Source organism: Streptomyces sp. BV286 (assembly GCF_019090165.1).
Lineage (GTDB): Bacteria > Actinomycetota > Actinomycetes > Streptomycetales > Streptomycetaceae > Streptomyces.
On sequence record NZ_JAHRIB010000021.1, the window covers coordinates 1 to 54,900 of the forward strand.

53 protein-coding genes are annotated in these 54,900 nt (G+C 70.9%); 30 read left to right on the forward strand and 23 right to left on the reverse strand.

What is annotated here, in order from left to right; translation table 11 throughout:
• The first annotated feature begins 66 nt into the window (after window positions 1-66).
• From KUF83_RS01765 to KUF83_RS01785, 5 genes are all read left to right on the forward strand, one after another.
• Window positions 67-798 carry a response regulator transcription factor gene (locus tag KUF83_RS01765; protein ID WP_217452700.1) on the forward strand — a complete coding sequence of 244 codons (732 nt, stop codon included), beginning with the start codon at window positions 67-69 and terminating at the stop codon, window positions 796-798.
• Window positions 795-2,234: a cell wall metabolism sensor histidine kinase WalK gene (locus KUF83_RS01770; RefSeq protein WP_217452701.1), complete on the forward strand. Its 1,440-nt coding sequence runs from the start codon at window positions 795-797 to the stop codon at window positions 2,232-2,234. Before KUF83_RS01765 ends, KUF83_RS01770 begins: the two co-directional genes overlap by 4 nt.
• Before the next feature lie 114 nt (window positions 2,235-2,348).
• Complete coding sequence (locus KUF83_RS01775; RefSeq protein ID WP_217452702.1) at window positions 2,349-2,987, forward strand: hypothetical protein; 639 nt, start codon at window positions 2,349-2,351, stop codon at window positions 2,985-2,987.
• 343 nt (window positions 2,988-3,330) lie between these two features.
• Window positions 3,331-4,155: an intradiol ring-cleavage dioxygenase gene (locus KUF83_RS01780; protein ID WP_217452703.1), complete on the forward strand. Its 825-nt coding sequence runs from the start codon at window positions 3,331-3,333 to the stop codon at window positions 4,153-4,155.
• Between the two features lie 153 nt (window positions 4,156-4,308).
• Window positions 4,309-6,393, forward strand: coding sequence for a pectinesterase family protein (locus KUF83_RS01785; protein WP_217452704.1), 2,085 nt, complete (start codon window positions 4,309-4,311; stop codon window positions 6,391-6,393).
• Window positions 6,394-6,404: 11 nt separating this feature from the next.
• On the opposite strand, the gene KUF83_RS01790 is transcribed toward KUF83_RS01785, so the two are convergent.
• From KUF83_RS01790 to KUF83_RS01800, 4 genes are all read right to left on the reverse strand, one after another.
• Window positions 6,405-8,192 (reverse strand): ABC transporter ATP-binding protein, encoded by a 1,788-nt coding sequence (locus KUF83_RS01790; RefSeq protein WP_217452705.1) that lies wholly within the window; start codon window positions 8,190-8,192, stop codon window positions 6,405-6,407.
• Between the two features lie 119 nt (window positions 8,193-8,311).
• Window positions 8,312-8,443 carry a hypothetical protein gene (locus KUF83_RS42505; protein WP_302828472.1) on the reverse strand — a complete coding sequence of 44 codons (132 nt, stop codon included), beginning with the start codon at window positions 8,441-8,443 and terminating at the stop codon, window positions 8,312-8,314.
• Window positions 8,444-8,677: 234 nt separating this feature from the next.
• The gene (locus tag KUF83_RS01795) at window positions 8,678-9,922 is read right to left on the reverse strand and encodes a DUF2993 domain-containing protein (protein WP_217452706.1); all 1,245 of its coding nucleotides are present in this window, start codon (window positions 9,920-9,922) and stop codon (window positions 8,678-8,680) included.
• 91 nt (window positions 9,923-10,013) lie between these two features.
• Entirely contained in the window at window positions 10,014-11,825 is a 1,812-nt protein-coding gene (locus KUF83_RS01800; protein WP_217452707.1) for a bifunctional UDP-sugar hydrolase/5'-nucleotidase, read from the reverse strand.
• Window positions 11,826-12,040: 215 nt separating this feature from the next.
• Here KUF83_RS01800 and mshD point away from each other — a divergent pair, with 215 nt between their 5' ends.
• Window positions 12,041-13,018, forward strand: coding sequence for a mycothiol synthase (gene mshD, locus KUF83_RS01805; RefSeq protein ID WP_217452708.1), 978 nt, complete (start codon window positions 12,041-12,043; stop codon window positions 13,016-13,018).
• Between the two features lie 145 nt (window positions 13,019-13,163).
• Here mshD and KUF83_RS01810 read toward each other — a convergent pair whose 3' ends face one another.
• The 6 genes from KUF83_RS01810 to KUF83_RS01835 form a co-directional block, all read right to left on the reverse strand.
• Window positions 13,164-13,826, reverse strand: coding sequence for an ABC transporter (locus KUF83_RS01810; protein ID WP_308402884.1), 663 nt, complete (start codon window positions 13,824-13,826; stop codon window positions 13,164-13,166).
• A 5-nt stretch (window positions 13,827-13,831) separates the two neighbouring features.
• Window positions 13,832-15,373: an ABC transporter permease gene (locus tag KUF83_RS01815; protein ID WP_217452710.1), complete on the reverse strand. Its 1,542-nt coding sequence runs from the start codon at window positions 15,371-15,373 to the stop codon at window positions 13,832-13,834.
• A complete protein-coding gene (locus KUF83_RS01820; RefSeq protein ID WP_217452711.1) occupies window positions 15,370-16,248 on the reverse strand; it encodes an ABC transporter ATP-binding protein in 879 nt (292 codons plus the stop codon). Before KUF83_RS01820 ends, KUF83_RS01815 begins: the two co-directional genes overlap by 4 nt.
• Window positions 16,249-16,332: 84 nt before the next feature.
• The gene (locus tag KUF83_RS01825) at window positions 16,333-16,497 is read right to left on the reverse strand and encodes a hypothetical protein (RefSeq protein WP_217452712.1); all 165 of its coding nucleotides are present in this window, start codon (window positions 16,495-16,497) and stop codon (window positions 16,333-16,335) included.
• The gene (locus tag KUF83_RS01830; RefSeq protein ID WP_217452748.1) at window positions 16,497-17,354 is read right to left on the reverse strand and encodes a zf-HC2 domain-containing protein; all 858 of its coding nucleotides are present in this window, start codon (window positions 17,352-17,354) and stop codon (window positions 16,497-16,499) included. Before KUF83_RS01830 ends, KUF83_RS01825 begins: the two co-directional genes overlap by 1 nt.
• A 32-nt stretch (window positions 17,355-17,386) precedes the next feature.
• The gene (locus tag KUF83_RS01835; RefSeq protein WP_217452713.1) at window positions 17,387-17,935 is read right to left on the reverse strand and encodes an RNA polymerase sigma factor; all 549 of its coding nucleotides are present in this window, start codon (window positions 17,933-17,935) and stop codon (window positions 17,387-17,389) included.
• Between the two features lie 135 nt (window positions 17,936-18,070).
• Between KUF83_RS01835 and KUF83_RS01840 the strand changes: the two genes are divergently transcribed.
• The 7 genes from KUF83_RS01840 (at window position 18,071) to KUF83_RS01870 (ending at window position 25,504) form a co-directional block, all read left to right on the forward strand.
• The gene (locus KUF83_RS01840) at window positions 18,071-18,460 is read left to right on the forward strand and encodes a GntR family transcriptional regulator (RefSeq protein WP_217452714.1); all 390 of its coding nucleotides are present in this window, start codon (window positions 18,071-18,073) and stop codon (window positions 18,458-18,460) included.
• Window positions 18,457-19,497: an ABC transporter ATP-binding protein gene (locus KUF83_RS01845; RefSeq protein WP_217452715.1), complete on the forward strand. Its 1,041-nt coding sequence runs from the start codon at window positions 18,457-18,459 to the stop codon at window positions 19,495-19,497. The genes KUF83_RS01840 and KUF83_RS01845 overlap by 4 nt, the downstream gene beginning before the upstream one ends.
• A complete protein-coding gene (locus KUF83_RS01850; protein ID WP_217452716.1) occupies window positions 19,494-20,516 on the forward strand; it encodes an ABC transporter permease in 1,023 nt (340 codons plus the stop codon). Before KUF83_RS01845 ends, KUF83_RS01850 begins: the two co-directional genes overlap by 4 nt.
• On the forward strand, window positions 20,513-21,385 hold the full coding sequence (locus KUF83_RS01855; protein ID WP_254643230.1) for a hypothetical protein: 873 nt from the start codon (window positions 20,513-20,515) through the stop codon (window positions 21,383-21,385). The genes KUF83_RS01850 and KUF83_RS01855 overlap by 4 nt, the downstream gene beginning before the upstream one ends.
• A 149-nt stretch (window positions 21,386-21,534) precedes the next feature.
• The gene (locus KUF83_RS01860) at window positions 21,535-23,913 is read left to right on the forward strand and encodes an RNA degradosome polyphosphate kinase (RefSeq protein WP_374105953.1); all 2,379 of its coding nucleotides are present in this window, start codon (window positions 21,535-21,537) and stop codon (window positions 23,911-23,913) included.
• Window positions 23,894-25,036 (forward strand): CHAD domain-containing protein, encoded by a 1,143-nt coding sequence (locus KUF83_RS01865; protein WP_217452718.1) that lies wholly within the window; start codon window positions 23,894-23,896, stop codon window positions 25,034-25,036. Before KUF83_RS01860 ends, KUF83_RS01865 begins: the two co-directional genes overlap by 20 nt.
• Window positions 25,037-25,081: 45 nt before the next feature.
• Entirely contained in the window at window positions 25,082-25,504 is a 423-nt protein-coding gene (locus tag KUF83_RS01870; protein WP_217452719.1) for an NUDIX hydrolase, read from the forward strand.
• Window positions 25,505-25,540: 36 nt separating this feature from the next.
• Here the strand turns inward: KUF83_RS01870 and KUF83_RS01875 are convergent, their stop codons facing one another.
• Window positions 25,541-25,708 (reverse strand): hypothetical protein, encoded by a 168-nt coding sequence (locus KUF83_RS01875; RefSeq protein ID WP_217452720.1) that lies wholly within the window; start codon window positions 25,706-25,708, stop codon window positions 25,541-25,543.
• Window positions 25,709-25,840: 132 nt separating this feature from the next.
• Here KUF83_RS01875 and KUF83_RS01880 point away from each other — a divergent pair, with 132 nt between their 5' ends.
• Together KUF83_RS01880 and KUF83_RS01885 are read left to right on the forward strand one after the other, a co-directional pair.
• Window positions 25,841-26,680, forward strand: a complete 840-nt coding sequence (locus KUF83_RS01880; protein WP_217452721.1) for a hypothetical protein — start codon at window positions 25,841-25,843, stop codon at window positions 26,678-26,680.
• Between the two features lie 169 nt (window positions 26,681-26,849).
• Window positions 26,850-27,044 carry a hypothetical protein gene (locus KUF83_RS01885; protein ID WP_217452722.1) on the forward strand — a complete coding sequence of 65 codons (195 nt, stop codon included), beginning with the start codon at window positions 26,850-26,852 and terminating at the stop codon, window positions 27,042-27,044.
• A gap of 108 nt (window positions 27,045-27,152) precedes the next feature.
• Here the strand turns inward: KUF83_RS01885 and KUF83_RS01890 are convergent, their stop codons facing one another.
• Window positions 27,153-27,524, reverse strand: a complete 372-nt coding sequence (locus KUF83_RS01890; RefSeq protein WP_217452723.1) for a metal-sensitive transcriptional regulator — start codon at window positions 27,522-27,524, stop codon at window positions 27,153-27,155.
• Window positions 27,525-27,727: 203 nt separating this feature from the next.
• Here KUF83_RS01890 and KUF83_RS01895 point away from each other — a divergent pair, with 203 nt between their 5' ends.
• Together KUF83_RS01895 and KUF83_RS01900 are read left to right on the forward strand one after the other, a co-directional pair.
• A complete protein-coding gene (locus tag KUF83_RS01895; RefSeq protein ID WP_151483040.1) occupies window positions 27,728-28,348 on the forward strand; it encodes a DUF47 domain-containing protein in 621 nt (206 codons plus the stop codon).
• Between the two features lie 7 nt (window positions 28,349-28,355).
• Window positions 28,356-29,354: an inorganic phosphate transporter gene (locus KUF83_RS01900; RefSeq protein WP_217452724.1), complete on the forward strand. Its 999-nt coding sequence runs from the start codon at window positions 28,356-28,358 to the stop codon at window positions 29,352-29,354.
• 140 nt (window positions 29,355-29,494) lie between these two features.
• Here KUF83_RS01900 and pstB read toward each other — a convergent pair whose 3' ends face one another.
• The 4 genes from pstB to pstS form a co-directional block, all read right to left on the reverse strand.
• Window positions 29,495-30,271, reverse strand: a complete 777-nt coding sequence (gene pstB / locus KUF83_RS01905; RefSeq protein WP_217452725.1) for a phosphate ABC transporter ATP-binding protein PstB — start codon at window positions 30,269-30,271, stop codon at window positions 29,495-29,497.
• A 49-nt stretch (window positions 30,272-30,320) separates the two neighbouring features.
• On the reverse strand, window positions 30,321-31,379 hold the full coding sequence (gene pstA / locus KUF83_RS01910) for a phosphate ABC transporter permease PstA (RefSeq protein WP_217452726.1): 1,059 nt from the start codon (window positions 31,377-31,379) through the stop codon (window positions 30,321-30,323).
• Entirely contained in the window at window positions 31,376-32,380 is a 1,005-nt protein-coding gene (gene pstC / locus KUF83_RS01915; protein ID WP_217452727.1) for a phosphate ABC transporter permease subunit PstC, read from the reverse strand. Before pstC ends, pstA begins: the two co-directional genes overlap by 4 nt.
• A gap of 103 nt (window positions 32,381-32,483) precedes the next feature.
• Window positions 32,484-33,611 carry a phosphate ABC transporter substrate-binding protein PstS gene (gene pstS, locus KUF83_RS01920; RefSeq protein WP_217452728.1) on the reverse strand — a complete coding sequence of 376 codons (1,128 nt, stop codon included), beginning with the start codon at window positions 33,609-33,611 and terminating at the stop codon, window positions 32,484-32,486.
• Window positions 33,612-34,162: 551 nt separating this feature from the next.
• Between pstS and KUF83_RS01925 the strand changes: the two genes are divergently transcribed.
• The gene (locus tag KUF83_RS01925; RefSeq protein ID WP_217452729.1) at window positions 34,163-35,716 is read left to right on the forward strand and encodes an FAD-binding oxidoreductase; all 1,554 of its coding nucleotides are present in this window, start codon (window positions 34,163-34,165) and stop codon (window positions 35,714-35,716) included.
• A 171-nt stretch (window positions 35,717-35,887) separates the two neighbouring features.
• Here KUF83_RS01925 and KUF83_RS01930 read toward each other — a convergent pair whose 3' ends face one another.
• The 5 genes from KUF83_RS01930 to KUF83_RS01950 all read right to left on the reverse strand — a co-directional run bounded on the left by KUF83_RS01930 (window position 35,888) and on the right by KUF83_RS01950 (window position 40,614).
• Window positions 35,888-36,601, reverse strand: coding sequence for a phosphatase PAP2 family protein (locus tag KUF83_RS01930; protein ID WP_217452730.1), 714 nt, complete (start codon window positions 36,599-36,601; stop codon window positions 35,888-35,890).
• Window positions 36,602-36,783: 182 nt separating this feature from the next.
• Window positions 36,784-37,791, reverse strand: a complete 1,008-nt coding sequence (locus KUF83_RS01935; protein ID WP_302828473.1) for a bifunctional lytic transglycosylase/C40 family peptidase — start codon at window positions 37,789-37,791, stop codon at window positions 36,784-36,786.
• Window positions 37,792-37,827: 36 nt separating this feature from the next.
• Window positions 37,828-39,585, reverse strand: coding sequence for a serine/threonine-protein kinase (locus KUF83_RS01940; protein ID WP_217452731.1), 1,758 nt, complete (start codon window positions 39,583-39,585; stop codon window positions 37,828-37,830).
• A gap of 22 nt (window positions 39,586-39,607) precedes the next feature.
• The gene (locus KUF83_RS01945) at window positions 39,608-40,393 is read right to left on the reverse strand and encodes a trypsin-like peptidase domain-containing protein (protein WP_217452732.1); all 786 of its coding nucleotides are present in this window, start codon (window positions 40,391-40,393) and stop codon (window positions 39,608-39,610) included.
• Window positions 40,394-40,464: 71 nt separating this feature from the next.
• A complete protein-coding gene (locus KUF83_RS01950) occupies window positions 40,465-40,614 on the reverse strand; it encodes a hypothetical protein (protein ID WP_217452733.1) in 150 nt (49 codons plus the stop codon).
• A gap of 187 nt (window positions 40,615-40,801) precedes the next feature.
• Here KUF83_RS01950 and KUF83_RS01955 point away from each other — a divergent pair, with 187 nt between their 5' ends.
• From KUF83_RS01955 to KUF83_RS01965, 3 genes are read left to right on the forward strand one after another with little or no spacing between them, the layout of a single operon-like run.
• Window positions 40,802-41,647, forward strand: a complete 846-nt coding sequence (locus KUF83_RS01955) for a helix-turn-helix transcriptional regulator (RefSeq protein ID WP_217452734.1) — start codon at window positions 40,802-40,804, stop codon at window positions 41,645-41,647.
• Window positions 41,648-41,658: 11 nt separating this feature from the next.
• Window positions 41,659-41,850, forward strand: coding sequence for a DUF397 domain-containing protein (locus KUF83_RS01960; RefSeq protein WP_217452735.1), 192 nt, complete (start codon window positions 41,659-41,661; stop codon window positions 41,848-41,850).
• The gene (locus KUF83_RS01965) at window positions 41,843-42,118 is read left to right on the forward strand and encodes a DUF397 domain-containing protein (RefSeq protein ID WP_217452736.1); all 276 of its coding nucleotides are present in this window, start codon (window positions 41,843-41,845) and stop codon (window positions 42,116-42,118) included. Before KUF83_RS01960 ends, KUF83_RS01965 begins: the two co-directional genes overlap by 8 nt.
• Before the next feature lie 6 nt (window positions 42,119-42,124).
• Here KUF83_RS01965 and KUF83_RS01970 read toward each other — a convergent pair whose 3' ends face one another.
• Together KUF83_RS01970 and KUF83_RS01975 are read right to left on the reverse strand one after the other, a co-directional pair.
• The gene (locus KUF83_RS01970) at window positions 42,125-42,763 is read right to left on the reverse strand and encodes an SRPBCC family protein (protein ID WP_217452737.1); all 639 of its coding nucleotides are present in this window, start codon (window positions 42,761-42,763) and stop codon (window positions 42,125-42,127) included.
• 15 nt (window positions 42,764-42,778) lie between these two features.
• Window positions 42,779-43,147, reverse strand: a complete 369-nt coding sequence (locus tag KUF83_RS01975) for a helix-turn-helix transcriptional regulator (protein ID WP_217452738.1) — start codon at window positions 43,145-43,147, stop codon at window positions 42,779-42,781.
• Between the two features lie 293 nt (window positions 43,148-43,440).
• Here KUF83_RS01975 and KUF83_RS01980 point away from each other — a divergent pair, with 293 nt between their 5' ends.
• The 9 genes from KUF83_RS01980 (at window position 43,441) to KUF83_RS02020 (ending at window position 54,770) form a co-directional block, all read left to right on the forward strand.
• Complete coding sequence (locus KUF83_RS01980) at window positions 43,441-44,769, forward strand: S53 family peptidase (RefSeq protein ID WP_217452739.1); 1,329 nt, start codon at window positions 43,441-43,443, stop codon at window positions 44,767-44,769.
• Window positions 44,770-45,420: 651 nt separating this feature from the next.
• Window positions 45,421-45,729, forward strand: coding sequence for a hypothetical protein (locus KUF83_RS01985; protein WP_217452740.1), 309 nt, complete (start codon window positions 45,421-45,423; stop codon window positions 45,727-45,729).
• A 193-nt stretch (window positions 45,730-45,922) separates the two neighbouring features.
• Window positions 45,923-46,765, forward strand: a complete 843-nt coding sequence (locus KUF83_RS01990; protein ID WP_217452741.1) for a hypothetical protein — start codon at window positions 45,923-45,925, stop codon at window positions 46,763-46,765.
• Window positions 46,755-48,077, forward strand: a complete 1,323-nt coding sequence (locus tag KUF83_RS01995) for a hypothetical protein (protein WP_217452742.1) — start codon at window positions 46,755-46,757, stop codon at window positions 48,075-48,077. The genes KUF83_RS01990 and KUF83_RS01995 overlap by 11 nt, the downstream gene beginning before the upstream one ends.
• Entirely contained in the window at window positions 48,074-49,642 is a 1,569-nt protein-coding gene (locus KUF83_RS02000) for an SCO6880 family protein (protein WP_217452743.1), read from the forward strand. Before KUF83_RS01995 ends, KUF83_RS02000 begins: the two co-directional genes overlap by 4 nt.
• A 6-nt stretch (window positions 49,643-49,648) precedes the next feature.
• The gene (locus tag KUF83_RS02005) at window positions 49,649-51,073 is read left to right on the forward strand and encodes an ATP-binding protein (protein WP_217452744.1); all 1,425 of its coding nucleotides are present in this window, start codon (window positions 49,649-49,651) and stop codon (window positions 51,071-51,073) included.
• Window positions 51,074-51,087: 14 nt separating this feature from the next.
• Window positions 51,088-52,668 carry a type VI secretion protein gene (locus tag KUF83_RS02010; protein ID WP_217452745.1) on the forward strand — a complete coding sequence of 527 codons (1,581 nt, stop codon included), beginning with the start codon at window positions 51,088-51,090 and terminating at the stop codon, window positions 52,666-52,668.
• Window positions 52,669-52,812: 144 nt separating this feature from the next.
• Window positions 52,813-54,105: a histidine kinase gene (locus tag KUF83_RS02015; protein ID WP_217452746.1), complete on the forward strand. Its 1,293-nt coding sequence runs from the start codon at window positions 52,813-52,815 to the stop codon at window positions 54,103-54,105.
• The gene (locus tag KUF83_RS02020; RefSeq protein WP_217452747.1) at window positions 54,102-54,770 is read left to right on the forward strand and encodes a response regulator transcription factor; all 669 of its coding nucleotides are present in this window, start codon (window positions 54,102-54,104) and stop codon (window positions 54,768-54,770) included. Before KUF83_RS02015 ends, KUF83_RS02020 begins: the two co-directional genes overlap by 4 nt.
• The last annotated feature ends 130 nt before the right edge of the window (window positions 54,771-54,900 follow it).

Here is a 54,900-nt window from a genome sequence, read left to right on the forward strand (position 1 = left end):
GCCCTGAAACGTGCGAGGCTGAAAACGCCCTGAGCACGTCCCACCGCACCCGAGGAACTGACCGCGATGAGCCCCGCCGAAGGCGACCGTGAACCCCAGCGCATCCTGATCGTCGACGACGAGCCGGCCGTGCGCGAAGCACTCCAGCGAAGCCTCGCCTTCGAGGGGTACGGCACGGAGGTCGCCGTCGACGGCGCGGACGCGCTGGAGAAGACCGTCGCGTACCAGCCCGACCTGGTCGTCCTCGACATCCAGATGCCGCGGATGGACGGGCTGACCGCCGCCCGCCGGATGCGGGGCGCGGGCACGACGACGCCCATCCTGATGCTCACCGCCCGCGACACGGTCGGCGACCGGGTCACCGGACTCGACGCGGGCGCCGACGACTACCTGGTCAAGCCCTTCGAACTGGACGAGCTGTTCGCCCGGGTACGGGCACTGCTGCGGCGCAGCTCGTACGCCGCCGCGGCGGTCGGTGTCCCGGCGGACGACGCGCTCACCTTCGGCGACCTGCGGATGGACCTCGCGACCCGGGAGGTCACCCGGGCCGGACGTCCCGTCGAGCTGACCCGCACCGAGTTCACCCTGCTGGAGATGTTCCTGGCCCATCCGCGCCAGGTCCTCACGCGGGAGCAGATCCTGAAGGCGGTCTGGGGCTTCGACTTCGAGCCGAGCTCCAACTCGCTGGACGTGTACGTGATGTACCTGCGCCGCAAGACGGAGGCGGGCGGCGAGCCGCGCCTCGTGCACACGGTGCGGGGCGTGGGGTATGTGCTGCGGTCGGGTGGGGCGGAGTGAGGAAGGTCGCCCGGCTGGTGCGTGCTCTGCCGCTCCGGTCACGACTGTCACTGCTGACCGCCGCGGCGGTCGCGTTCGCCGTGGCTGCGGTCTCCGTGACGTGCTGGTTCATCGTCAGGGACCAGTTGTACAAGCAGGTCGATGAACAGCTGCAGAGTGCGCAGGTCTCACCGCCGCTGCTCCAGAGCATGTTGCGCAACTGTCAGCTGTCAGATCCCCAGGATCTCCAGCAACCGCCGAGTTCCCCCATCGTCACGATCTTCTACTCGGACGGGTCCACCTGCACGAATCCGATCAACCCGACCGTCCCGGTGCAGGACGCGGACCTGGAGGTGGCCAAGGGCACGGCTCGTAGTGCCACACACTCGGCCACGGCCGACGACGGTACAGACGTACGCGTCTTCAGCCAGCAGGTCCTCGACGGCAAGACCGGGCAGGTGCAGAGGGGCATTGCGGTCTCCATCGCCAAGCCCTTGAAGGACGTCACGAAACCTCTGTCCTCGTTGGCCTGGATTTTGCTCGTCGTCTCCGGCATCGGGGTGGTGGGAGCCGGTGCCGCGGGCCTCTGGGTCGCCCGCGCGGGCCTCCGTCCTGTCGACAAGCTCACCGAGGCCGTCGAGAACGTGGCCCGTACCGAAGACCTCACCATCCGCATCCCCGTCGAGGACGACAGCGAGGACGAGATCGCCCGGCTCTCCCGGTCCTTCAACTCGATGACCGCCTCGCTCGCGAGCTCCCGTGAGCTGCAGCAGCAGCTCATCGCCGACGCCGGTCACGAACTGCGTACCCCCCTGACCTCCCTGCGTACGAACATCGAACTGCTCACCCGCAGCGAGGAGACAGGGCGGCCCATCCCCGAGGCGGACCGCAGGGCGCTGCTGGCCTCGGTCAAGGCGCAGATGACCGAACTGGCCGCGCTGATCGGCGACCTGCAGACGCTGTCGCGGTCGGACGCGGGCACCCCGGCCGACCGCGTGCAGGTGGTCGCGTTGCAGGACACCGTGGAGGCGGCCCTGCGCCGGGCCCGGCTGCGCGGCCCGGAGCTGACGATCACGGCCGCCGTGGACCCGTGGTTCGTGCGGGCGGAACCCACCGCCCTGGAGCGGGCCATCGTGAACATCCTCGACAACGCGGTGAAGTTCAGCCCCCGGGGCGGCGCGATCGACGTGACCCTCAAGGGCGGCGAACTGACCGTGCGGGACCACGGCCCGGGCATCCCCGCCGACGAGCTCCCGCACGTCTTCGACCGCTTCTGGCGCTCGCCGAGCGCTCGGGCGCTGCCCGGTTCGGGCCTCGGCCTGTCCATCGTCGCGCGTACGGTCCAGCAGGCGGGCGGCGAGGTGACGCTCCACCCGGCGGAGGGTGGCGGCACGGAGGCGACGGTACGGCTGCCGGGGGCTCCCACACCGCCTCCGGACCTGCCCGGCCAGGAGTGACACCGAGCGGGAACAGGCGCGGGACCGACGCCGCCGCCGCGACATACTCGCCGGTATGCGGCCACACTGGTGAAGAGGGGGGTGCCCTTCGGGGGGTTCCCCAAGGAGGCCACGATGACGGCTCCCACACCGAAGGCCGGAGCGGGCGTGCTCTGGCCGGGCATCGCCGGAGCTCTTTCCGGCGGCCTGCTGATCGCCGGCCAGCTGCTGTTCTGGCGCACGCCGGAGACGGACTACCGCGGCGCGGTCGTCGACGTGGTCAGGTTCTACCGCGACGACGGCAACCAGGCCCTCGCCGAGGTCACCGTCCTGTTCCTGCTGGCCGCGGGCCTGCTCTTCCTGTGGTTCCTCGCCGACCTGGCCCGACGCTCGAACACCCGGTCCACGCTGGTGCTGGTCGGCGGCACGGTCTTCACGATCGGCATCATGCTCGCGGGGCTGGCCGGCAACGTCTTCGCGATCACCGCGAACCACTCGGACGACTTCGTGGTGGTCCCGAGCACGGCCCTGCTGTCGATGGTCCTCATCGACGTGGCGTACGGGGCCATGATCGCCGCCATGCTCGGCGCGGCCGTCCTGCTGTTCGCGGTCTGGCGCGCCGGTGTCCTGCCCGCCTGGCTGACCTGGACGGGCTTCGCGATCGCCGTCATCAGCCTGGGCGGCCCCTTCACCGCCTGGATCACGCCCCTGCTCCTGGGGGTCTGGCTGGTCCTCGCGGGTGTCCTGTTGATCATGGACACGGACCGGACCTGACGGGAGCCGGCCCCGCGCCCTGCCCCGCACCTCCTGACGCAGGCCCCCCGGTTGTTCCGGCGGGGCCTGCGTGCCGTGTCGGCCCGCCTGGGAAGGCGTCTGCTTGATGCCGTCGACGACGGCCCGCAGCCGCCACGCCTCCATGAAGGTCGCGGCCATCACGTCCTCGGCCGTCGACCAGGTTCGCAGCGTTCGTCCGCGAGGAGTGGGCCGGTCCGTCCCCTCAGCCGGTGAACAGGCTTCCCCTGGATGGTCCACAGGCAATGCGCCTACTCTCACTTTCAAGCAGCGGGCGGGCGGGCGGACACGGACGCGGCCACCGACAGGCATCAGGAGAGCGGCCATGAGCGAAGAACTGCACGATCACGACAGAGGTCTCTCCTTCGACCTGCCGACACTCCACCGGCGGAAGATGATCCGGCTGCTGGCCGGCGTCGGCCTGGTGCCGCTGGTGGGATGCAGCAGCGACGACTCGGACGGCGCGGCCTCCTCGGCCTCCTCGTCGTCCGGCTCCTCCTCGGCCTCCGCCGGGGGCGCCGAGTGCGAGACCATCCCCGGCGAGACCGCGGGCCCCTACCCCGGTGACGGCTCCAACGGCGTGAACGTACTCAAGGAGAGCGGTGTCGTCCGCAAGGACATCACCTCCAGCTTCGGGTCGGCGAGCGGCAAGGCGGAAGGCGTACCGCTGACCGTGACCCTCACCGTCGTCGACGCCGACTCGGGCTGCGGCACGCCGAAGGAGGGCGCCGCTGTGTACCTCTGGCACTGCGACCGGGAGGGCAACTACTCGCTCTACTCGGACGGCGTCACCGAGGAGAACTACCTGCGGGGCGTCCAGGAGACCGACGCGAAGGGCCAGGTCACGTTCACCAGCATCTTCCCGGGCTGCTACACCGGCCGCTGGCCGCACATCCACTTCGAGGTGTACGGCAGCCTGGAGGACGCCACCGGCGCCACGTCCATCACGGCCACCTCGCAGCTCGCCTTCCCGAAGGACGTCTGCGACACCGTGTACGCGACGGACGGCTACGAGAGCAGCGTCCAGAACATGGGCCGGCTCTCCCTGGAGACCGACATGATCTTCAGCGACGGCTACGACCAGCAGTTGGCGACGACGGAAGGCAGCGTCGAGAAGGGCTACACGGCCACCCTCACGGTGCCGGTGTAGGGGCCGGCCCCCTGGTACTCCCCACTCCCACCCCGGAACGCGCCTCCGTCCCCTCCCCCGGGACGGAGGCGCTCCGGTGTCACGGCAACCTTTCCTCCGCGGGCGGCGACCAGCAACCGACTCCCCCCTCCCCGGACTTGAACGGAAGCCGCCGTGAGTGTGAATCGCAGCAAGGCCCGCCACCGCAGGCGCAGGACCGCCGTGGCCGCCGGTGTCCCGCTCGCCCTGGGCGCCGCCGGTGTCATGGCCTACGGCACGGCGTTCGGTGTCTTCGGCGAGGACGCGTCGCCGAAGGCCTCCGCGGCCACCGTCGCGAACGCCTCGGCCGCCGCTCCCGCCTGGGCCGCCGACGTCGCCGACGGTTTCGCCTCGGTCGACGCGAAGGGCCAGAAGGGCACGTACGGCGGCCGGGACGGCCGGACCGTCACCGTGAAGACACTCGCCGACCTGGAGAAGTACGCGACCGCCGAGGAGCCGTACGTCATCGTCGTGGCCGCGACGATCGACATGAACCCGGTCGGCAAGGAGATCAAGGTCAGGTCCGACAAGACGATCGTGGGCCGGGGCACGTCCGGGCAGATCGTCGGCGGCGGCTTCTTCCTCGGCACCGGCGTCCACAACGTCATCATCCGGAACCTGACGATCCGTGACTCCTACCAGGGCGTCTGGAACGACAAGGACCACGACTTCGACGCGGTCCAGATGGACGGCGCCCACCACGTGTGGATCGACCACAACGACCTGCGTCACATGGCCGACGGGCTCATCGACGTCCGCAAGGACAGCACCAACGTGACGGTGTCCTGGAACAGGCTGAGCGACAACAACAAGACCTTCGGCATCGGCTGGACCGAGAACGTCCTCACCGACATCACGATCCACCACAACTGGATCCGCGAGACCGAACAGCGCAACCCGTCCACGGACAACGCGGCCCACGCGCACCTCTACAACAACTACCTGGAGGACGTCGCGGGCACCGCCGTCAAGTCGTCCTACGGCAACTACTCGCGCGGCAGGACGAAGATGGTCCTGGAGAACAGCTACTTCCAGGGCATGAACAACCCGGTCACCAAGGACGCCACGGCCGCGGTCGTCCAGCGCGGCAACACCTTCTCCGGCACCAGCGGCCGCAACGAGAGCGGCGGCACGGCCTTCGACCCCACGTCGTTCTACCCGTACACGCTCGACAGGACGGCGGAGGTGCCCGCGCTGCTCAAGGCCGGCACCGGCCCGCGCACGTCGATCGGCACGGCGAACGCGGTGAGCACCGCGAGCACCAGGGCCGCGACGCTCACCGTGGCCAAGGACGGCTCGGGGCAGTACAGGACCGTCCAGGCAGCCGTCGACGCCGTCCCCGCGAACAACCCCTCGCGCGTGGTGATCCAGGTCAAGCCGGGCACGTACCGCGAGACGGTCAAGGTCCCGTCGAACAAGCCGCACGTGACCATCCAGGGCACGGGCGGCAGCCGCAAGGACACCGTCATCGTCTTCAACAACGCGTCCGGTACGCCGAAGCCCGGCGGCGGCACGTACGGCACCGGCGGCAGCGCGACCGTCGCCGTCGAGGCCGACGACTTCCAGGCCCGCAACCTGTCGATCAACAACGACTTCGACGAGGGCAGGAACCAGAGCCTGAACGGCCACCAGGCCGTGGCGCTGCGCACCGCCGCCGACCAGGTGTTCCTCGACGGCATCATCACCGACGGCGACCAGGACACCCTGCTGCTGGACACCGCGGCCAAGGACAGGCTGGGCCGGGTCTACGTCACCAACTCCTACATCAGCGGGAACGTCGACTTCGTCTTCGGCCGGGCGACCGCCGTGATCGACCAGTCCGTGATCACCCTGAAGAAGCGCTGGGACGGCAGCTCGGCGGGCTACATCGTGGCCCCCAGCACCACGGCCGACCGCAAGGGCATCCTCATCAACCGCACGGTCGTGAACGGTGACGTGTCCGCCGGAAGCTTCTTCCTCGGGCGCAACTGGCACGCGGGCGGCGACGCGGCCCTGCGTCCGCAGGCCACGGTCCGCAACTCCACGCTCAGCGCCGCGATCAAGTCGACCCCGTGGTCGGACATGGGCGGCTTCTCCTGGAAGAACGACCGCTTCGCGGAGTACAAGAACACCGGGCCCGGCTCGGGTGCCGCGAGTGCCAACCGGCCGCAGCTGACCGACACCCAGGCCGGCGGCCAGGAGGTCGCCGACTGGCTGGGTACCTGGAAGCCGACCGCCTGAGGTCAGGCCGGTCACATCCGTCCGGCTGGGGAGCGCGAGCCGCGGGCCGCTTCCCAGCCGGGCACGTCCGCCGGCAGCGGGCCCGCGAGCCGCGCGTACGTCCCTCCGCGGGCCGTCAGTTCCTCGTGCGTGCCCTGTTCCACCAGGCGTCCGCCGTCCACGACCAGGATCCGGTCGGCGTCCGGGGCCAGGGTCAGATCGTGGGTGATCATGAGGGTCGTACGGCCGGACACGAGGCGCCGCAGCGGCCGTACGACCCTGCGTGCGGCGAGCGCGTCGAGCCCGGCGGTCGGTTCGTCGAGGACGAGGACAGGGGCGGGCCGGAGCATCGCGCGGGCGATGGCCACCCGCTGGAGCTGCCCGCCGGAGAGCACGGCCGTGCCGGGTGAGATCAGCGTCCCGTACCCCTCGGGCAGTGCCCGGACGAAGTCGTGCGCGTCCGCGTCCCGGGCGGCCCGCTCGATCTCCTCGTCCGTCGCGCCCGGCCGTCCGCAGGCGATGTTCTCGCGGATCGTGCCGTGCAGGACGAGGGTCTCCTGGGGCAGCAGGGTGACGTTCTCGCGCAGGAACTCCAGCGGTACGTCCGGGAGCGGGACACCGTCCAGCCGTACCGAGCCCGCGCAGGGGTCGTAGAACCGGGTGAGGAGTCTGGAGAGGGTCGATTTTCCGGCGCCGCTCGGGCCGGTGACGAGGACGAACTCGCCCGGCCGCGCGGTGAAGGTCACCTCGCGCAGACTGTCGCGCTCCGCGCCCGGATAGCGGAAGGACGTGCCGTCGAAGGAGACCCGGCCGCGTACGGGCCACGTCCGGACCGGTTCGGCGGGGTCGGTGACGGCGGGCTCGGCGTCGAGGATCTCCTGGAGCCGCCGGGCTCCGGCCGTGGCGGCGGTCAGGGTCAGGCCCAGCTGTCCGAGGTCGCGGACCGGCGGATAGAGGTAGCCGAGGAAGGCGGCGAAGGCGAGGAGCTGCCCCAGGGACATACGTCCCTGTGCGATCTCCCAGGCGCCGAGCCCGATGACCGCGAGGACGCAGAGCGTCTCGACGACCTCGACGAACTGCTCGTACATCTCGCTCGCGCGGGCTCCCCGCACGCTCGCCCGCAGCCAGGCGCGCGCCTCGCGGTCGAGCCGCTTCTCCTCCGCCCGGCGCCGGTTGTACGCCTGGGTGAGCACGATGTTGCCGAGGGACTCCTCGACGACCGAGGTGATCGCGCCGTCGGCGGTCCGCTCGTCCTGGGCGGCCGTCCTGATGCGGCCGGCGAAGCGGCGGGCCGCGACGAGGAAGAGCGGCGCGAGGAGGAAGGTGACCAGGGCGAGGTCCCAGCGGAGCCAGAGGGCCGCGGTGGAGTAGAAGAGCGCCGAGAAGACGGCGGACACCGCTCCGACGACGCCCGACACCACCATCTGTTCGATGGCCTCGACGTCACCCGTGAGCCGCTCGACCAGGTCGCCCCTGCGGTGCTTCTGGAAGAAGTGCGGGGGCAGGTCCTGGACGTGGCGGAAGACGCCCGCCCGCAGCCGCAGCACGAATCTCTCGGCCGTCCGAACGGCCAGGGAGTTGCCGAGGTACCCGACGGCCGCGCCGAGTACGGCCGCGGCCAGCCAGGCGCCCGCCGGGCCCCAGAAGGCGGCGAGCGAACCGGCCTTCAGCGCGTGGTCGGTGAGCTCCGCGAAGAGCAGGATCGAGGCCGTCTCCGTCAGCGCCGACCCGATCACGCAGGCGACGACCAGCAGCAGCCATCTGCGGTCGCCGTGTGTCAGCGGCCAGAATCGGGCGAACGCCTCCCGTACTTCCCGCATTCCGTTCAACTCCCTTTCCCCGCCCGTGTTCCATCCCGCGCTTTTCCCATTTCCCAGGCCGGGAAATGGCCGAGGCGGGGCCGCCGGAAAGAATCCGGGGCCCCGCCTCGCGGCATCGCCTACTTCTTGCCGACCGGACGGCGGCGCTGCTTCTTCGCACCGTGCTTCGGCGCGGGCGCCGGCGACTGCTTCCTGGCGGCCGGGGCGGGCTTGCGGGTCTTCTTGACCGGGGCGACCTTGTGGAAGCTCATGGGATTCCCTCTTTCTTCTGCGGTTGATTCCCTTTCGCCGTAAGCCCTGTTCGGCTTCGACATGGAAAACACTACGGGAGCGCAGAAGCGGAATTCGCCAATTTCGCTGAGACCTCGATGAATTGAAGCTGAGACCGTTTTTCAGACGCAACGGGGAACTGGACCCCTGTTCACACAGGATTTATTACGCCGCTCACCCGGAACTTATATGGCCGGGGCTTATACAGCCGGGACTTATCTGCCGACGGCGATGTCCCGGCCCGTCACCCGAACCCGGATCCCGTCCTTCTGGACGCGTACGTCACGCAGCCGCAGGTCGCCGCTCGGCGGCTCGGGAAGCCGGAAGCCGATGGAGAGGCGGTCGACGAGGGCCGGGCGCGTGAGGCGGGAGAGGCCGTCGAGGAGGGCCAGGTCGAAGCCGAGACGCTTGAGGATCTCGGGGTTGTCCACGGCGAGGTCGATGAGGTTGACCTTCATGAGCTGGCGGACGAACTTCGGGGAGCCGGTGAACTCGGCGAAGTCGTTGTCGTCGCTCAGCGCGGTCCGTACCGCGGAGTCGGGCACGCCGAGCCGCTTGGCGATGGCCGGGACGGACAGCAGTTCCTTGGCCTTCTTCTTCTCCTTCGCGAGGCGGGCGGCGGACTTGCGGGTCAGGTGCAGGCCCTCGGACTCGCGGGTGCCGGGCCGGAAGGTGGCCAGGTCGCCGATGTCCAGGCGCATGCCGCCGACCTCCGTCGAGATGCCGCGGTCGCCGTCCCGCCGGATCCGCGCGTCGGCCCGCAGCTTCAGGTCGTGCCCGGCGACGGGCAGGGTGCCGCGCGCCCGTACCTCGTCGCCGCCGTGGCCGCTGAACGTGACCTGCGAGGCGCCGAGTTCACGGTTCAGGTCGTCGAAGGAGAGCAGCACCTCCCCGTCGATCCGCGGAATGCTCGCGCCGCGTATGGAGGTGAGGCCGCCGTCGATGCGTATGCCCGTGGCCGTGGCCGAGACCTTGGCGAGGGAGACACGGTCCGCCTCCACGTCGGGGACGGTGACCGACACGGAGTCGATCCGCTTGTCGAGGACCTGGGTGACGAACGGGAAGCCGTCGATCTCGACCTCGGGCGCCGCGCTCAGCTTCAGCTGGTCCCTGACCTTCTCGGCGGCCGTGCGCTCGGCGTACAGGAGCGCCCAGCGGTCACCGAGGGCGAGGAAGGCGGCGAGGACGAGCACCGCGATGACGGCCTTGACGGCAAGGGACAGGCCCACGAAGGGACTTCGCCGGCGCCGGCGGGTCCGGCCGCGGGGAGTCCGGCGGCGCGTGCGCGCCACGGAACCCCTGCGGTGGTTGGGCGGCGCCCACTCCTCCTCCTTCGCGGCGTCGGCGACCGCGGGCTCCTCGTCGTACAGGAAGTCCTCAAGGGGTCCGTCGTCGAGGGCGGCGAGATCCTCGTACGGGTTCGGAGGGCCATGCGCCGCGATGGGATGGGGGGTACGCATCGTGTGATTCGACCATGCGTACCAACCCCACCCGCAACTCGAAAGAGCGGTTTGCGATCTACCTCACGGACAGTTCGCCGTTACCGGGCGGCTACTTCACGATGGTGATCCGGTCGGCCGCGGGCGGCGCGATCGGCTTCGTGGCCGAGGAGTTGGCCAGGAGGTACTTCTCCAGGGCCGCGAGGTCGTCGTCGCCGACCAGGTCTCCGGTGCCCTGGCCGAGGGTGGTGAAACCGTCGCCGCCGCCCGCGAGGAAGCTGTTCGTCGCGACGCGGTAGGTGGCGGCCGGGTCGATCGCGGCGCCGTTCAGCCTGATCGAGTCGGTGACGACACGGTCGGCGCCGGTCTTCGTCAGGTCGAGCGTGTAGGTGAGGCCCGAGGAGACCTGGAGCACCTTGGGCACGGTCGCGTTGACTCCGGTGACCTGCTCCTTGAGCACCTGGACGAGCTGGGCGCCGGTGAAGTTCTGCAGGTTCACCGTGTTGGCGAACGGCTGGACCGTGAAGCCCTCGGCGTAGGTGACCACGCCGTCGCCCTCGGTGCCCTTGGCCGCGTAGGTGAGGGGTGCCCGGATACCGCCCGGGTTCATCAGCGCGAGGTCGGTCTCCGCGTCGAGCTCCTTGCCGTACGCGAGCTGCGCGTCGGCGATCAGGTCGCCGATCGGGGACTCGGTGCCGACGTTGGAGATGTCACCGGAGATGTACCCGATGGCCTTGTTGCCGATCGGCGCCGCGAGGGTGTTCCACTTGGTGATCAGCTCGGTCATGTCCGGCGCCTTGGGCACCGTGCGCGTGACCACGTGGTTCGCGGAGGCGACGGCGGTCCGGGCGATGTCTCCGGTCCAGCGGTCGTACGTCAGCGTCGTGTCGGTGTAGAGCCGGCCGAAGGACGCGGCCGAGGTGACCGTGCGGGGCTTGCCCGAGGGGTCGGCGATCGTGCACGCGTACGCGGCGTGGGTGTGGCCGGTGACCAGCGCGTCGACCTTCGGCGTGATGTTCTTGGCGATGTCCACGATGGGGCCGGATATGCCGTCGCCGCCACCGGGCGAGTCACAGTCGTAGTTGTACGCGGCCGAGGCCGGCAGTCCGCCCTCGTGGATCAGCGCGACGACCGACTTGACGCCCTGCTTCTCCAGCTCCTTGGCGTACTTGTTGATCGTCTCGACCTCGTCCTTGAACTTGAGGCCCTTCACTCCCTCGGCGGAGACGACACCCGGGGTGTCCTCCAGGGTCACGCCGATGAAGCCGACCTTCACGCCGTTCCTCTTCCACACCCAGTAGGGCTTGAGGATCGGCTTCTTGGTCTTCTCGTCGAGGACGTTCGCCGCGAGGTACGGGAAGTCGGCGCCCTTGAACTTCTCGCCCTTCACATAGCAGCCGTCCGTGGGGTGGCAGCCACCCTTCTGGAGGCGGCCGAGCTCCTTGGCGCCCTCGTCGAACTCGTGGTTGCCGACGCTCGTCACGTCGAGGTCGAGCTTGTTCAGCGCCTCGATGGTGGGCTCGTCGTGGAACAGACCCGAGATCAGCGGGGAGGCGCCGACCATGTCGCCGCCCGCAGCGGTGACCGAGTACTTGTTGGCCTTGCGGGCCTGGCGCAGGTGCGTCGCCAGGTACTCGACACCGCCCGCGTCGATCGTCTTGGTGGTGCCGTCGTGCTGGATCTCGGTGACCCGGCCGGAGGAGCCGGCCGGCGGCTCCAGGTTGCCGTGCAGGTCGTTGAAGGAGAGCAGCTGGACGTCCTGGTAGCGGCCCGGCTTCGCGTGGCCGGGCTTCCCCTTGCCCGTCTCGCCCGCGGACGCCGGCATCGCGGCGACGAGGGCACCGACGGTGGCGACGCCCGCGGTCACCGCGAGGAAGCGGGTCGTACGGCGTCTGCGGCGGTACGGATGAGGTGTGGCTGACATGTGCCCCCCTGTGGGTCGGCTGAAATGTGGGCCCCGTCCGGCCGCAGCCTAAGGTCAACGCGCGTAGCGCGACAGGGGGTTCGTGGTTACGGACTGGTTGCCGTCCGGGGCACTTCGACGCGAACCGGACAGGCCGCGCAACCCTCGTGCCCCGACCGCACACTCCCCTGTCGGGCCACTTCGCCATGAACCGGACACGCCGTACTCTCGTACTCATGACCAGCGACGACACCGCACCGGCCGCCCCCGGCCTCCCGGGCCCGCTCGACCAGGGCGGCAGCCCCCCGGCCCGCTCCCTCGACACCCTCGCCGCGCTGCGCCCCGAGCAGACCGAGGCCGTGCTCGCGCTCCTCGCGGCGGCCGCGCGGGCGGACGGACAGCAGGCGGTGTCCGAGCAGGGCCGGCTGCAGCTGCGCGGAGGCGCGCGGGACGGGGTCCGGCATCTGCTGCTCAGCGTCCAGGACCGGCTCGTCGGGTACGCGCAGCTGGAGGACACGGACCCCGTCGAGGCGCCGGCCGCCGAACTGGTCGTCCACCCGGAGCACCGCGGCCACGGTCACGGGCGGGCGCTGGGCAACGCGCTCCTCGCCGAGTCCGGCAAGCGTCTGCGCGTATGGGCCCACGGCGGCCATTCGGCGGCCCGCCATCTCGCCCAGGTGCTCGGCCTCACGCTCTTCCGTGAACTGCGGCAGATGCGGCGGCCGTTGACCGACCTGGAGCTGCCCCGGCCGAAGCTGCACGACGGCGTCTCGGTGCGGGCCTTCGTGCCGGGCGAGGACGACGCGGCCTGGCTCGCCGCGAACGCCGCCGCCTTCGCCCACCACCCCGAGCAGGGCTCCCTCACCCAGCGCGACCTCGACGACCGCAAGGCCGAGCCGTGGTTCGACCCGGCCGGCTTCTTCCTCGCCTTCCGCGGCGGCGAACTGGTCGGCTTCCACTGGACGAAGGTCCACGAGGCGGAGGCCGGGGCCGGCGCCCTCGGCGAGGTGTACGTCGTCGGGGTGCGCCCCGGCGCACAGGGGGGCGGCCTGGGCAAGGCGCTCACCGCGATCGGTCTTCGTCATCTGGCGGAGCGGGGTCTGCCGACCGCGATGCTGTACGTCGACGCCGACAACAAGGCGGCGGTGACCGTGTACGAGAGGCTCGGCTTCGTCACGCACGAGACGGACCTGATGTACCGGTCGGAGTCCTGAACAGGGGCCTGAACAGGGGTCTGAACGGGGGCCTGAACAGGGTCCTCGCCGGGCGGGCGACGGAATGCCGCGGACCGTCCCGAAGGGGCGGGGCGGTCGGGCCGGTCGCGCAGTTCCCCGCGCCCCTCAGGAGAGGGCCGCGCCCCTATTGAGGGGCCGCCGGGGCTTGGCGCCTGAGGAGCGGCGGCCGCCACGGCGCCCTCAGCGGCTCGACGCACGCCCGCGCGCCCATCGCCGTCGCGAGGGCCAGCAGCACCGCCCAGCGTTCGTGGCTGCTGTCCCAGCGCGGATCGTCCGGGACCACCAGGAGTGCCCAGTCGCCGTGCGTCAGCAGGGCCACGGCGACCGCGGTGGACAGCAGCCAGGCCGACACCGCGACACCCGGCTCGGTCACCTGCGGACGCCGTACGACCAGGGCGGCCGCGGTGAGGGCGAACACCGCGGTGGCGGCCGCCTCCAGGGTGACGGCGCCCACCGGCGGCCGCGCCTCCCGCGGTACGAGGAGCAGCGCGGCCGTCCAGCAGAGCGCGGCCCACGGGGCGACGAGCGCCACGCGCAGGCCGATCCGCACCGGGCGCCGGGCCGGCACGGTCGAGGTGACGTGCCGGGCCGGATCGTCCAGCAGGAACGCGAGACCGAGGGCGAGAGCGAGCGCGGCGCCCCGCAGGGCGTAGAGACCGAGCAAGGGGTCGGGGGCCCCTGACTGCATGCGCGGGACACCGGCCAGCAGCAGCCCGGCGGCCGCACCGGCCGCGAGGGCGCGCCGGGGCAGCGTGCGCCACACGGGCCGGACGAGAGCACGGGTCACGGCCGTCACTCCTCGCACGGGCCACCGCCCGTTCCCGTCTCCGCCCCGGTCGCGGCGGGCACGCCCAGCAGCCGCGCCGCCTCGGCCGTCGTCGTCCTGGCAGAGGTGAGTTCCGTCCACCTGGCCTTGACCTTGGGGATGACGCTGTAGCGGGGCTTTTGGAGCAACTCCCTCACGATCCTGGTCTGTTCGGCGCTCATCGAGAACGGCTCGGTGGGGCTGAGGACGATCGCGGAGCCCGAGACGCTGTCGTCGACCCGGACATCGCGCAGTGCGGCCATCGGGTCGGGGTCCGCGCCCAGCGCCAGCCACATGATCGTCACCACGCGGGCGTCGCAGATCGGTTCGAGGGCGGCCTTCTCGTTGCCCAGGACCAGCACCGCGGCCACGGCGGCCGCGAACTCGGGGACGCGGTTGCCGCCCCAGGCCGTGCCGACGCTGACCCGGCCGGGCTCGTCGAACGGGGAGAGCACGGCCTGGGACCCCAGCCCGTGGCGGGCGTCGACGCGCTGCTGCACGGTCAGCCGTTCGCCGCCGGCCCGGCCGCCCGCGAGGTTCTGGACCCGGTCGACGACCGCGGCCCAGTCGGCGGTGCGGCCCGTCCACTCGGGATAGGCGCAGTACGTGGACCGGTCGTGCGTGAGACACGACTGGACCTTGTCCGGGGTGAGGGACGCCCGGTCGCGGGCCGGCGTCGACCCGGGCGGCGTCCCGCCGGACTGGCCGACCGCGCCCACCAGGGTCAGCGCGAGCGATCCCGCGACGGCGGCCTTGACGACTGTCGTCCGCCCACCGCTGACCAGCACCGCGACGACGGCCACGAACAGGCAGAACCCGACGAGGTAGAGGGCGTGCCAGGCGGCGGGCCGCTCCAGCAGGTCGGAGGGGAGCGGTGTGGCGCCGCTCTCGGTGACGACGGGGCCCAGCCAGCTCGTCCAGGCGGTGCCGGACGGACTCGCCACGAAGAGCAGGGCGAAGAGCAGGAGGACCAGGAGGACCGGTGCGGCGAACACCGAGGGGACCAGGCGGGCGACGAGGACACCGAACACGCCGAACAGCAGGACCGTCAGCGGGCCCACGGCGAGTTCGGCGGGCGAACCGTGCCCGACCGCGCCGGGCTTGAGCGCGGCCCAGGTGAACTGGACGCCGACGCACACCGCCGTGAACAGCGCCGCCGGGAAGACGGACAGCACGTGGGCGACCGTACGCCGCCACGGCTCGACGACCAGCACCTCGAAGTGGCGGTCCGTGTCGCACCGGTGGGAGCGCAGGACCGCGCGGTTGACGCCCAGCAGGACGGCCAGCCCGAGGAGCACCGACATGCCCTGCGTGTCCCGGTCGACGTCCTGGAGCACCGGGTAGTCACCCTGGCGCTGCGTCGTCTGCCACACGATCCAGGCGACGTACAGGGCGGCGATGCCGAGGAAGGGCACGGTCATGCGCAGTTCGCGCGCCTCGAAGCGGGCGAGGGCGAACACGGCCGCCCAGGGGCGTGGCGGCCGCGCCGGTTCGACGGCCCGTGCGGGTGTCTCAAGGGCGGTGCTCATACGGCCGTCACCTCCGAGGACTCGCCGTCGAGGGTGAGCAGATAGCCGTCCTCCAGGGTCGGTTCGACGAGCTCGGCGCCCTCGGGGGGTTCGCCGACGTTGCGGAAGGAGCCCGTGCCGGTGCGCCATCCGGCCCAGGCGCCCGGGTCGCGTTCGGTGCTGCTCCACACCCGGCCCGCCGCCCGTGCGGTCAGTTCGGCCGGGGTGCCCTCGAAGCGGACGCGGCCGCGGACCATGACGATCACGCGGTGGCAGAGCATCGCGACGTCCTCGGTCTGGTGGGTGGACAGCAGGACGGTCCGCCCCTCACCGGCCCGGGCGATCAGCTCCCTGAAGCGCATGCGTTGTTCGGGGTCGAGGCCGACGGTCGGCTCGTCGAGGATCAGCAGTCCGGGGTCGCCGACGAGGGCGGCGGCCAGCGCGACCCGCTGGCGCATCCCGCCGGAGAGCCTCTTGATGCGTCTGCTGCGTACGTCGGACAGCGCGACGGCGTCCAGGACCCGCCGTACCTCCTGGTGGCGGGCGGTGCGGTTCGTCAGTTCCTTCAGGATCGCCACGTAGTCGACGAACTCGAAGGCCGTGAAGTCCGGGTGGAATCCGGGCGTCTGCGGCAGATAGCCCAGCGCGCGCCGCACCTCCAGGCGTCCGCCCGTCGTGCCGGGGTCGTTCCCGAGCACGGTGAACGCCCCGCTGTCCGGGGGGACGGCGGTGGCCAGGACCCGCAACAGCGTGGTCTTGCCGGCCCCGTTGGGCCCGAGCAGTCCGGTGACGCCCGTGCCGAGCCGTACCGACACGTCGTCGAGGGCGGCCGTCCTGCCGTACCGGAGTGTCAGCCCGGAGGCGGACACCGTCGGCGTCGTCGGAAGGTCAGACATGCGTGACTCCTGAGCAAGAGAGCGGAGGCGGGGGGAGGCGGCGGCCGGGACGGGACACCGGCGCCGGAGCGGGGACGAGGGCCCTCACTCGCCGCCCCCGTCGGAGGAGGACGAGGACGAGGAGCTCCGGTTGCCGGAGGACTTCAGGAGGACCAGGGCGACCAGATAGAGCACCTGCAGGACGGCCGAGACCGTCATCAGCAGCGCTGTCCCGAGGAGCTTGAGCCTCCTGCGTGTGGCGTCGGACATCACGCTGTCCCTCCGTCGTGGAAGCCCGCGAACGGTGTGCGCGCGGGGGTCGAGTCGAATCGGTCGCGGCCGAGGTAGAAGAGCCCGGCGGCGAGTGCGGCGACCGCGGCGGCGACGCCCTGTCCCGCGGCCGTGTACGGCGCGAGGGTCCCGTCGGTCGTCCGCTGCGTCAGCACCAGCAGGACGACCCAGGTCCCGCCGACGAGGGAGGGCGCGAGGACCGGTCCCAGGCGGGGCGTCAGCGCGAGCCCGGTCGTGGTGAGCGCGAGCGCGGGCAGCAGCCAGCCGAGCGCCCGCAGTCCGTACGAGGGGAGCGCGAGGGTCGCGAGGCCGTTCAGGACGAGGGCCATGACCAGCACGGGAACGGTGCGGATCATCAGCAGCCGGAACCCGTGCGTCGGCGACACCACCGCCATCTCGTACGTCGGGTCGAGCGCCGGCCCGTACGACAGCGCGACCCCGGCGAGGGGCAGCAGCGGGGCGAGTGCGAGGAACATCGCCGGAGAGTCGGACGTGCGGGCCGCGTTGCTGACGAGCACCGTGATGGCCAGCACGGCGACGACCGCCCCGAGCCAGGACCGGCGCAGTACCGGTGTCGCGGCGAGCAGGCGTGCGGTGTGGTCGGCCACGCCCGTCCTGACGAGCAGCGACTCCAGGAACCCGGGTCGCGGCGCGTCCAGTTCGGCGTCGAGCCGCTCCCAGCCCGCGTCCAGGGCGACCGGGTCGCTCACCTCGGCGAGCGCCGCCCGGCAGCGTTCGCAGGCGGCGAGGTGCGTGTCGGCCGACCAGAGCACCGGGGGCGTCAACTCGCCCCGCGCGTAGGCCCGGAGGTCGTCCTCGGCGACGTGCCAGGTCATGCCGCTCGCGTCGCGGACATCGTTCGTGTCGCTCATGCCAACTCCTCCCGCAGCTGCTTGCGGGCCCGCAGGGCCCGTGTCTTGACCGTCCCCGGCGGGATGCCGAGGAGGACGGCCGCCTCCCGGGTGGTCAGCCCGTCGACGACCGTGGCCTGGAGGACCGCCCGCAGCTCGGGCGACAGCCGGACCAGGGCGCCCGCGAGGTCCCCGTGCTCGACTCCCGCCAGTACGCGCTCCTCGGCGGACGCCTCGTCCCGGTGGCGCAGCCGTCCGAGCGCCTGCCGCAGCCGGCCCCGTGCTCCGTCGCCCCGCAGCGCGTCGATCAGCCGCCGCGAGCCGATCCGCCACAGCCAGCCGGCGGCGTCCGGGGCACCCTCCTCGCGGTAGCGGGCACTGCCCCGCCACACCGCGAGGAACGTCTCCTGCACGACGTCGTCGACGATCCCGGCGTCGGCGCAGCGACCGCGCAGCCTCGCCCTGAGCCAGGGCGCGTACCGCCGGTACAGCTCTTCGAAGGCGCGCCGGTCACCGTCCGCCGCGATGGCCCGCAGCAGCTCTCCGTCGCTTCTCGATTCCCTCACGCCCCTTCATCGCACGAGCCCCGTCGATCGGTTCACGCATCCACCAGAAGTTTCCGGAGGCCCTCGTTCGCCTTGACATGCACCCCCGCATTGCATCACCCTTTCACTACTCAATTAGTGAAAGGGTGTTGTCGAGTGGTCGAGTACCGCATCGACCGGCGCAGCGGTGTCGCCACCTACGTCCAGATCGTCCAGCAGACGAAACAGGCCCTGCGCCTGGGCGTCCTCGAACCCGGCGACAAGCTGCCCACGGCCCGCGAGGTCGTGGAGGCCACCGCGATCAATCCGAACACCGTCCTCAAGGCCTATCGCGAGCTGGAGCGCGAAGGCCTGGTCGAGGCCAGACGAGGCCTCGGCACCTTCGTACGGCGCTCGCTGGGCGCCGCACCCGCCGACCACACGGCCCTGCGGTCGAAGCTGACCGCCTGGCTGGACGAGGCACGCAAGGAAGGCCTGGAGCGCGAGGACATCTCCGCGCTCTTCACCTCCGTACTGGACGAGAAGTGCCCTGAGGGGGAGCTGTGAGCAGGGACAACGAACAGACCGCACTGGAAGCGGCCGGGCTGGCCAAGCGCTACTGGCGCAGGCGCGCCGACGTGCTGCGGGACTGCGCCTTCCGGCTGCCCGCGGGCCGGATCTGCGCCCTGGTCGGGCCGAACGGCGCGGGCAAGTCGACCCTCCTGCAACTGGCGGCCGGCCTGATCCGCCCCACCGCGGGCGCGGTGAAGGTCCTCGGCACCACCCCCGCGCAGGCCCGGGAACGCTTCGCCTACGTGGCCCAGGCCAAGCCGCTGCCGCCCCAGCTCACGGTGGCCGCCACCCTCCGTCTCGGCGCCGAGCTGAACCGCGCCCGGTGGGACCAGGGGGCCGCGGAACGGATCGCGTACGGCCACGACACCTCCGGAGCGCCCAGGGAGGGCGCCCTCGACCCCGCCGCCAGGATCCGTTCCCTCTCCGGCGGCCAGCGCACCCGCGTCGCCCTCGCCCTGGCCTTCGGCAAGCGGCCCGAACTGATGCTGCTCGACGAGCCGATGGCCGACCTCGACCCGCTGGCCCGGCGCGAACTCCTCGGCTCCCTGCTGGGCGAGGCCGCCGAGCACGGCACGACCATCGTGATGTCCTCGCACGTCGTCGCAGAACTGGAGGGCATCTGCGACCACCTGCTCCTCATGGGCGGCGGGCGGATCAGGCTCGGCGGCGACCCGGAGCGCCTGATCGCCGCGCACACCCTGATCACCGGCCCGGTGCGCGATCTCACGGGCCACACCGTCGTCGAGTCGCGCGGCACGGGCCGTCAGCTCACCGCACTGATCCGCCCGGGCAGCCCGCTGTCCGACGACTGGCAGACCGCCACGCCGTCCCTGGAGGAGGTGCTTCTCGCCCACCTGCGCAATCCCGACGCCCCCGACCTGCTCACCGGCGAGTCCGGGCGGCCCGGAGGGCCCGGGGAGTCCGGGGAGTCCGGGGAGTCCGGGGACAGCGCCGACGGCAGCAAGGGCGACGGCGCGAAGGGCGACGAGAAAGCGGCGAACGGGGCTGCCGAGGGGAGCGCGCGCGGATGACGACTCCCCTCGCCTCCCCACGTGCCGCCTCGGCGCGCGGGCCCTCGGCGCCGGGCGCCCACGGCCTCGTCTGGTCCGTCCTGCGGCTGCACCGGGTCGCGCTGTGGTGCTGGCTGCTGCTGGTGGTGGCCGTCACGGCGGCGATGCTGTGGGCGTACGGTCCGGGCTTCGACGCCACCATCGCGGACCTGCGTGCACGGTGCCGGGGGAACACCGAGGACTGCTACTTCCCCGGCGGCACCTGGCTCGGCAGGTACGACTCGGTCGTCTACCTCACCACCCTCGCACTCGCCCACCTCCCCCTCCTGATCGGCGCCTGGGCGGGCGCGGCCCTCATCGGCCGCGAACTGGAGAACGGCACCGCACAGCTCGCCTGGACCCAGTCCGTCCCGCCGGCGCGCTGGCTCGCCACGAAGCTCACCGTGCCCGCGCTCCTCATCACCGCGGGCATGGCCGTACTGGTCCCGGTGCACCACCTCATGTGGTACTCCGGGCAGGAGTTGCTGTGGACGGACTGGTCCGGCCAGGACGGCTTCCGCTCCAACGGCACCGTCACCTTCGCCTACGCCCTGTGCGGCCTGGCCGTCGGCGCCCTCGCGGGCCTGGTCGTCGGCCGCGCGCTGCCCGCCCTGGGTGTCGCCGTCGCCGCCGTCCTCGCCGTCGTCACCCTGGGCAACGAATACCGCATGAGCCTGTGGCCCACGGTCACCGTCACCGGCGCCGACGCCCTGACCCTGCCGGACAGGGCCCTCCAGCTCGACAGGGGTGTGCTCACCGACGAGGGCGTCCGCATCGCCAACAACATGGCCTGCACCGACGCCGACGGCGCGGCCGGCCTCCGCCGCTGCCTGGACAGCAACGAGCTCAGCGAGATCTGGGCCATCTACCACCCGCACTCCCACTTCTGGCCTCTGCAGTTCGTCGAGACCGGAATCGTCCTCGCCGTCGCCGCCCTCGCGGTCGCCGCGGCGTTCGTCCTGCTCCACCGCCGTACCGCTGCCACAGGAGCCGCCGCATGAGTACCTTCGCCGTCAAGGGAACAACCGGAGGGGCCGGCGGGCCGCACGACGGGCCGGTCACGGGGCTGCCGTGGGCCGTGCTGCGCCTGCACCGCGCGGCACTGATCGCGTGGGGCGCCTTCCTGCTGGCCGCCATCGGCGCCCTGGTCTGGGAGGTCGAGGTCACCGCGGAGTCGGTACGGGACCGGATCGCCGCCTGCGGTGACGACCCCGGCCTGTGCCGTATCAGGGCCCTGGTCGACTACAGCGGGACCGTCAGCTGGGCCTCCACCCTCGTCTACTACAGCTTCTTCGCCGTGGCCGCCTGGGCGGGCGCGGCCCTCATCGGCCGCGAACTGGAGAACGGCACCGCACAGCTCGCCTGGACCCAGTCCGTCTCGCCGACGCGCTGGCTGGCCGCCAAGCTCGCCGTGCCCGCCCTGCTGCTCACGGTCGGCGGCACGGTGTTCGTGTTCGTGTTCCGGTGGGCCTGGGCGGCCCATCGCGATCTGATGGGCGACGACTGGACCCACACCGACATCTTCGCGGCACGGGGTCCTGCCGTGGTGGCGTACGGGCTGTGCGGGCTGGGGGTGGGCGCCCTCGCCGGGGTCGTCCTGCGCCGGTCGCTGCCCGCCCTCGGCGTCGCCTGCGTGGTGATGTACCTGATCAACCACAACCTGGAGGAGTACCGCGGGCAGCTGTGGCCGACGTCCGGCACGGCCGGCCCCGAGGGCGGCCCGCCCGACACGTGGGAGCTCCCGAACGGCACCCTGCACCCGGAGTCCCACTACTGGCCGCTGCATCTCGTCGAGACCGGCATCGTCCTGGCCGTCGCCCTCGTCACCACCGGAACGGCTTTCTGGCTCCTGCGCCGCCGAACGGCCTAACGGCACCGCACGGACTCCGGTCCGTACGTCCTTCCTACGGGGGGAGGGACGTACGGACCGGCCGCACGGCCCCCGGGGGCCTCCCCCCGCTATCCCGCACGTCATGTCTCCGTAACCAGCGATTCAGACAGGCTTGCGACCCTCGGTCAATGAACCCCGCCCCGCCCGAGCCCTCACCTCCGCCGGAGCACGAGCCCTCCCCTTCGGGGGAGAACGGGACCCCCCGCACCCTCGCGGCGCTCCCGCCCGCTCTCTCCGACGCGCCCGTTTCCGGCCCGGCGCGGAAGAATGGGTTCATGAGCCAGCCCAATGCCCAGGCGCAGGTACAGCACCCGCAGCCCTCCGTCGGTTCCATAGCCGCGCACCGCCCGCACACCGTGGCGGCGAACGTCTCCGACCTCGAGCCCGACCTCGACGCCGACCTCGACTCCTACGAGGACACGGTGCAGGACGGTGTCCAGCTTCCGCAGGGCCGTTTCCTCGACCGGGAGCGCAGCTGGCTCGCGTTCAACGAGCGGGTCCTCGAACTCGCCGAGGACCCCAGCACTCCCCTCCTCGAACGGGCGAAGTTCCTGGCGATCTTCGCCAGCAACCTGGACGAGTTCTTCATGGTCCGCGTGGCCGGCCTGAAGCGGCGCATCGCCACCGGCGTGGCCACCCGCTCGGCCTCGGGCCTCCAGCCCCGCGAGGTGCTGGAGATGATCTGGGCCCGCTCGCGCGAGCTCATGGCCCGGCACGCCGCCTGCTACCAGGAGGACGTGGCGCCCCAGCTCGCGGAGGAGGACATCCACCTCGTCCGCTGGAGCGAGCTGTCCGAGAAGGAACAGGCCCGCCTCTTCACTCTCTTCCGCCACCAGATCTTCCCGGTCCTGACCCCTCTCGCGGTCGACCCGGCGCACCCCTTCCCGTACATCTCGGGCCTGTCCCTGAACCTCGCGGTCGTCGTGCGGAACCCGGTCTCCGGCCACCGCCACTTCGCGCGCGTGAAGGTCCCGCCGCTGCTCTCCCGCTTCCTGGAGGCCTCCCCGAGCCGCTTCGTCCCCATCGAGGACGTCATCGCGGCCCATCTGGAGGAGCTCTTCCCCGGCATGGAGGTCCTGGAGCACCACGCGTTCCGCGTCACCCGGAACGAGGACCTGGAGGTCGAGGAGGACGACGCCGAGAACCTCCTCCAGGCCCTGGAGAAGGAACTCATGCGCCGCCGCCTCGGGCCGCCGGTGCGCCTGGAGGTCGAGGAGTCCATCGACCGGTACGTACTGGACCTGCTGGTACGGGAGTTGAAGATCTCCGAGGCGGAGGTGTACCCCCTGCCGGGTCCCCTGGACCTCACGGGCCTCTTCGGCATCGGCGCCCTCGACCGTCCCGAGCTGAAGTACCCGAAGTTCATCGCGGGCACCCACCGGGACCTCGCGGAGGTCGAGTCCGCGTCCGCGCCCGACATCCTCGCGGCCCTGCGCGAGCGCGACGTCCTCCTGCACCACCCGTACGACAGCTTCTCCACCTCCGTACAGGCCTTCCTGGAGCAGGCCGCGTCCGACCCGGACGTGCTGGCCATCAAGCAGACCCTGTACCGGACCTCGGGCGACTCACCCATCGTCGACGCCCTCATCGAGGCCGCCGAGGCAGGCAAGCAGGTCCTCGTCCTCGTCGAGATCAAGGCCCGCTTCGACGAGCAGGCCAACATCAAGTGGGCGCGCAAGCTGGAGGAGGCCGGCTGCCACGTGGTCTACGGCCTCGTCGGCCTCAAGACCCACTGCAAGCTGTCGCTGGTGGTGCGCCAGGAGGGCGAGACCCTCCGCCGCTACTGCCACGTCGGCACGGGCAACTACCACCCGAAGACCGCCCGGCTGTACGAGGACCTGGGACTGCTGACCGCCGACCCGCAGGTCGGCGCGGACCTCTCCGACCTCTTCAACCGGCTCTCCGGCTACTCCCGCCGCGAGACCTACCGCCGGCTCCTCGTCGCGCCCAAGTCCCTGCGCGACGGCCTGATCTCGCGGATCAACAAGGAGGTCCAGCACCACCGTGCCGGCCGCCCCGCCTACGTCCGCATCAAGGTCAACTCGATGGTCGACGAGGCACTCATCGACTCCCTCTACCGCGCCTCCCAGGCGGGTGTGCCGGTGGACGTGTGGGTGCGCGGCATCTGCGCGGTGCGGCCGGGCGTCGCGGGCCTGTCCGAGAACATCCGCGTACGGTCCATCCTCGGCCGCTTCCTCGAACACTCCCGGGTCTTCGGCTTCGGCAACGGCGGCGAGCCCGAGGTGTGGATCGGCAGCGCCGACATGATGCACCGCAACCTCGACCGGCGCATCGAGGCCCTGGTCAGGATCACCGACCCGGCCCACCGGGCGGCCCTCAACCGGCTGTTCGAGACCGGTATGTCCGACACCACTTCCTCCTGGCACCTGGGCCCCGACGGCGATTGGACCCGGCACGCGACCGACACCGACGGCCGCCCCCTGCGCAACGTCCAGGAGATGCTCATAGACGCCCGGAGGCGCCGGCGTGGCACAGCGACACCTTGACCCCACGGCCGGCCCCGTGGCCGGGGACGTCCTCGCGGACTACCTCCGCGCCCAGGCCACGGAGTTCCTCCGCGCGCTGCGCCAGCACCGGGAGACCGGCGGCGCGGGTGGGGGTACCCCCGCGCGAGCGCATTCGGGCGCGGGGGAGAACGGCTCGAAGGAGGCCGTCGACGCGGCGCGCGCCCTGCGCCGCTCGGCCCGCCGCATCAGCGGCACCCTGCACACGTTCCTCCCCCTGCTCGACGAGAGCTGGTCGGAGGGCATGCGCCCCGAACTGGCCTGGCTGTCGGGCACGCTGGCCCGCGAACACGCGTACGGGGCACGCCTGGAGCGGCTGCTCGCCGCACTGCACCGGCTGTCGGGCTCGTCCGCCCTCCCCGCCCAGGCGGCGTCCTCCGCCACCGCTGCGGGCGGCCGCTCCGCCGGGGCGGGGTCCGCGCCGAGGACGGCCGAACCCGAAGGCACCGGCCCGCGGACCCGGCCCTCCCCGGAGCGGAGCAACCTGACCGTCGGCGCGGCCAAGGCAGGTGCCCTCCTGGAGCGCCAGCTGACCCTGGCCCGCACGAGAGCCCACTCCGCCGCGCTCCAGGCGCTGGGTTCCAGCCGCTTCCACGCCGTCGCCGACAACGTCGCCGTGCTGGCCAGCGAGGTCCCGCTGGCGCCGTCCGCGACCACCACCACGGGGCTCGAACCCCTGGCCGCAGCCGCGGACGAACGCCTCCGCGACGCCGTCGCCGGGCTGCCCCTGATCGCCGCGGGCCACCCCTACAACTCCCAGGCCCTCGTCCACGGGCTCTCCGCCGACACGGCACCCCAGCCCCAGGACGCCCCCTGGCACCAGGTCCGCCTCCTGCTGCGCCTGCACCGCTACGCACGCGAGGTCCTGGCCGGCGACGAAAACCTCGTCGACGTACGCCTGTTGAACGCCGGCCAGGCCCTGGACCGGCACCGCGACGCGGCGGAGGCGGCCGCCGCTGCCGCCTCCGCGGCCCGCACCCCGCGGATCGCCCCGGCGACGGCCTACGCGCTCGGCGTGCTCCACGCGGACCAGCGACACGAGGTGGAAGCGGCCAGGTTCGCGTTTCAACGGGCCTGGCTGAGGGAGACGGTCGGCACTCCGTGACCCGGCGGAGGGCCCCCTACGCGTACTGAGAGGCCGGTGCACGCGATGAACGAAGATCCCGTACTCGCCGCGGGCTGCGTACTGTGGCGCCGCTCGCCCGCCGACGGCGAACTCGTGATCTGCCTGGTCCACAGGCCGAAGTACGACGACTGGTCGCATCCGAAGGGCAAGCTCAAGCGCGGCGAGGACGCACTCGCCGGGGCGCTCCGCGAGGTCGAGGAGGAGACCGGCCACCGCTGCACCCCCGGCCCGCGCCTGGCGACCGTCCACTACATGGCCAACGACCGCCCCAAGCAGGTGAGTTACTGGGCCGCCGAGGCGACCGGGGGCCGCTTCACCGCCAACAACGAGGTGGACCGCGTGCTCTGGCTGGCCCCTGCGGCGGCCCGCGAACGCCTCACCCAGCTCCGGGACCGCGACCTGGTGGACGAGCTGCTCGCGGTGCTCCGTCACGTGCAGCACCGCTGACGGGCACTCCCGGCGGGGCTCCCGGGCGGGGCTCCCTCAGGCGGTGCCCTCGATCGTGTGGGTCTGCGCGTCCGTACGGGCCCTGCTGCGGGCCCGGCGGGCCGGCCCTCTCCAACCGCAGGTGCACCGGGCCAGGCAGAAGCGGCCCTGCTCGACCGTCGTCGTCCGGTGTTCCTGGGAGCCGATCTCTTCCTGCTGCGCCACGCGACCCACGGTACCGATCCCCGGTGAACGTTTCCCCATGGTCCGCACCGGCGTGACAACACCCCCCACCCCGTCGTTAGGCGGAACATCAGGAGGACCGCCCAAGGACGTCCCGGCTGGGGGTAGCAGGCGATGGTGGAGCGGCAGCGCAGGCGCAGGGACGGGGCACTCGCCCTGACCGCCGCGGCGACGGGGCTGATGCTCTGCGCCGTCGGCTGCTCGGGCAGCGGGGCCGTCGCCGAGGACTCCCGGGCGGCCGAGGACCCGGTCACGGTGCTCCACCGGGCGGCGGGGAACCTGGTCCGCGCCGGTACCTCCAAGGCCAGTACGTCGATGGAGATGGCCACCGGCGGCACCCGCGTGACGATCCGCGGCAAGGGCGTCTACGACTTCGCGGGCCGGATGGGCCGGCTCGACGTGCTCCTCCCCCAGGACCCGGCCGGCGCCGGCGACCACCGCCCGATCACCGAACTCCTCGCACCGGGCGCCCTCTACATGAAGAACCGCGGAGCGGGCGTGCCGGCCGACAAGTGGGTGCGCGTCGACACGGCCACGCTCTCCGACGGGAACCTGGTCACGGGAGGCGCGACCGACCCGTTCGCCGCCGCCGAACTGCTGCGCGGCACACGGCGGGCGACGTACGTCGGGAGGACGTCGGTCGCGGGCACTCCCGTACGGCACTACCGCGGGACCGCCGACCTCACGACGGCGGCGCGCGGCGCCTCGGCGGGCAACCGGGCGGCTCTGCGGGCGGCGGCGAAGGGCTTCGCCACGGCGACGGTCCCCTTCGACGCCTACCTCGACGACGAGGGCCGCATCCGCAAGGTCCGCCACCGCTTCAGCTTCGTGAACGGGCAGCGGAAGGACACGGTCGCCGTGTCCTCGACGACGCTGCTGTACGACTTCGGTGCCGCCGTCGACGTACGCCTGCCGAAGGCGCGGGACATCTTCGCCGGGCGGATCGCCGAGTGACGGAACGGTGGAGGAGCGGCGAAGGTATGGCGGACCGGCCGGGCGGGGGGTGCCGCGGGCGGGACGGTGGAAGGCCGGAATGTACGGGGCCGGAAATGGTCCGTTGGTGCCATGCGCTGTCCGTGGACCGCTCCCTACTCTAGGAAGTCGGTGACGGCAGGAAGAGGTGATGCACGTGGCTCCGGCGCGCGGTACGGCAGTTCAGGACCACGTGGCCCTCGCCGAGATCGAGCTGTGCGGCGACCTGATCATCGCGGCGTCGACCGCCCGCGAGGACCGGCTCAGCCCCGACCGCATCGACGAGGTCCTGAAACTGGCCGAAGAGCGCTTCCTGGAAGAGCACGGCGAGAAGACCGACAAGTAGCACGGCCGCGCACCGACCGCTTTCCAGGGGCGCGGGGAACCGCGCGACCGGCCACGACGCACCCGCGGACAGCACACGGGCCTCTCCGACCGGCTCGCCCCGGAGGGGTCACGTACGCAGCAGCCGTGCGATCGCCTTCGTCGCCTCCTCCACCTTGGCGTCGATCTCCGCGCCGCCCTTGACGGCCGCGTCGGCGACGCAGTGGCGCAGGTGCTCCTCCAGCAGCTGGAGGGCGAAGGACTGCAGGGCCTTCGTGGAGGCGGAGACCTGGGTGAGTATGTCGATGCAGTAGACGTCCTCGTCGACCATGCGCTGCAGGCCGCGGACCTGGCCCTCGATCCGCCGCAGCCGCTTGAGGTGCTCGTCCTTCTGCTTGTGGTAGCCGTGGATCCCGCGGTCGTGGTCGGTCACGGTCTCGTGGACACCGGCCTCTTCGGTCCCCCCGGAGGGCGCCGTGGCGCCGGCCTCGGTGGTCGTCATCCCGTCCTCCTGCTGACTGATACCCCTACCGGGTATATGGTAACGAACTTTGCTGGGTATAGGGCCCTTGGCCAACGCCCTCGCGGGACCCCGTGCTGATCACTCTGCCCGATGGGCGACACTGGAGGGCGGCCGGTTAGCCGTGGCCGGATGATGCGCCTAGCATCAGCCTGACCGAAACCGAAGCAATCCGAGGACCCCACGTGCGATTTCGTCTGACCCCCAGGGAGACGAGCTTCTACGACATGTTCGCCGCATCCGCGGACAACATCGTCACGGGCTCGAAGCTCCTGATGGAACTGCTCGGGGCGGACTCGTCCGGCCGGGCCGAGATCGCAGAGCGTATGCGGGCCGCGGAACACGCCGGTGACGACGCCACGCACGCGATCTTCCACCAGCTGAACTCCTCGTTCATCACGCCGTTCGACCGCGAGGACATCTACAACCTCGCCTCGTCCCTCGACGACATCATGGACTTCATGGAGGAGGCCGTCGACCTGGTCGTCCTCTACAACGTGGAGGATCTGCCGAAGGGCGTCGAGCAGCAGATCGAGGTGCTGGCCCGGGCGGCGGAGCTGACCGCCGAGGCCATGCCGAACCTCCGCACGATGGACAACCTCACCGAGTACTGGATCGAGGTCAACCGCCTCGAGAACCAGGCCGACCAGATCCACCGCAAGCTGCTGGCCATGCTCTTCAACGGCAAGTACGAAGCCATCGAGGTACTCAAGCTCAAGCAGATCGTGGACGTGCTGGAAGAGGCCGCCGACGCCTTCGAGCACGTGGCCAACACGGTGGAGACCATCGCGGTCAAGGAGTCCTGACCCCTTCATGGACACCTTCGCCTTGATCGTGACCATCGGCGTCGCGCTCGGATTCACCTATACCAACGGCTTCCACGACTCGGCCAACGCCATCGCCACCTCCGTGTCCACGCGCGCGCTGACGCCGCGTGTGGCGCTCGCGATGGCCGCGGTGATGAACCTCGCAGGCGCCTTCCTGGGCAGCGGGGTCGCCAAGACCGTCAGTGAAGGCCTGATCGAGACGCCGCACGGCAACAGGGGCATGTGGATCCTGTTCGCCGCGCTGGTGGGCGCGATCGTGTGGAACCTCGTCACCTGGTACTTCGGCCTTCCGTCGTCCTCCTCGCACGCGCTGTTCGGTGGCATGGTGGGCGCCGCGCTCGCCGGCGGCATCGGTGTCATCTGGTCCGGCGTCCTGGAGAAGGTCGTCATCCCGATGTTCATCTCCCCGATCGTCGGCATCGTCGCCGGTTACCTGGTGATGTGCGCGATCCTGTGGATGTTCCGCAAGTCCAACCCGCACAAGGCGAAGCGCGGTTTCCGTATCGCGCAGACCGTGTCGGCGGCCGGCATGGCTCTCGGCCACGGCCTCCAGGACGCCCAGAAGACGATGGGCATCGTGGTGATGGCCCTGGTCATCGCGGACGTCGAGGACGCGGGCGACCCGATCCCGGTCTGGGTCAAGATCGCGTGTGCGGTCATGCTGTCGCTGGGCACCTACGCCGGCGGCTGGCGCATCATGCGGACGCTGGGCCGGAAGATCATCGAGCTGGATCCCCCGCAGGGCTTCGCCGCCGAGACGACCGGCGCCTCGATCATGTTCACCTCGGCGTTCCTCTTCCACGCCCCCATCTCGACGACCCACGTCATCACGTCCGCCATCATGGGCGTCGGCGCCACCAAGCGCGTGAACGCCGTCCGCTGGGGCGTCGCCAAGAACATCATCCTCGGCTGGTTCATCACCATGCCGGCCGCCGCCCTGGTCGCTGCGGCCAGCTTCTGGATCGTGAACCTGGCGTTCCTGTAGGACGTTCCCCCCGCCCGGCGGGGGCGAAAAAGCCAACGGGCCCGCCCCCCGGACTCCGGGGGGCGGGCCCTATTGGGCCCCGCGGTGGCACCGCCATGCAGCACCGCGAGGGGTCTTCGGGAGAACGCGAGGGCGACGGCTCAGCCGAAGCGCCCCGAGATGTAGTCCTCGGTCGCCTGGACCGACGGGTTGGAGAAGATCCGCTCCGTGTCGTCGATCTCGATGAGCCGCCCGGGCTGCCCGACCGCGGACAGGTTGAAGAACGCCGTCCGGTCCGAGACCCGCGCCGCCTGCTGCATGTTGTGCGTCACGATGACGATCGTGAAGCGCTCCTTCAGCTCACCGATGAGGTCCTCGATGGCCAGCGTGGAGATGGGGTCGAGCGCCGAGCAGGGCTCGTCCATCAGCAGCACCTGAGGCTCCACCGCGATCGCCCGGGCGATGCAGAGCCGCTGCTGCTGACCACCGGACAGCCCCGAACCGGGCTTGTTCAGCCGGTCCTTGACCTCGTTCCAGAGGTTCGCGCCCTTCAGCGACTTCTCCACGACGTCGTTCAGCTCGGACTTCTTGTACGAGCCGTTCAGCTTCAGCCCCGCCGCCACGTTGTCGAAGATCGACATGGTCGGGAACGGGTTCGGCCGCTGGAACACCATGCCGATGGTCTGCCGCACGGAGACGGGGTCGATCCCGTGCGCGTACAGGTCCTCGTCGTCGAGGAGCACCTTGCCCTCGACCCGGCCGCCGGGCGTGACCTCGTGCATGCGGTTGAGCGTGCGGAGGAACGTGGACTTGCCGCAGCCGGAGGGACCGATGAAGGCCGTCACCGAGCGCGGCTCGACGGTCATCGAGATGTCTTCGATCGCCTTGTGGGCTGAGTAGTAAGCGGTCAGGCCGCTCACGTCGATTCGCTTGGCCATGTGAATCACTGCTTCTTTCGAGGGGGAGACTGGTCGCTTTGTGGCCGCGTCAGCGACCGGTCTTCGGGGACTTCCAGCGGGCGATACCGCGAGCCCCCAGGTTGAGGATCATCACGAAGGCGATCAGCGTGAGCGACGCCGCCCAGGCACGGTCGTACGCGGCGCCCGAACCCGCGCTGTTCGCGTACTGCTGATAGATGTACAGCGGCAGCGAGGACTGCGCACCCTCGAAGGGATCGGTGTTGATGAAGGGGTTGCCGAACACCAGCAGCAGCACCGGTGCCGTCTCGCCCGCGATACGGGCGACCGCCAGCATCACGCCGGTGGTGATGCCGCCGAGGCACGTCGGCAGGACCACCTTCAGGATGGTGCGCCACTTGGGCACGCCCAGCGCCAGAGATGCCTCGCGCAGCTCGTTCGGTACGAGCTTGAGCATCTCCTCCGTGGAGCGGACGACGACCGGCATCATCAGGATGGCCAGGGCGAGCGAACCGGCGAAGCCGAAGGGCTGCATGTCGAACATCAGCATCAGGCTGAGGATGAACAGGCCCGCGACGATGGACGGGATACCGGTCATCACGTCGACGAAGAAGGTCACCGCCCGGGCGAGGTTGCCCCGCCCGTACTCCACGAGGTAGATCGCGGAGAGCACGCCGACCGGCGCGGCGATCAGCGCCGCGAGACCGACCTGCTCCAGGCTGCCGATGATGGCGTGGTAGATGCCACCGCCGGCCTCGGTGTCGGCGACCACGCCCATCGAGTGGGTCAGGAAGTAGACGTCGAGGACCTTCACACCGCGCTTGACGGTCGTCCAGACCAGGGAGACCAGCGGCACCACGGCGAGCAGGAAGGCGACCCAGACCAGGGCGGTCGCGATGCGGTCCTTGGCCTGGCGGCGACCCTCGACGCGGGAGGCGACGACGTACGTACCGACGACGAAGAGGATCGCGGCGATCAGGCCCCACTGGATACGGCTGTGCAGGCCGCCGGCCAGGCCGATGCCGATCGCGACGGCGACGGAGCCCGCGGCGATGGCCCATCCGGACCACTTCGGGAGGCTGGCGCCACGCAGCGTGCTGGGGCGCTTGTCGGTGACGGCGGTGCTCATGCGTTGGCCCCCGAGTACTCCTTGCGGCGGGCGATGATCGCACGGGCCGCACCGTTGACCAGCAGGGTGATGACGAAGAGGACCAGACCGGAGGCGATGAGCGCGTCACGGCCCTGCTCGGTGGCCTCACCGAACTTGCTGGCGATGTTCTGGGCGAAGGTGCCGCCGCCCGGGTCGAGCAGGCTGGCCTGGATCTCGAAGGTCGGGGAGAGGACCGTGGCGACGGCCATCGTCTCGCCGAGCGCGCGGCCGAGGCCGAGCATCGCGGCCGAGATCACGCCGGAGCGGCCGAAGGGCAGGACGGCCATGCGGATGACCTCCCAGCGCGTGGCGCCGAGGGCGAGGGCCGCCTCTTCGATCATCTGCGGGGACTGGCGGAAGACCTCGCGGCTCACGTTGACGATGATCGGCAGGATCATGATCGCGAGCAGGATGCCGACCGTGAGCATCGAGCGCGGGGCGCCGCCCTGCCACTCGAAGATGCCGGTCCAGCCGAGGTAGTCGTCCAGCCAGCTGAACAGGCCGTTCATGTGCGGCACCAGGATGAGGGCGCCCCACAGGCCGTAGACGATGGACGGCACGGCGGCGAGCAGGTCGATGACGTACGAGATGGGGCCGCTGAGCCTGCGCGGGGCGTAGTGCGTGAGGAACAGCGCGATGGCGACCGCGATCGGCACCGCGATGACCATGGCGATGATCGAGGAGACGACCGTGCCGAAGGCCAGGACGGCGATGCCGAAGTCCGGCGGGATCGCGGTGGGGTTCCACTCGAAGGTGGTGAGGAAGTTGCCCTCGTTCTTGCTGATCGCGAGGGAGGCGCGGTAGGTGAGGAAGACCGCGATCGCGGCCATGACCACCAGCAGGAAGATGCCGGACCCGCGGGAGAGCGCGAGGAAGACCCGGTCACCGGGGCGGGTGGCGCCACGGGCCGCGCGCTTCAGCTCGGTCTCGGTCGGTGGGGCGGAGGGAGGCGGGGTTACGTCTTGAGTGGATATATCCATCAGGGTCTCCGGTCTGCGGAGCCGTTGCGGGCGGCTCCAGGCGGCGGTGCACCGGACGGTGCGAAGTCCGGCCCCGCGGTGGGGGCCGGACCGCGCACTCGGGTCAGCTCAGGCCGGCGACGGTCGTGCGGACCTTGGCGATGATCTCGGCGGGCATCGGCGCGTAGTCGATGTCGGCCAGCAGGTTCTGTCCGTCCTCGCTCGCCATGTAGGTGAGGAGGGCCTTGGTGGCGGGAAGGGTCTCCGCCTTGTTGCCCTTGTCGCAGACGATCTCGTAGGTGACCAGGACCATCGGGTAGGCGCCGTCGGCCTTGGTCGTGTAGTTCAGCTCGAGCGCGAGGTCCTTGCCCGTGCCGACGACCTTGGCGTCCGCGATGGCCTTGGTGGCGTTCTCGACGGTGGCCTCGACCGGGGCGCTGGCGCCGGTGTCGAGGCTGACCGCCTTGACGCCGTCCTTGGCGTACGACAGCTCCATGTAGCCGATGGCGCCGGAGGTCTGCTTCACCTGCTGGGCGACGCCGGAGGAGCCCGACGCGGCCTGGCCGCCCTTGGCCTGCCAGGCCTTGCCGCCCTCGTACTTCCAGTCGTCGGGGGCCGCGGCCTTCAGGTACTTGGTGAAGTTGTCCGTGGTGCCGGACTCGTCCGAGCGGTGGAACGCCTGGATCTTGAGGTCGGGCAGCTTCGCGTCCGGGTTCAGGGCCGCGATCGCCTTGTCGTTCCAGTTGGTGATCTTGCTGTCGAAGATCTGGGCGAGGGTCGGAGCGTCCAGCACGAGCTTGTCGACGCCCGGGACGTTGAAGCCGGCGGCGATCGGCCCACCGACCATCGGGAGGTCGAGACCCTGGCCACCGGTGCAGACCTCCTTGGAGGCGGTGACCTCTTCGGGCTTCAGCGCGGAGTCGGAGCCGGCGAAGGCAACCTGGCCCTGGGTGAACGCCGTGATGCCGGCGCCCGAGCCGCCACCCTTGTAGTTGATCTGCACGCCCTTGCAGGCGGCCGTGAACTGCTTGACCCACGCGTCGATCGCGTTCTTCTGCGCGGACGAGCCGTCTGCGAGCAGCTGGCCCTTGGCGTCGTCACACTTGATGGAGCTGGCGCCGGCCGTCGAGCTGGGGTCGCTGCCGCTGCCGCCGGTGTCGTCGGAGCCGCACGCCGTCAGCGCCAGGGCGCCGGAGACGGCGACAGCACCGAGGGAGAGGGCGCGAAGCCGGTTCTTGCGCTGAAGCTTCACTTTTCGGAGGTTCCTTCCGGGAGCCGCCGTCTGGTGGCGGCGTGCGATGTCGTGGTGCGGCCTCTTCGTCCGGACGAGGCCGCTGTCATGCCGTTGTTCATCGACCGGCACGCGAGCTCGCTTCCGTCCGCACCACGCACCGTGTAAGGCCGAAATTAGGCAGAACAGGTGAAGCCGCCGATGGCCGTGAGTGAACGCAGGGTGAACCCCTGCCGTCAGTGCGGTGAGGTCACGGAACGCTTACGGGTAGAACACGTGAGGGTCCCGACTACCGGAAGCTCCTCCTTCGGAACGGCCGCCGCCCCTGCACCCGCCTCCGGCGTCCCCGCCGCCCCGTCCGCCTCTGCCGACTCCTTCCCGGTGTCCCCGCGCCCCCCGCGCCCGGCGGTCTCCCGGTCTCCTGGCCGAAAACACCGGGGTGGGCCGCCGGATCCGTCCGCGCGCCTGTCCTTCACCCCACCCCCGCCGGTCGGCGCGATTCCCCGCCGCCGCCCGTGGAACCCGCCGTCCCGTGGGCCCGTCTCGCTTCACGGGAACAACGGGAGGCGCACATGCGACGGCGTACGTTCATGGGTGGCGGCGCCGCGGTCACGGCCACGGCGGTTTCGGCAGCGTGTTCCGGCGGTGGTTCCGGGTCGCGGCCGGGTGAGGGGGCGCGTACGTCCGGGACATCGAGCAGGACGGCCGAAGGGGCCGCGGCGGGCGGCCTGAAGGCCCTGGCCCGTGACCTCGACGGGCCGTTGGTCCGCCCGGGCGACTCCGACTGGGCGGCGGCCCGGCAGCTCTACAACACCCGCTTCGACTCCCTGAAGCCGACGGCGGTCGCGTACGTGGCCCACACCGACGACATCCGCACGGCTCTCTCGTACGCCCACGCCCACGACGTGCGCGTCTCGATCCGCAACGGCGGTCATTCGTACGCCGGTTGGTCCTCCGGGGACGGCCGCCTGATCGTCGACGTGTCGAAGCTCGCCCAGGTCCGGGCGTCCGGCGACGGGGCCGTGGTCGGCGCGGGCGCCAAGCTGATCGACGTCTACCGCGCGTTGGCCGCGAAGGGCGTGACGATTCCGGCGGGTTCCTGCCCGACGGTCGGCGTCTCGGGTCTGACACTGGGCGGCGGCCACGGGGTGGTGTCGAGGGCGTACGGGCTGACCTGCGACAGCCTCACCCAGGCGACCCTGGTCACGGCGGACGGCAGGCAGCTCACTGCGAACGCGACCGAGAACAAGGACCTGTTCTGGGCGCTGCGCGGCGCGGGCAACGGCAACTTCGGCGTCGTCACCGAGCTGCGCTTCAGGACGCATCCCGCCCCGCGCGGTGTCTCGGCGTTCATGTCCTGGCCGTGGTCCAGGGCCGCCGCGGTCCTCGGGGCCTGGCAGGAGTGGGGTCCGGACCAGCCGGACGAGATCTGGTCCTCGTGCCACTTCGCGAACACGGCCGGCGGCACTCCCACGGTCTCGGTGTCCGCGTTCTCGCTCGGCACGTACGGCGAACTGCAGAACGCGGTGGACCGCCTCGCCGACCGCATCGGCGCCTCCGCCCGCAGCGTCTCCCTCAAGCGCCGCTCCTACGAGGAGTCGATGGAGGTGTACGCGGGCTGCTCGACCTTCCCGGACGACGCCCAGTGCCACCTGCCGGGCGCGACACCGGGCCGCTCACCCGAGGGCGCGCTGGGCCGCGAGACGTACGCGGCGTGCTCGGACTTCTTCGACCGCTCGATCCCGGCGGAGGGTGTGCGGGCCCTGCTCTCCCGGATATCCGGGGTCCGGGGCGGTACGGGCAGCATCGCGCTCACCGCTCTGGGCGGCGCGGTCAACCGCGTCGACCCCTCGGCGACAGCCTTCGTGCACCGCCGCTCCCGCATGCTGGCCCAGTACATCGCGGCCTGGCGCCCGGGCACGTCCGGCACGGCGTCCCGGTCCTGGCTGGCGCAGGCCCACACGGCGATGCGCCCCCACGCCTCGGGCGCGGCCTACCAGAACTACACGGACCCGACCCTCACGAACTGGCGCAAGGCCTACTACGGCCAGGCGGCCCCCCACCTGAAGACCGTGAAGACCCAGTACGACCCCCAGAACTTCTTCAACTCCCCCCAACCGCTGTAACCAGCCCGGCCCCGCCCCCTCAGGGGCACGGGGAACTGCGCAACCCGAGCACCAACCCCCTCAGGGGCACGGGGAACTGCGCAACCCGAGCACCAACCCCGTCAGGGGCGCGGGGAACTGCGCGACCAGCCGTCACCGAGCGGCACCCGGCAACGAACACGGCAGCCCTGGCTACGCCGCAAGATCCCGCTGCTCAGCCTCGCTCCGAGCCCCGGGAACCACATCCCGCCGCTCCGCGCCGCCGCCGGAGCGCCTCGCGGAGCCACGCGCCCGGACCAGCCACCCCACCCGGGGCGACCTCTCCACCGCTCGCACGACAGGCGTCAGCAAAGCCATGGCGAGCGGCGAAAGCAGCAGAACCACCGCGGTTCCGAGAGCGAATCCGCCGATGACATCCGTCGGATAGTGCACGCCCATATAAACCCGGCAGAAGCCGCCGAACAGCGCGAGCCCTATCCCGACGAGCCCGAACTTCCGGTTCGCGACAAACAGTCCGACACCCATCGCCATCATGAGAGTCGAATGGTCGCTCACGAACGAATAGTCGCTCTTGCCACCGATAAGGACTTCCAGACCCTCGTGGTCCACAAAGGGCCGAGGCCGTTCGACAAAGCCCCGTATCGGTACGTTCACGAGTACGGCGACCGCGGCCGCGAGCGGTGCCCAGATCAGCGAGGCCACGGAAGAGGCGGCGTCTTCCCCGCCCCGCCGTCGCACGCCCCACCAGCACCACAGCACCAGCAGGACCATGACGAGCAGGAGCCCCCACTCGCCCACGAACTCCATGACGCGGTCGAACCAGTGCGGCGCGTCTTTGGCGAGACCATTGATGTCATAGAGCAAGTCGACGTCTGGGTTCGACCCGGAATCGGCGAGTCCAGCCATGGTGCAACGGCCCTTCGTCGTCATCTTTCAGACGCATCCCACCGGATGCGCCGCGCCACAACCCCCGTCGTCGGCTACAGGAACAGGAACGCACACTCCCCTTCAATACGTTCCACCCTCCACCGAATGATCACTCAGACGTTATCGAAGAGAGATACATCGCTGCAGCTCAGGGGAGGGTTTCACACAGAGGTGGGCAATGCTTTCGCGCCATCTTCGGTCACGCGGGTCGCCCCGAAGTAGTCGGGGGTGTCGATGGGGTCGAACCGGATCACGGCACCCGGCCGGGGCGCGTTGATCATGTACCCGCCCCCGACGTAGATACCCACGTGCCGGATGGCCCGGGAGTTGGTGAGGTCGTCCGAGAAGAAGACCAGGTCCCCCGGCAGCAGCTCGCTCCGCTTGGGGTGCGGCCCGGCGTTGTACTGGTCGTTCGCCACCCGGGGCAGCGTGATCCCGACACTTTCGTAACTGGCCTTGGTCAGCCCCGAGCAGTCGAAGCGTCCTCCCTGGTCAGCGGTGCCGTTACCGCCCCAGAGATACAGCGTCCCGAGCTTCTGCTGCGCGTAGTGGATGGCCGCGGCGGCCTGCTGCGAGGGCTGCACACGACCGACCGGAGCGGCGAAACTCTGCTCCAGCGTCGTGATCGTCTTCACGTAGTTCTGCGTTTCCTTGTACGGCGGGACGCCCCCGTATTTGATGACGGCGTACGCCCCCGCGTTGTACGCGGCGAGCATGTTCGCCGTCGGGTCCCCGGGTGCGTCCTTGACGTACTTGGCGAGCGTGCAGTCGTACTTCGCGGCCGATGGAATCGCGTCATTCGGATCCCATACGTCGCGGTCACCGTCGCCGTCGCCGTCGATTCCGTGCGTGGCCCAGGTACCGGGGATGAATTGCGCTATCCCCTGCGCGGCGGCGGGACTCTTGGCGGTGGGATTGAATCCGCTCTCCTGATACAACTGCGCGGCGAGAAGTGCCGGGTTGATCGCGCTGCACAGGTTGCCCCACTTCTGCACGAGCGACTGGTACGCCGCCGGTACGGCCCCCTTGGCCAGTCCGACGGCCCCCGGCCCCACACCGTTGGCGAGGTTCCCGGCGACCATGTAGACCCCGACGACCAGCACCATGACGAAGCTGAGCCCCGCCCCCATGGCAGCGGCCGCCACGATCCAGGCCTTACGCACCGTCAACCGCCCTCCGCAGCTCCGGAATTCGCCGGCACCAGTCTAGGAGCTTCCCACCCGGAAGCCGGTACAACCGATGCTCCGGTAATCGGTGGAGCTTCCCCCGACGTTGTAGAAGACCGCGGTCCAGTCGCCCGGGTCGTTGGTGACGGGGATCGCGTCCTCGGCCCGGCCGGCCCGGTGCTGCCGGAAGTCGTCGGGATAGGTCAGCTCGACGTACCCGCCGGTGCGCCAGTGCCGGTAGATGTCCACCGGCTTGCTGGTGTAGCCGATCGTCTTGTTGGGGCTCATCACGTCCACGTACGGCCGGCCCGTGTCGGGGTCGATGTCGTGGGGCGGCTTCACACCGACCGAGACGTAGTACGGCTCGGGCGCCTTGTTCTTCAGCTCCGCGTACTTGAAGCGGAAGGAGATCTTCGCCCTGTCACTCACGTCGGCGCGCGTGGGCTCGTCCGCGTCGCGCGCGCTGTACTGGAGTTCCTCCGGCGGAGGGACCGCATCGATCCGGGCGCACTGGCCGATGCCGCGCGCCGCCTCGTCCGGCTCCTCGGAGAGCGTCCAGATGTCACGGGAGATCCTGTTGTCCTCGATGTACGCCGGGACCTTCCGCGCCCCGGCGCCCGCCGAGCCCGACGGAGAGGCCGACGACCCGCCGCCTCCCTTCCCGTTCGCCCCCTCGTTCTCCCCGCCGTCGGGCAGCATCTGCCAGGCGACGATCGACCCCGCGCCCAGCACCACGGCGCCGACGACCGCCGCGACCAGCCGGGTACGCCGCGCCCGCGCCGACACCTGCGGAGCAGCGCCCGGCACGACCGTCGGCACGTACCCGGGCACGGCCGTCGGTACGTATCCGGGTCCGACGGTGGGCCGGTGGGCGGGCGGAGTCGCCGTCCCGTGCCCGGCGGGGACCAGCCCGGCGGCGACGGCCGCCGGGAGGTCGGGCGGCGCGGTGTCGCCGCTGTCGGCCAGCGGCCGGTAGAAGGGGTCGTCGGCGAGCGCGGCCGAGACCGCGCAGCGGGCGATGACCGTGTCGAGGGCGGGCCGTCCGGCCGGCTCCTTCGCGACGCACTCCCGGATCAGCGCGGCCAGTCCCGCCTCGGTGCCGGTCACGTCGATGTCCTCGTGGACGGCCCGGTAGGACACGGCGTGCGCGTGTCCTGCCCCGAAGGGCGCCCGGCCGGTCGCCGCGTACGCCATCGTCGCGCCCAGCGCGAACACGTCCGCCGCCGGGCCCACCTCGTTGCTCCGCAGCACTTCCGGCGCGGTGAATCCGGGCGTGCCCGGGGTGAGTCCGGTCCGGGTGAGCGCCGTGTCCGCCGTGCCCCGCGCGATGCCGAAGTCGATGAGCAGCGGCCCCTGCGGCGAGAGGATCACGTTCTGCGGTTTCAGGTCCCGGTGCGTCACCCCGTACCCGTGCACGCTCGCCAGCGCCTCCGCCAGCGCCGCGAACAGCCGTCGCGCGCTGTCCGCGGGGAACGGCCCCCGCTCGGCCACGGCCGCGCTCAGCGTCGGCCCCGGTACGTACTCGGTGGCGAGCCAGAGGGGAGCGGTGTCCAGCGACGCGTCGATCAGGTTCGCCGTGTACGCGCTGCGCACCACCCGCGCGGTCTCCACCTCACGCCGGAACCGAGCCAGTGCCTCCGGGTCGTCGGTGATCTCGTCCCGGATCACCTTGATCGCCACGAGCCGCCCACCGGGCGACCGCCCGAGGTACACCTGCCCCATCCCGCCCGCGCCCAGCCGCGCGAGCAGCGTGTACGCGCCTATGTGAGCGGGGTCCCGTTCTCTCAGTGCCTGCACCGAACTGACCTTTTCACACAGGTCACTTCGTCGCCTCCAGATACAGCGCGGCGGTCTCGGCCCCGAGGACGGCGCTGTACGAGACGTCGTCGGTGGTGCCGCCCTCCTGGAACCCGCCCAGCACTCCGACGATCCGCCCCCGCGCGTCGGTCCACGGGCTGCCGCTGGTGCCCCCGCTGTATCCCGGACACTCGATGCGCTGCTGGCCGCCGCCGTACGCGGTGGACGTGTTCGTGCACCTCACGGGCGTCTCGCGCGCCTTGGGATACCCGACGACGGTGACCGCCCCGCCCACCGGGCTCCGGCCCCGCCCGGCGAGCAGCCGACCGGCCCCGACGACGTCCTCGACCTCGGAACCGCCCTGGGAGCCGCCTCTCGAACCGCCCCGGGAGCCGCCCTTCGAGCCGCCCGTGGGGACGACCCGGGCGAACGCCACGTCGCTGTCCTCGTCCTGGCTGTCCCTCCACCCGTCGGCGAGGTACGTCCGCGTCACGGTCCACTTCCCGTACGGCGCCTTCCCGCCCCGGTATCCGGGCACGAAGACGATGTCCCCGCCCCCGCTCAGACAGTGGGCGGCCGTGACGACGAGGTCCCGCCGCGGGCTGTGCACGACGGAGGCGGTGCAGTAGTGCTCCCCGCCGCTGACGAGCACGCCCACCCGGGCGTCGGCGGCGGTCGCGGGAGCCGCCCTGGTGACGCCGAGCCGTTCGGGCGTACGCACCCGGGTGTGCGCGGCCGCCACGGGAACCGACCCGGTGGCCAGCAGCGCGACGGCGGCGAGGAACGGGAGACGGGTGGGACGCTTCATCGTGCAAGAGCCTTGCCCGGCTCGGTGAGAGAAACCCCGGGCCCGTCTGAGAATCCCGTGTGAACCGTCGGTCAGTTCAAGGACCCTCCGCACTCGGCCCACAGCAGTTTCCCACCCCTGGAGACCCCCAGCTCCCGCAGGGCGTTGGCCAGCAGCTCGGCGGCGAGGGGATCGTGCGGGAGTTGAAGGGTGTAGGCCCAGGACGGGGATACGGTTGCCATCGGAAGTCTCCGATCACGGAGGGGAGTTGGACGGTTGCTCAGTGACCACGGCCGCTCCGTCGAGCGGGGTACTTCTGAGCGGGGCGCCTTCGGCAATAAGGTAGCGGTACCTGAGTAAGCTCTTACTCGAATCCTTGGGAAGCTCTGATCAACCACTCGTGTGAGTGAAGAGGAGGCGGGGCAACCCGTGAGAAGCAACCCGACGGGTCGTCAACTCCGTCTGGGCACCGAGCTGCGCAAACTCCGGGAGCGGGCGGGCCTCACGTCCACCCAGGCCGGCCGACTGTTCGGCGTGCAGCAGAACCAGATCAGCAACGTGGAGGCCGGGCGCACAGGCGTCAGCCCGGAACGAGTCCGCACCATGGCCTGCCAGTACGACTGCGGGGACAAGGTCCTCGTCGACGCGCTCAGCGACATGGCGGCCGGACGGGCACGCGGCTGGTGGGAGGAGTACCGGGAACTCCTGCCCGCCGTACTGCTCGACCTCGCCGAGGTCGAGCACCACGCCACGCGGCTGCGCACGGCCGTCACCGTGCACATCCCCGGCCTCTTCCAGACCACGGACTACGCACGTGAGATCTTCCGCCAGGACGTACCGGAGATGTCCCCGCCCGACATCGAACACCGGGTGTCCTTCCGCGTGAAACGCCAGGCCGTGCTCTACCGGGACTCGCCCACCCCGCACCAGGCGATCATCCACGAGGCAGCCCTGCGCATGAAGTTCGGCGGTCCAACGGTGACCGGGACCCAGCTACGACACCTGCTGGACATGGGCGAGCGGGACCACATCACCCTCCACGTGATCCCGTTCGACGCCGGTACCTTCCCGGGGTCGGGCCAGTCCATCTACTACTCCGACGGACCCGTGCCGCAGCTCGACACCGTGAACCTCGACCAGTCCCACGGCCCCGCGTTCCTCGACTCCGAGGCCCAGCTCGACAAGTACCGCGTACTGCTGGACCGCATGGAGGCGAGCGCACTGCCGCCCGCGCAGTCGCGGGACTTCATCCACAAAGTCGTCCAGGACCTGTGAGGAAACCCAAGATGCCCGAGCCCACCTGGCAGAAGTCGTCCTTCTGCGCCCAGGGCAACTCCTGCGTACACATAGCCACCTCCCCCACCGGCACCGTCCGGCTCACCGAGAGCGGCGACCCCGCCCACTCCGTGCTCGGGGCCTCCCCGCGGGCCTTCGCCGCCCTCGTCCACGTGCTCAAGGAGAAGCCGGCCCATGTCTGACATCCCCACGGACCTCACCTGGGAACGCGCCGCCCCGCCGGAGGCGACCGGCCCGGGCCCCTGGATCGAGCTGGCCTTCGGCCCGGGCGACAACGTCTACATCCGTGAGACCAGCGACCCCGACACCGTCGTCACGACCACCCGGAAGAAGTGGGACGCCTTCGTACTGGGCGTGCAGGCGGGCGAGTTCGACCACTTCGTCGAGGGCGTCGACATCAACGGTGCCGGCCCCGACGACGGCCCCGACGACGGGGCCGTCACGACCTGACCGACGTCAGTCGGACTCGGCGCCGGTGTACGCGGCCGTCGTGCGGTCGGCCTTCGCCCGGGCGACCTCCTCGGCCTCACCGCCGGCGACACTCGCCGCGTACCAGCGCTCACTGCTCAGGGTGACGAACCGGATCCCTTCCTCGCTCCCGAACCAGGCCATGGCCTCCTGCGCGTCCACGGCCGCGCCGGAGGCCAGGTGCAGGGTGAGCCCGATGAGGGCCATGTCCCAGCCGATTCCGACCGCGCCGGGCCCGAACTGCGCCCACTTCTCGTCGTCGTCGGGTGCGATGTGGTCCAGCTCCAACCGCGCGCCGCCGTCCGCCGCGGGGGTCAGCCGGACCTCGATCCAGCTGACGTTCCCGTCGAACTCCCAGGTGGCGGCGAAACCCTTCGGCGGATCGCACCGCTCGACGGTGCCGTTGGCGTTGCCCTCCAGCTGGTATTTGCCGCCGGGCCGCAGGTCGCCGGACACGGGCAGGAACCAGCGCGGGATGCGCACGGGGTTGGTGCAGGCGTCCCAGAGGTCGTCGACGGTCGTGTCGTACGTCTGGCTCAGGGTCACCACGTGTCCCTCGCCGGCCTCGATGACTCGGCTGCCGACCTGGCGCCGCACGGCGTTGATCTGATGGGTGACGTCGATCATGGGGGGGGTGCTCCTTCACTGTGAGGGTCGGTCGTCGCCCTCGCCGGACCGCTCGCCGAGCCGGCGTTCGCGTTTGCCCCGGGCCACCTCGGTGGCCAGGGCGTCCAGGTGGGGCGTCCAGAAACGCCGGAAGCGGTCGAGCCAGGCGTCTATGTCGCGCAGGGGATCGGAGTTCACGGCGTAGAGCCGACGGGCGCCTTCCGGCCGGACCGTGGCGAAGCCGTTCTCCCGCAGGACCTTGAGGTGCTGCGAGACACCGGGCTGCGATATCCCGAACTCGTCCCTGATGACCTCGCTCACCGCCCCGGAACTCTTCTCCCCGTCGGCGAGCAGCTCCAGGATCCGGCGGCGTACGGGGTCGCCGAGTACGTCGAATGCGTGCACGACCCCAAGATATCACCCATGGCTTATATAAGCGTGGGTGAATATTTCTGCGGCCCGCCGACCCTGTGAGTCCGGTCAAGGCACAGCCAGCCCCTTGCCATCGCACAGCCATTGATCAGTAAGGCACGGGCCGGGTTCGGTAAGGCGGAAGTCAGGATTCCAGAACGCTCCTTGTTGTCACGTACCCAACAAGGAAGGGTCGTCCGCGGGCCGCTCGGCCCTCCGCCGGGGACACCGCACCGGCGAAACCGCACCCGCGCTGCTCCTGTCAACCACGCCCAGGAGGCTGTCCGTTGCGTACCACCACCCCCCACACCACCTCGAACAGACGCTCCATACGCGGCAGATGGAGCCGCCTCGGCTCCATCTCCGTCGCCACCGCCGCACTGCTCCTCGCCGGGTTCGGCGCCGCCGGCCACGCGGCCGCCGCACCGGCCGCCCCCGCCAAGTCGACGGCCGGCAAGGTGACCTGGAGCCGCGCCTGCGCCACCCCCCGGAAGGGACGGATGGCCTGCAAGGCCCTGCGTGTCACCGGCGGCACGACCGCCTTCCAGAAGGCCGAGGCCAGGACGGACGGCGTCACCCCCAGGGCCGCGGACGCCTCCACCCCCTCCGGCTACGGCCCGGGCGACCTCCAGAGCGCGTACGGCCTGACGTCCGCCGCCGCCTCCAGGGGCTCCGGCGAGACGATCGCGATCGTGGACGCGTACGACGACCCGAACGCCGAGGCCGACCTCGCCACATACCGCTCGCACTACGGCCTCTCCTCCTGCACCACGGCCAACGGCTGCTTCAGGAAGGTCGGCCAGACCGGCTCCGCGACCTCCCTCCCCACCGCCGACAGCGGCTGGGCCCAGGAGATCTCCCTCGACCTCGACATGGCGAGCGCGACCTGCCCGAACTGCGCAATCCTCCTCGTCGAGGCCAAGTCGTCCTCCATGGCCGACCTCGGCACGGCGGTGAACAGGGCCGTGACCCTCGGCGCGAAGTTCGTGTCCAACAGCTACGGCGGCGGCGAGTCGTCCTCCGACGCCTCCTACGACACCTCGTACTTCAAGCACCCCGGCGTCGCGATCACGGTCAGCGCGGGAGACAGCGGCTACGGCGCCGAGTACCCGGCGTCCTCCCAGTACGTGACCGCGGTCGGCGGCACGGCTCTGTCCGCCGACTCCTCCGGCCGCGGCTGGACCGAGAAGGTCTGGTCGACCAGCAGCACCGAGGGCACCGGCTCCGGCTGCTCCGCGTACGACACGAAGCCGAGCTGGCAGACGGACACGGGCTGCGCCAAGCGCGCCGTCTCGGACGTGTCCGCGGTCGCCGACCCGGCGACCGGCGTCTCGGTCTACGACTCCTACGGCGTCACCGCGGGCTGGTACACCTTCGGCGGCACCAGCGCCTCGGCCCCGCTCATCGCGGGTGTGTACGCCCTCGCCGGCGCCCCCTCCGCCAGCTCCTACCCGGCGAAGTTCCCGTACGCGGCGGCCGGTACGTCCTCCCTCAACGACGTGACGAGCGGCAGCAACGGCACCTGCGCCACCGCCTACCTCTGCACGGCGAGGGCGGGCTACGACGGCCCGACGGGCCTGGGCACCCCCCAGGGCCTCGCGGCCTTCACCGGCTGACCGGCACGGCCCGGCCGTCGCAGTCCGCGATCACCGCCGACCGCCGGAGCCGACCGTCACAGCGAGCGACCACAACCGGCCGCCGCCTCCGAACGACCGGACCCATGGGCCGCGGCACCCGCCGCGGCCCATGGCCGTTCCCGGCGACCGCCCGAAGGCCCGCACGAAGAACCGCGACAAGGCCCGCACCTGACACCCCGGCACATCCCACCGCCCCACCCGGGATAGCCTTCACCGAGCGGACAGCGGGCGGCGTCTACTCACCAGGAGACGTCCGGCCCGGAGTACATCGGCACGACGGACCGGCGCACATGGGACGGGGTCGGGCTCGGTGGACGAGCGGAGTCGGCCCCCGCGAAGCGGCAGTCGCGTAAGAGGGGCTAACGACGGAACCACACCACAGGTTCCGGTTCGACTTCATTGCCCGGCGTGACCTGCCGTGATACACAGAGTGACCATACGCCTTCTCACACACCGTCCCCCGCGCCCGGAAGGGTCCCGCGAGGGCCGGTCACAAGAGATTCGTACGAAACCCGCCAATCAATGACGCCAAGTCGACATGCGAGAGCGTCTTTGTCAGCGAGAATGACCCTGACCTCTGCGCAGAGTGGCAGGGGGTGCAGAACAACCCACTAGGGGCGGTGACTTACCATGCTTTTCGCAGCCGAAAAGGGCGACATCAACACGATCATCGGCGGAATCGCCCCGGACTGGGGCCCGTTCGGCAGCCTGGGCAACGAGGCACGGATCATGATCGAGGTCGTGATGGCGGTCGCCATCCTGCTGTGCCTCGGCATCGCGATCTGGGGCGCGGCGAAGCAGCGCATCGGTGCCACGGCCCTGCGCGACACGTTCAGCGCGGAACAGGGCAAGGGCTTGATCGTCGCGGGTCTCACCGGGGTTTTCATCATCGGTTCACTCGGCACGCTCTTCACCATCGTGTACGGCATGGCCGTCTAGGCGGCCTCCGGCTCGGCGGCCTCCGACCCGGCCGGGCACACCCGGTCCCTCCCCCACCCCACCCGTCCGTCGTGCCCACCGGCTGAGGTTGCTTTTCCCTGATGTCGAGTCACCACACCGCGTCCGCGCGGGAACCAGCGGGGCTACCGTCGTACTACGCGGTTCAGCAAGAGGTTGAGGGGGCGTACGCGGCATGAGTCTCGGCGACGAGCACGGAGCACGCGGCGAGGACGGCGGGTACGGAGGTACCGGCCAGACGCGCACGCGGCTGCCCGACAGTCCCGGTGACGTCTACGGCGGAGCACGACGCGGCGGCCGTTCGTCGTCCCGCAGCCTCGTGACCGTCGTGGGCGTCGTGGTGCTCCTGATCGCGGCGATCGCCTTCGCGAACCGCGGTGGCGACGATTCCGGCTCCGGCGCGGCCGCGGACGGCGACAAGGCGGAGAGCGCGCCCACGGCCGCCTCAGGCAACCGGCCCGTGGAGACGAAGGCGGGCGGAATCCCCTCGGGGTTCGCGCACGACCGGCAGGGCGCGGAGTCCGCCGCCGCGAACTACGCGGTGGTGCTGGTCTCGGCGGACATCCTCAAGCCCGCCCGGCGCGGCGAGATCGTCCAGCAGGTGTTCGCCGCCGACAAGGTCTCCGAACTGGAGACCAGACTCGACAAGACCTACGACAAGGCCTTCCTGGAGAAGGTCGGCCTGGACGAGAACGGCTCCGCGCCGACCGGCAGCACGTACGTCTCCCGCACGATGCCGGTCGGCACCAAGGTCACGAGCTACTCCGACAGCACGACCACCGTCCAGGTCTGGTGCGCGGGCGTGTTCGGAATGGCGGCCGAGAACTCGACCGACCCGGTCACCAGCGACTGGTTCACCATGACCCTCCAGATGCGCTGGGCCGACGACGACTGGAAGATCGACACCTTCACCCAGAAGGACGGTCCCGCGCCGGTCAACGGCGACAACAAGGTCTCGACATCCGAAGAGATCTCGAAGGCCGTCGAGGAGTACGGAGGGTTCACGTATGCCCGGTAGCCGACACCGCGTGCGCACGATCGCGGCAGCCCTCGCAGCCGTACAGACCACCGCCGTCCTCCTCGCCACGCGGGCCGCCGCGGCCCCCACGCCCACGCCCACGCCGTCCAACGACAACTGCGGCCTCCTCTCGGGCGAGGCCAAGCGGATCTGCGAGAACGACACCGGCGACAGCACCGGACCCGGCACCGCACCCGGCGTGAGCGACACCCTCGACCCCCTCGCCTCCCTCGCCAAGGGCTGCGCCAAAGCCGCCTCCTGGACCATCGACAAACTCAGCGACGCCGTCCAGAACACGGCGACCGTCGACTTCACGAACGACACGTTCCTCCAGCAGTACGCGGTGGTCTTCGCCGCGTCGACGATCCTCACCCTCCTCCTGTGGCTGCTCGCCGTCGCCAAGCGGGCCGTGCGAGGCGTCCCCCTCAGCACCGCCATCGGAGAGGCGATCGGCTTCCTCTGGCTGACCGTCCTGGCCTCCGCCTTCACCCCGCTCATCCTCTACACCGTCGTGTCGGCGACCGACGGCGTCGCGGAGGTCCTCGCCAAGACGACCGGCAACCAGACGGACACCTTCTTCGGCAACTTCTCCGGCGCCCTGAACAAGGGCACCGACATCGGCGGCGGCCCGATCATGCTGATCGTGGTGTCCCTCGTGTCGATCCTCGCGGCGGGCGTACTGTGGCTGGAGCTGGTCATCCGAGCCGCGCTCCTCTACGTCGGCGCGCTGCTCGGCACGGTCGTCTACGCCGGCCTGGTCGACAAGAACCTCTGGGGCCACGTCCGCCGCTGGGCGGGCATCATGATCGCCGTCATCCTCGTGAAACCGGTGATCGTGATCGTGCTGGGCCTGGCCGGAGCCCTGTCCGCCGAGGACGGGCCCGACGCGTTCTCCGCCGTCGTCTCCGGCCTCGCCATCATCCTGCTCGCCATCTTCGCGAGCGCGATGATCTACCGCTTCGTACCGGGCTTCGGCGACGAGATCGCCGGCTCCCGCAACAACCGCATCATGCAGGGCGCCGAAGGCAAGGCCGCGGCCGTCATCAGCTCCCCCGCCACCCTCGTCGCCCAGGGCATCAAGACCCACAGCACCCGGGCCGACAACAACGGCGGAGGCGGCGGCAACAGCGGCGCCCGCCCCTCGAACCCGGCCTCCGGCGGCGTCGCCGCCCACAGCTCACGCGGCTCGTCCGGCGGCGGCGGATCCGTCCCCTCCGCCGCACCCCCACCCCGCAGCAGCCCGGTCAACACCCCCCACGCCGCCAACACACGCAACAGCAGCAACAACCGCACGGGAGGTGAAGGGCGTTGACGACCGACTCACACGTGGCCCATGCGTCCCATCCGGTCACGCCCCGCCGTACGTATCTGATCGGCCGCGCCCGGCCGAACGCGATCGTCGGCCGGAACCGCGAGTCCGGCGAGATCGCACTGATCATCGTGGGCGCGTTCCTCGGCATGATGTGCGGCCTGCTCGTCCCCGTGCTTTCCCTGCGCATCGTCCTGCTCATGGGCTTCCCGCTCATCGCACTGGCCGCCGTGTACGTGCCGTACAAGCGGCGGACCTTCTACAAGTGGTTCGAGATCAACCGCAGTTACAAGCGCAGCCTGCGCGCGGGCACCGCCTACCGCAGCAACGTCATGGAGTCCGGCACCCGCATCGACGGCCGCGAGGTCGAGGTCGGCCCGCCCCCGGGCATCGGACGCATCACCTGGCTCGCGGCACCCTTCGGCCCGGACGAGATCGCCGTCCTCCTGCACGCCGACCGCAAGACCGTCACCGCCGCGATCGAGATCGAGGGCCCGGGCGTCGGCCTGCGCGACAGCGAGGACCAGGAGGCCCTCGTCGACCGCTTCGGCACCCTCCTCAAGCACGTCGCGAACGGCGACGGCTTCGTCACCCGCCTCCAGATCCTCGCCCGCACGCTCCCCGCCGACCCGGACGCCCACGCCAAGGACGTCGCCGTACGCGGCGACGAGCGCGCCCCCGGCTGGCTCCAGCAGTCGTACGACCAGCTCCAGTCCATGGTGTCGACGAGCAGCGAACAGCACCGCGCCTACCTCGTCGCCTGCATGCACTACTCCCGCGAACTGGCCGCGGAGGCCCAGGCGATGGCCCGCGCCGCCCGCCCCAAGGGCGGCAAGAAACTCGACAAGGACGCCGGACTCGCCGTCGTCATGGCCCGCGAGCTCACCGACATCTGCTCACGGCTCCAGGAGGCCGACATCCGGGTACGCCAGCCCCTCGGCCAGGGCAGGCTCTCCTCCCTCGTGCACTCGATGTACGACCCGGACCACCCCATCGACCACATCCAGGCGATGACGAAGCGCAACGCCTGGCCGGCCGAACTGGACGCCATGGAGCCGACCTACCTCCAGGCCAAGACCCGCGAGTCCTCCACCCGCGCCCCCTGGTGCCACGCCACGGCCTGGGTGAAGGAATGGCCGATGACCCCGGTCGGCGTCAACTTCCTCGCCCCGCTGCTCGTCCATACCCCCGACGTGATCCGCACGGTCTCCGTCACCATGGACCTCGAACCCACCGAGGTCGCCATCGAGCGGATGCTGACCGAGAAGACCAACGACGAGGCAGAGGCCAGCCGCCAGGCCAAGATGAACCGGACCGTCGACCCCCGCGACGTCGCCTCGCACAACCGCATGGACCAGCGCGGCGAGGACCTTGCGAGCGGCGCAGCCGGCGTCAACCTCGTCGGCTACATCACCGTCTCGTCCCGCAACCCCGAGGCGCTCGCCCGCGACAAGCGGACCATCCGCGCCTCGGCCGGCAAGTCGTATCTGAAGCTGGAGTGGTGCGACCGCGAACACCACCGGGCCTTCGTCAACACGCTCCCGTTCGCGACCGGTATCCGGAGGTAGGACTTCATGCGGGATCCGCTGACCGTCCTCACGGAAGCCTTCACGTCCTTCCTCTTCGGCAAGGTCGAGACGACCCGGCCCCCGGTGCGCACGTCCACCGGCCAGGCCCAGGCCGTCTACCTGCCGACCGCCGCCCCCGGCCTCGGCGACTCCGGCGTCATCATCGGCCGCGAGGTCTACTCCGGGAAGGGCTACATCTACGACCCCTTCCAGCTGTACGGACAGCAGCTCCCGGCACCGCACTGGCTGGTCCTCGGCGAGTCCGGCAACGGCAAGTCGGCGCTGGAGAAGACGTACGTCCTGCGCCAGTTGAGGTTCCGCGACCGGCAGGTCGTCGTGCTCGACGCACAGGGTGAGGACGGCGACGGCGAATGGAACCTCATCGCCCGTGAGCTGGGTATAACCCCCATCCGGCTCGACCCGACCGCCGCCCTGGACATGGGAATCCGGCTCAACCCTCTCGACCCGGCGATCACCACGACCGGCCAGCTCGCGCTGCTCCGGACGATCATCGAGGTCGCGATGGGCCACGGCCTGGACGAGCGCTCCGGCTTCGCCCTGAAGGTCGCGCACGCGTACGTCAACGAGTCGATCGTCGACCGCCAGCCCGTCCTGACGGACATCGTCGAGCAACTCCGCCACCCCGAACCGGAGTCGGCCGAGGCGATGAACGTCGCCATAGACGACGTACGGGCCTGGGGCCTGGACGTCGCCCTGGTCATCGACCGGCTGGTCGACGGTGACCTGCGGGGCATGTTCGACGGCCCGACGACGGTCGGCATCGACCTCGACGCCCCGCTCATCGTCTTCGACCTGTCCCACATCGACCGCAACTCCATCGCCATGCCCATCCTCATGGCGATCGTCGGCGTGTGGCTGGAGCACACCTGGATCCGCCCCGACCGGAAGAAGCGCATCTTCCTGGTCGAGGAGGCCTGGCACATCATCAACAGCCCCTTCGTCGCCCAGCTCTTCCAGCGCCTGCTGAAGTTCGGTCGACGGCTCGGCCTGTCGTTCGTGGCGGTGGTCCACCACCTGTCGGACGTCGTGGACGGGGCCGCCGCGAAGGAAGCCGCGGCGATCCTGAAGATGGCCTCGACGAGGACGATCTACGCCCAGAAGGCGGACGAGGCCAGATCGACGGGCCGGGTGCTCGGCCTGCCCCGGTGGGCCGTCGAGATCATCCCCTCCCTCACCCCGGGCATCGCCGTGTGGGACGTCAACGGCAACGTCCAGGTGGTCAAGCACCTGATCACCGAGACGGAACGGCCACTCGTCTTCACCGACCGCGCGATGACGGAGTCGTCGGTCGACCACCTCGCGGACGACGCCCTGCGCGCCGCCGAGCTGGAGGCCGAGGAGCGGGCGGCGGCGTTCATGGAGCAACACCTGAGCGACCTCGACGACTCGTCCGAGTCCACGGTGGCGTAGAGGAGCGGCCCGAGATGAGACCGGACGATCGCGACCGCCACCGCGGCGGCGAAGGGGGCATCCCCGACGGGCTGTTGCTCGGCCTTTTGGCCTTCGTCCTCGGCATGAGCGTCATGGTGTGGACGGCGACCGGCCTCGCCGGCCTCTTCGCCCACGGCTCCTGGCCCGCCGGGGTCACCTTCGGCCGTACGCCCCTGGCCATGCGGCACCTCGTCGAGGCGCCCCACGACGTCCCGGGGGCCTGGCCGGACACACCGGCGGCCCAGCTGTCGGGGTACGGGCTCTTCTGGGGCCTGTTCATCGGCCAGGTGATGGTGCTGGTCGTCCTCACGGTGTTCGTGCTGGGGACGGTGGCGAGATGGAAGGCGGGCAGGACCAGACGCAGAACGCAGGCCGCGACCGCGTCAGTCCCCTCGGCGCCGGACCCCACGCCCGAGTTCACGCCCGAGCCGCAACCGGAGCCGAAGGCGGCACCCCGCCCCGGCAACGGGCCCCGCGAGAGCGCCCCGCACCCCGCCATGGAGCGCGTACCGGTCGCCGACCCCGTACCGGCGACGGAGCCCGCCCCGCCCTTGGAGCAGGCCCCCGCCGTGGCCGCCACCGACCGCATGGACGCATGGGAAGGCATCGACGCGCAGAGCACGGCCCTGACGGTGCCCACTCCGCGGGGCCCGGTCGTCCTCGGCCCGCCCGAGACCCGCCACCCCCTCGCCGTCCAGGCGATCCGGGACGCGGACGGCGCCGCCCTCGTCATCACCTCCAACCCCACCCTCTGGTCGGAAACGAAGGACGCCCGCGCCAAGCTGGGCCCCGTCCTCCTCTACGACCCCTCCCACCTCTGCGACACCCCGGCCCGCCTCCACTGGTCCCCGTCCGCCGGCTGCGAGACCAAGGAGACCGCGAGGGCCCGGGCCGCGGCCCTCCTCGCCCCGGTCCGCCCCACCGCCAGGATCGACCAGGCGGTGGCCGACACCGCGGAGACCCTCCTGCGCAGCTACCTCCACGCCGCCGCCGTGGACGGCCGCGCCATCCGCCACGTCCACCGCTGGGCCCAGGGCACCCAGGTCCAGGAAGCCGTACGCATCCTCCGTACGAACCCCAAGGCGGCCTCCGGCTCCGCGGGCGAACTCGAAGCCGCCCTCACCTCGCATCCCGAACGCCGGGACATCGCACAGGAGTTGACGGCCCGAGCGCTCTCCGCCCTCTTCACCGTCAACGTCAGGGAAGCCTGCACCGCGAACCGAACCGACACCCTCACCCTGGATTCCTTCGTCGACGAAGGGGGCACGCTTTATGTGGTCGGTGAACCCATCGAGGACCCGAGGTCGAATCCCGGCGCCATGCCCCTCCTGACGGCCCTCGCCTCAAGCGTGGTCGAGCGCGGCCGGCGCATGGCCGAACGGTCATCCTCCGGTCGCCTCGACCCACCACTCACCCTCGTCCTGGACGACGTCGCCGCGGTGGCCCCACTCCCTCAACTCCCTGACCTCCTGGCCGCGTCCACGGACTCGGACCGCGGCCTCCCCACCCTGGCCCTGCTCCGCTCCCGCGAACAGGCCCGCTCCCGCTGGCCCCACCACGACCTCCCGGCGTGACCCTCGGCCGGGACCACTCGTCAGGGCTCACGGACACCCCGTGGTACCGGGGTACTACGAGCCCCACCCCCTGTACCTCCGTCGTCCGACGCCCGGCCCCTCCCCTCGGCGGAGCATCAGGAGCATGACTACGGGAATGGACCTGTGACCCGCGAAGCATCCGGCGAGGCGACCGCCGGGGCGACCCGCGAACAGGACTGGCAGGGCGACTGGACGCCGAACGGGCAGCCCCTCACCCGCCAGTTCCACCGCGTCTGGCAGCGCGCACGCGCCTTCGACCGCCGCAGCCCGCTGCTGTGGGACGCCCTGCTCACCGGCTTCTACGTGATCGCCTGCACCATCGACGTCTCCAGCGGCGGCTGGCGGCACGTCACCGAGAACACCGGCACACCGGCCTGGCTCCTCTGGACGATGTCCCTGGGCTTCTCGGTCCCCCTGCTGTGGCGCCGCGATCACCCCTTCGCGGTACTCCTGGTGACGTTCCCGGTCGCCGTCGTCAACGCCTGGTCCGGTGCTCTCCTCCAGGCCTCGATGCTCCTGCTCGTCGTCCTCTTCAACATCGCCCTGCGCACCCGCCTGCGCACCCTCCTGTGGTCGTACGCCCTGACGGTGCTTCCGTTGATGGTCGCCGGCACCCGCTATCCCGCGGAGCAAGGCCTCGACCAGAACGTCGTCCCCACCGCGATGAGCCTCGCCCTGTCGGCGATGGGCGGTATCGCCGTCCGCACCCGCCAGGAGTACCTGGCCTCGCTCGTGGACCGCGCCCGCCGGCTCGAGGTGGAACGCGACCAGCAGGCCCAGCTCGCCGCCGCCGCCGAACGCGCCCGTATCGCCCGCGAGATGCACGACATCATCGGCCACAACCTCTCGGTCATCACGAGCCTCGCGGACGGCGGTTCGTACGCCGCCGCCAAGAACCCGGCGAGCGCGGCCCAGGCCCTCACCGCCATCGGCACCACCAGCCGTCAGGCCCTCACCGAACTCCGCCGCCTCCTCGACGTCCTGCGGGAAGATGCCTCCACGGCGGCGGAGCTCGCACCCCAGCCGTCCCTCACGGACCTCGACCAACTCGTCAACGGCGTACGGGCGGCGGGCCTCCCCGTCCTGACGAAGATCGTGGGCCCCGCCGACTCCGTCCCCACCGGCACACAGCTCACGGTCTACCGCGTCATCCAGGAAGCCCTCACGAACACCCTCAAACACGGTGGCCCGGAGGCCACTTCGGAGGTCTCCGTATCGTACGAGGCAGGGGGCGCCGTCACGGTCACGGTCACCGACACCGGTCGCGGAGGCCCGCCCCCGGCCGGCGCACCGGGCCGCGGCCTCACCGGCATGCACGAGCGAACAGCCCTGTACGACGGGACACTTGAGGCGGGCCCGCTGCCCGACCGCGGCTGGCGGGTCCATCTCCACGTTCCGGAGGAAGCCACCTCGTGACCACCGTCCTCATCACCGACGACCAACCGCTCCAGCGTCTCGGCTTCCGCATGCTCCTGGAGAGCCAGGACGACATGACGGTCGTGGGCGAGGCGTCCAACGGCACCGAGGCGGTCCGCATGACGGCCGAACTCCACCCGGACGTCGCTCTGATGGATATCCGCATGCCCGGCCTCGACGGCATCGAGGCGACCCGCCGCATCGTCACCACGGGCCATCGCACCCGCGTCCTCATCCTCACGACCTTCGACCTGGACGAGTACGCGTACGCCGGCCTGCGGGCAGGAGCTTCCGGCTTCCTCATCAAGGACGCACAGCCCGAGGAACTCCTCTCCGGGATCCGCTCGGTCGCCACAGGGGACGCGGTCGTGGCCCCGGCCCTGACCCGCCGCCTCCTGGACGCCTACGCCGAGCACCTCCCCACGCCGTCCCCGGACACCGCCCCCGCCCTGGACCCCCGTCTCACCGCCCTGACGGACCGCGAACGCGAGATCCTGACGGTCGTGGGAAAGGGCTGGACGAACCTGGAGATCGCCGCACGCCTCCATCTCGCCGAGTCGACGGTGAAGACCCACATCGGCCGCATCCTCGCAAAGACGGGCTCCCGGGACCGAATCCAGGCAGTGATCCTGGCGTACGACACGAAACTGGTCCAGCCGTCCTGAAACGAACCCTGGAAAGGGAATCCCGAACGAGAGTCACCGTAAACGCAAAATAGCCCCCGCACCGGAGTGCGGGGGCTATCAGCAATATAAGTTCGGCGGCGTCCTACTCTCCCACAGGGTCCCCCCTGCA

Excerpts from the sequence above, each read along its gene's own strand:
- KUF83_RS01945 (WP_217452732.1), bottom strand. The coding sequence starts at position 40,393 with ATGAAGCGTCCCACCCGTCTCCCGTTCCTCGCCGCCGTCGCGCTGCTG.
- KUF83_RS01765 (WP_217452700.1), top strand. The coding sequence starts at position 67 with ATGAGCCCCGCCGAAGGCGACCGTGAACCCCAGCGCATCCTGATCGTC.
- KUF83_RS01870 (WP_217452719.1), top strand. The coding sequence starts at position 25,082 with ATGAACGAAGATCCCGTACTCGCCGCGGGCTGCGTACTGTGGCGCCGC.
- KUF83_RS02010 (WP_217452745.1), top strand. The coding sequence starts at position 51,088 with ATGAGACCGGACGATCGCGACCGCCACCGCGGCGGCGAAGGGGGCATC.
- KUF83_RS01995 (WP_217452742.1), top strand. The coding sequence starts at position 46,755 with ATGCCCGGTAGCCGACACCGCGTGCGCACGATCGCGGCAGCCCTCGCA.
- mshD (WP_217452708.1), top strand. The coding sequence starts at position 12,041 with ATGACCAGCGACGACACCGCACCGGCCGCCCCCGGCCTCCCGGGCCCG.
- KUF83_RS01860 (WP_374105953.1), top strand. The coding sequence starts at position 21,535 with ATGAACCCCGCCCCGCCCGAGCCCTCACCTCCGCCGGAGCACGAGCCC.
- KUF83_RS01815 (WP_217452710.1), bottom strand. The coding sequence starts at position 15,373 with ATGAGCACCGCCCTTGAGACACCCGCACGGGCCGTCGAACCGGCGCGG.
- KUF83_RS01925 (WP_217452729.1), top strand. The coding sequence starts at position 34,163 with ATGCGACGGCGTACGTTCATGGGTGGCGGCGCCGCGGTCACGGCCACG.
- KUF83_RS01885 (WP_217452722.1), top strand. The coding sequence starts at position 26,850 with ATGCACGTGGCTCCGGCGCGCGGTACGGCAGTTCAGGACCACGTGGCC.
- KUF83_RS01880 (WP_217452721.1), top strand. The coding sequence starts at position 25,841 with ATGGTGGAGCGGCAGCGCAGGCGCAGGGACGGGGCACTCGCCCTGACC.
- KUF83_RS01850 (WP_217452716.1), top strand. The coding sequence starts at position 19,494 with ATGACGACTCCCCTCGCCTCCCCACGTGCCGCCTCGGCGCGCGGGCCC.
- KUF83_RS01795 (WP_217452706.1), bottom strand. The coding sequence starts at position 9,922 with ATGCGTACCCCCCATCCCATCGCGGCGCATGGCCCTCCGAACCCGTAC.
- KUF83_RS01800 (WP_217452707.1), bottom strand. The coding sequence starts at position 11,825 with ATGTCAGCCACACCTCATCCGTACCGCCGCAGACGCCGTACGACCCGC.
- KUF83_RS01950 (WP_217452733.1), bottom strand. The coding sequence starts at position 40,614 with ATGGCAACCGTATCCCCGTCCTGGGCCTACACCCTTCAACTCCCGCAC.
- KUF83_RS01825 (WP_217452712.1), bottom strand. The coding sequence starts at position 16,497 with ATGTCCGACGCCACACGCAGGAGGCTCAAGCTCCTCGGGACAGCGCTG.
- KUF83_RS01855 (WP_254643230.1), top strand. The coding sequence starts at position 20,513 with ATGAGTACCTTCGCCGTCAAGGGAACAACCGGAGGGGCCGGCGGGCCG.
- KUF83_RS01775 (WP_217452702.1), top strand. The coding sequence starts at position 2,349 with ATGACGGCTCCCACACCGAAGGCCGGAGCGGGCGTGCTCTGGCCGGGC.
- KUF83_RS42505 (WP_302828472.1), bottom strand. The coding sequence starts at position 8,443 with ATGAGCTTCCACAAGGTCGCCCCGGTCAAGAAGACCCGCAAGCCCGCC.
- KUF83_RS01790 (WP_217452705.1), bottom strand. The coding sequence starts at position 8,192 with ATGCGGGAAGTACGGGAGGCGTTCGCCCGATTCTGGCCGCTGACACAC.
- KUF83_RS01960 (WP_217452735.1), top strand. The coding sequence starts at position 41,659 with ATGCCCGAGCCCACCTGGCAGAAGTCGTCCTTCTGCGCCCAGGGCAAC.
- KUF83_RS01930 (WP_217452730.1), bottom strand. The coding sequence starts at position 36,601 with ATGGCTGGACTCGCCGATTCCGGGTCGAACCCAGACGTCGACTTGCTC.
- KUF83_RS01985 (WP_217452740.1), top strand. The coding sequence starts at position 45,421 with ATGCTTTTCGCAGCCGAAAAGGGCGACATCAACACGATCATCGGCGGA.
- pstA (WP_217452726.1), bottom strand. The coding sequence starts at position 31,379 with ATGAGCACCGCCGTCACCGACAAGCGCCCCAGCACGCTGCGTGGCGCC.
- KUF83_RS01900 (WP_217452724.1), top strand. The coding sequence starts at position 28,356 with ATGGACACCTTCGCCTTGATCGTGACCATCGGCGTCGCGCTCGGATTC.
- KUF83_RS01890 (WP_217452723.1), bottom strand. The coding sequence starts at position 27,524 with ATGACGACCACCGAGGCCGGCGCCACGGCGCCCTCCGGGGGGACCGAA.
- KUF83_RS01780 (WP_217452703.1), top strand. The coding sequence starts at position 3,331 with ATGAGCGAAGAACTGCACGATCACGACAGAGGTCTCTCCTTCGACCTG.
- KUF83_RS01990 (WP_217452741.1), top strand. The coding sequence starts at position 45,923 with ATGAGTCTCGGCGACGAGCACGGAGCACGCGGCGAGGACGGCGGGTAC.
- KUF83_RS01970 (WP_217452737.1), bottom strand. The coding sequence starts at position 42,763 with ATGATCGACGTCACCCATCAGATCAACGCCGTGCGGCGCCAGGTCGGC.
- pstC (WP_217452727.1), bottom strand. The coding sequence starts at position 32,380 with ATGGATATATCCACTCAAGACGTAACCCCGCCTCCCTCCGCCCCACCG.
- KUF83_RS01820 (WP_217452711.1), bottom strand. The coding sequence starts at position 16,248 with ATGTCTGACCTTCCGACGACGCCGACGGTGTCCGCCTCCGGGCTGACA.
- KUF83_RS01830 (WP_217452748.1), bottom strand. The coding sequence starts at position 17,354 with ATGACCTGGCACGTCGCCGAGGACGACCTCCGGGCCTACGCGCGGGGC.
- KUF83_RS02005 (WP_217452744.1), top strand. The coding sequence starts at position 49,649 with ATGCGGGATCCGCTGACCGTCCTCACGGAAGCCTTCACGTCCTTCCTC.
- KUF83_RS01965 (WP_217452736.1), top strand. The coding sequence starts at position 41,843 with ATGTCTGACATCCCCACGGACCTCACCTGGGAACGCGCCGCCCCGCCG.
- pstB (WP_217452725.1), bottom strand. The coding sequence starts at position 30,271 with ATGGCCAAGCGAATCGACGTGAGCGGCCTGACCGCTTACTACTCAGCC.